This window comes from Acidimicrobiia bacterium (genome assembly GCA_018057765.1).
In the GTDB taxonomy this organism is placed as follows: Bacteria; Actinomycetota; Acidimicrobiia; order IMCC26256; family JAGPDB01; genus JAGPDB01.
The window spans coordinates 1-57,671 of record JAGPDB010000003.1 but is presented as its reverse complement, the minus strand read 5'-3'; the positions used below and the strand labels follow the sequence as shown (position 1 = coordinate 57,671).

Below are 57,671 nucleotides of genomic sequence, written 5' to 3'. Positions count from 1 at the left end.
TTCTGGAAATGCTGAACGAACTTCATAAACGCCCTTGCAAACGATTGGAAAAACACCCGCTCCACTATAACCACCAGAACCTTTGCCTAAAATAGGTTTACGAGTATAAGGGTCAATAACCAGACCAAGCGAAGTATTAAATAACGTAAGTCCGTCTGCCCCAGCTTTAACTGCCCCACTTGCAATATCAACTATTGAAGTAACTGAACTAGAAAGCTTAATAAAAATAGGTAACTTATTACCGACTTCATTCTTAACAAGTTCAGTAATTTTTTGTACGTCATCTTTACTAAAAGCAAAAAGCCTATTACCCGCTTCAGTATTAGGACAGCTAACATTAACTTCTAAAGCAATAAAATTTTCTGAATATTGCGTAACTATTTTGGCAGCTTTAGCGTAGTCTTCAAAAGTTCTACCCCAAATAGCCATAATAATTTTTGCTCCAGATTTTTTTAATTTTTCTAAATCGCTATCAATCCAATCTTTAATATGTGGTCCCGGTAGGCCAACTGAGTTCATCATTCCAGTAGGACATGCCCCAACGCGAGGTGAAGGATTGCCAGGAGAAAGAAAAGGCGCTAAAGATTTTATGGTTATAGCACCAAATTCGCGAGGGTCGATGACTTCGAAAAGTTCATCTGAATGCCCCATGCTCCCAGAAGCAGCAACTACAGGATTGTCTAGTTTAATATCTGCGACTGAAGTATTTAATTCAACAGTCATATCTAGTTCTATACAGCAATCACCATCATCGCTATGTACATGCTTCTTATTTTTAAACATTGTTAGATTCCAAAGTCAATTGAACATTTTCATGCATCTTTTGTAAGGAAGCAACCTGTATATTAGATTTCTCCCATTGTGCAATACCTGAGGCTAGAGCACGAGCTGCTGCTATTGTTGTCACACATGGAACATGATATTTAGTGGCTGCAATACGTATATGTTGACCATCGCGTCGAGTGCTTCTACCCATAGGTGTATTAATGACTAAGTCAATTTTTCCATTTGCAATTAAATCAACCGCATCGTTTCCATATTCATCGCCAACTTTCGCAATAACATAATCAACAGGAATACCTTTTTGTACAAAAGCACTCGCAGTACCAGAAGTTGCCGCAAATCTAAACCCTAAAGCAGCATACATTCTTGCAACTTCAATAGCATTTTCTTTATCTCTATCAGCAACTGAAATAAATACAACACCTTTAGAAGGTATAACCATGCCAGCAGAAATTTGAGCTTTATAGAATGCTGTACCAAAAGTAGGGCTTATACCCATAACTTCTCCTGTTGAACGCATCTCAGGACCTAGTACAGCATCAACCTTTGGAAATCTTGCAAAAGGAAAGACCGGGGCTTTGACACTTATACGATCTGTAGGCATTATATTTTCTGAAGATAATTCAACTGATATTATTCCTGCCGATCTTAAAGATTCAAAAGTCTCACCAAGCATTAAACGTGTAGCAATTTTAGCAATTGGTATACCTGTTGCCTTCGCGACAAAAGGAACCGTACGTGATGCTCTTGGGTTGGCTTCTATTATATAAACATTGTCATCTTGCACTGCAAACTGTATGTTAATCAATCCGACAACTTCTAAATTTTCAGCCAAAGCCTTGGTATGTTTAATTATCGTTGCAATCACATCACTAGATAAAGTTTGAGGTGGCAGAATACAAGCAGAGTCTCCCGAATGCACGCCAGCTTCTTCTATATGCTCCATAATTGAACCTAGTAGGAATTCACCATTTATATCACGTAAAGCATCAACATCAACTTCTGTAGCATCTTGTAAAAAACGATCAATCAAAGCTGGACGAGTTGATGATAATCCCCCTTCTTTACCAAGTGTTCCCATTGCAGTTAATTCTTCCATAGCCTCAACAAGTTGATTTGGTTCATCTACTATTTGCATCGCTCGTCCACCCAAGACGTAACTAGGTCGAACTAAAACAGGATATCCAATTTTTTCAGCAACATTTAAAGCTTGTGCAGTAGTTATTGCAATTCCACCTTCTGGCTGTTTAATTTCTAATTTTTCACATAGTTCATGAAACAATTCTCTATCTTCTGCTTTATCAATTGACTCTGGAGAAGTACCTAAAATATTAAAACCTTTTTCTTTTAATACCGAAGAAAGCTTAAGAGGTGTTTGTCCACCCAAAGCAACAATAATTCCAAAAGGATTCAACTTTTCACAAATCGCTATCACATCACTTGCAGTCAATGGTTCAAAAAATAACATATCACTAGTGTCATAATCGGTAGATACAGTTTCAGGATTACAATTAATCATTACAGGTGCAAAACCAGAATCGCGAAGAGCATAACTAGCATGAACACAACAATAATCAAACTCGACACCCTGACCTATTCGATTGGGTCCAGATCCCAATATTACAACCGTCTTTTTTTCAGGGAGGATAATTTCGTCTTCATCTGAATACGTCGAGTAGAAGTATGGCGTCGAACTGCTAAATTCGCCTGCACAAGTATCTACAGCACTAAAAGTTTTTTCTATTTTATAATTTTTAATAGTTTCATAAATCTCATCCATAGAACAGGACCAAGCATAAGCGATCTGCTCTGCACTAAAACCATCACGCAATACTCTTTTCATCTCCGATTTAGAAATCGTATCTGGTGTACGCGAACACAACAATTCTCTTGTCTCAATTATTTGTAGAAGTTGATCTATAAAATAAGGATCAATATGAGTCAGCTCATGAGCGCGTTGCGCAGTCATGAAAGCACGCAATGAACTCTCCAGTGCAAAAATACGTTCAGGGTTAGGCTTGACAAGCAAATCTATACGATCTTCATCATTTAAATCATCAAAAAATGTCTCGCCATCATCGCAATTCAAACCAAAACGACCATACTCCATTGAGCGCAATGCTTTTTGCAGCGACTCTCTGAATGTGCGACCTATAGCCATTACTTCTCCAACGCTTTGCATTTGAGTACCCAGAGTATTTGAAGCTCCAGGTAATTTCTCGAAAGCAAAACGAGGAACTTTAGTTACGACATAATCTATTGATGGTTCAAAACATGCAGGAGTTGCTTTTGTTACATCATTTAGAATTTCGTCTAATGTATATCCAACAGCTAATCGCGCTGCAATTTTAGCTATTGGAAACCCAGTGGCTTTAGACGCAAGGGCACTTGAACGTGAAACGCGTGGGTTCATTTCAATTACTATTTGGGTTCCATCAGCAGGATTGACAGCGAACTGCACATTTGATCCTCCAGTATCGACACCAATTTTACGTAGCACTGCAAAAGATGCATCACGCATTTGTTGATATTCAAGATCAGTTAATGTTTGTTGGGGTGCAACAGTAATAGAATCACCAGTATGGACTCCCATTGCATCAAAATTCTCTATTGAACAAACAATCACACAATTATCATTTCTATCACGCATGACTTCTGTTTCATATTCTTTCCAACCTAGAACACTTTGTTCAACAAGTATTTCGCCAATTGGAGATGCTTCTATACCAATACGCGCCATTTCACGCATCTGTTTCTCATCATAGGCAATACCAGTACCAGCCCCACCCATGATAAAGCTAGGTCGAAGCATAATAGGGTAACCTATTTCTTTAGCTATCGATAATGCCTCATCAATCGTGTTTGTAATTCGTGAAACACAAGTTTGTAAACCAATTTCTGTCATCGCATTTTTAAAAAGTTCACGATCTTCGGCCATTCTTATAGCATCAGGATTAGCACCAATCATTTCAACATTATATTTATCGAGAATACCTTGATCGGCTAGTGCTAGACCTAAGTTCAATGCTGTTTGGCCACCCAGAGTTGGTAACACAGCATCTGGTTTCTCTAATGCAATTATTGCTTCGGCGTGAGCAACATCGAGTGGTTCTATATAAGTTGCGTCAGCAACGTCGGGATCAGTCATTATAGTTGCAGGATTAGAGTTAACTAAGATAACTCGAAAACCTTCTGCGCGCAATACACGGCATGCTTGTGTACCACTATAATCAAATTCACATGCTTGACCTATGACGATTGGGCCTGATCCAATAACTAATATTGATTTTATGTCACTACGTTTCGGCATGTGCTATGTTCCTCTTTTTTCTGTGCTGGGTCCGGTCTTAGCTAAGCCAAGAGCAGACCATTATCCTAAGTATTTAATTTTCAAATTTTTCTAATGTATCTCTAAATACATCAAACATTTTTTGTGCCTCCGTTGGGCCTGGTGATGCTTCTGGATGATGTTGAACCGAAAAAGTTAAGCCATCATCAAGGCGTAAACCCTCTACTGTTTGGTCATTAAGATTTATATGTGTTATTTGAGCATTTTTTATTGAATCTGCTTCAACAACATAATTATGGTTTTGCGATGTTATCTCTATCTCATTCGTTAAAATATTTTTTACTGGATGATTTCCACCATGATGACCAAATTCTAATTTTGTCGTTGTTGCATTTAAGGCAAGTCCTAGTATTTGATGACCTAGACAAATTCCAAATAAGGGTAGTTCCCCAATAAATTGTTTTACAGTTTCACGAGCACCCGTTACTGCATCTGGATCTCCAGGACCATTAGATAAAAAGACTCCATCGGGAGCTCTACCAAATACTTCTTGCGCAGAAGTGTCATGAGGGACGACTTCAACATATATACCTCTACTATTTAAATTTTCAATAATAGAACTTTTAATACCAAAGTCATACGCAACAACATAGAATGGCATATCTTTTGTACCAGAGAAATAAGGTTTCTTAGTTGATACTTGTGCTGCAACATTTTGACCATCAGTGCTTAATGCATCCAAAGATGCTTTTTTAACTGTTTGTTCATCAGTGCCAAATGCTGCAGGTAAGGATCCGTTGTCTCTTATGAATCTTGTTAGAGCACGTGTATCAACATTGCATATTCCAGGTATCTGATTTCTTTGCAAATAAGTATCTAATGTGGCGTTTGCTCTCCAATTCGAATATTTTCTAGCTAGATCACGAATAACGACGCCATTACAAAATGGTTTCTCGGATTCGTTATCTTGTGAGTTCGTTCCATAGTTACCTATTTGTGTTGCTGTAAAAGTTATTATTTGTCCAGCATAAGATGGGTCAGATATTATTTCTTGATAACCAGAAATTGAAGTATTAAAAACTACTTCTCCACTCGCTACACCATTTTCTGGGATATAGCCACAGGCACTACCTTCGAATTGTGTGCCGTCAGCAAAAATCAATACGGAATCTTGAAGTCTTGAATTACTTGTCATTTTGTTGGTTGCCCTTTCTCACATGTCATTTCACCAGATTTAAATGTGTAATGCACCACACCTTTAAGAGTGTGACCTTCCCATGGGGAATTTTCACTTTTTGATAATAAATCTTTTTTATTAACAACAAACTCGCCTTGTGGGTCAAATATCATTATGTTTGCCTTATTACCTACAGTTATATCGCAACCATGACCACCATTTTCAAGTTTATGAGCATTAATTATTTTTGCAGGATTAATACAAAGCACATTAATTAGTTCTTCGATTGTTAACACTCCAGTTTCAACCAAGTGAGTTATCGAAGCCGCCAACACGGTTTGAACACCTAACATTCCTGGCGGTGCATGTTCAATGCCCAAATCTTTTTTAGATTTAGGGTGAGGAGCATGGTCAGTAGCAATTGCAGCTATAGTTCCATTTTTTAGACCAAGTCGAAGCGCATTTATATCATCAAATGTTCGCAGTGGCGGATTCATTTTAAAGTTAGCATTTCCACTTAATAATAAATCGCTTGCAAGTGCAATATGTTGCGGAGTTACTTCACTAGAAACATTCAAGCCTTGAGCTATTGCATCGCGTACTTGTGTTAATGCTTCTTTAGTTGAAATATGTAAAACATGATATCTTAGTTTTGGTGACGCAAATGCACGCATAAGAGCAATATCTCTAGCTACAATTATTTCTTCGCCGACTCGATGGCGGCCTTTAAGGCCTAGCTGTTTAGAAATTTCCCCTTCATCAATTATCCCGTCATGAACTAATGAATGGTCTTCACAATGTTGAGCCAAGACACAATCATCGAATTGACTTAGAGTCTCTATTGTTTCACGCATTAGTCTTGCAGTTTTAACACAGTCACCATCATCAGTAAAAGTTCGAGCTCCAGCTTCATATAGTGATTTAAAATCTACATTTTCTTCACTGGCCCGATTTTTTGTTATTGCGGCAGAAACAAAAACATCGACCATAGCATTTTGAGAGCGATGTTTGACGTCTCGGAAGGTATTCACATTGTCGATGCATGGATTTGTGTTCGGCATACATTGAACGGCTGTCATTCCGCCTACTGCACTTGCTCGTGCACCAGTTTCGATTTCTTCACTCTCTTCAAATCCCGGTTCGCGTAAATGTACCTGTATATCTACAATTCCAGGGGAGAGAATTAGCCCGTGTGCATCGATTAGATATTCGCCACCACTTTGTTCGATCTTGCCAACATCTGTGATTCTGCCATCATCAATTAAAACATCGCCACTAGTTGTTCCTCGAGAATCAACTATTGTTGCATTTTTTATCAGAAATCCATCTTTACCCAATATTTTGCCTCGCTATTTCAATACTATCTTGACCATCAAGTTCCATCATAAGTACATTTACCGTTTCAGTCCTTTTCGTCGGAAGATTTTTCCCTACATAATCTGCACGAATAGGAAGTTCACGGTGACCACGATCTATCATCACAGCAAGTTGAATTGTTTTTGGTCGAGATATTTTTGAAATAATTTCCATACACGCTCTTGTAGTTCTACCTGTATACAAAACATCATCAACAATGATCACATTAAAATTTGTAAAATCAATAATTGGTACGGTCATAATATCTTGTGGATATATTCCTAATTCTTCTTCATTCGATATAGATATACCAGTGACTGTCTCATTAATTAAATGGTTATGTGTTTCTTCTTTTGTTAAATCATCTCGAGCGTTTGTAATATCTAACGAATATACCGGCACACTAATACCATCAATAGTTTTGATTATTTTTTTAAGTCTATTTGCAAGAAGGGCACCTCTCCGACGTACCCCAATTAATATAATATTTCTCGAACCGGAATTCCGTTCAATAATTTCATGTGAAATACGAGTAGAAACACGAACAATATCGTCTTGGTTGAACACAACAAGTGAAGTCATTTTCGCCTTCCTTAGTTTCACAGAACTAGTTTTATAAATATCAACCTGACTTAGCTTGATATTCTCATCTCACAGGATGATTGGCGTGAGAAGCTTTGAAGCATCTCAATTATGAAATAATTATAGTAGAAAATTTAAAGATCTTCTAACTCGACAGGTTTAATTCCAGTTCGAAAGAATTGTAGGGTACCAGCTTTTATAGCTATTTCTACAGATTCAGTTAGAGTTTTTCCAGCTTGTAACATTGCAACAAGTGTTGCCATTGTTTGATCACCACAGCCCGTAGCATCTTTTTGGCTTTTATCTACTTCTATATTTGGTATTTCAAATCGCGTATTAGATTTATGTGTAAAGAGAAAAGCCCCTTTTTCTCCTAGTGTAATCAATACATTTTCGATTCCATAGTCAAATAGTTTTTTTGCACCAAGCTGCGCTGTTTCAAAATCTATTGCATTTATTCCTGTCAACATTTTAAGTTCATGTTCATTAGGTTTAATTAAAAATATTCCAGTATTTAATAATTCAGTTATATCATCTGATTCCTGTAGTCCTCCTGGATCAAACATCACTTTTATACCATGTTCTTTAGAAATTTTTACAGCACTTAAAGAAGTTTCGATTGGACATTCCATGGTCAAAACTAACATCCCTTTTTCTAGACCGACCTCTTTAAATAATTCGATCGATTCTTCGATATCTTTAGGACAAAAATCTTCGCATATACCAGGTAAAACAATTATTTGATTATTTCCATTGATATCAACAGGTATTAAAGCAATACCAGGCATTTTTCCAGTTTCTTCAAAATTAAATATTTTTATATGACTAGTATCAACGCCAACATCTTCTAAAGCTGTTACTGGAGATTTCCACAATCCATAAGGATCTCTAGATGTCCTACCTAACATCGCAACACTTTTAGGCTCAACAAGTCTTGCAATCATGCTGGCAATATTACGAGATTTCCCACCAGGGCCTATACTTAGCTCATCACCAAATATCAGTTCCCCTGACTTTGGGAAACGAGGTAGTCCAGTTGCAATGATATCAGTATTTAAAAATCCTATAACAATTGTTTTCATATACTTGAGTCTACATTCTTATAAGAAGCATGAGAAAATTTGCTTTTATACTTATTAAAATTGCATATTTACACCATTTGAATCAGCTGGCTGAGCTATTCCTGAATATGATTGTTCAATTACACTCATCCGCTCAGCAGTAAATATAACTATTCTCCAATTTTTGCAATCGCCCATTTAAATAAACGTACTTCTAACGGATCGTCTAATACAATACGATCTAGTGACTGAATGTTCCAAGCACTTTATGTATCTATAGCCATAAAACATATTGTCTGTTTAAACTATATTTTTGTAAATGTATCTTAAAATATTGTCAATACATTACAAAAAGTATTTATAAATAAACCTGTTCTAACAGATCTTGTTGCAAAGCACTTAACCAAGTATAAATTTGTCTTAATGCATTAGTAGGGTCACCTTCATCAGGCTCATTATCAGCTTCTGTCTCAATATTTAATCTTGTGCCTAAAGCTAAACGTAAATCATTTAAACCTTTTAACCAATGCTCTGTTTCAGACATAGTAAGCACAACAACCTGCATTTCACCAGCATCTGATTCAGGTTTCGCTAACTCTAATCTTTTTAATGATTCTATTAACACTTCCAATGTTAATATTCGAGATTCTAATAGTTCTGGATGAGAAAATGCTGCCCATGATATTTCTGCATTTTCTTCAGTAGGGTCAAGATATGCACGTGGAAATAATCTTTCGCGTACAGGATCATCACCATCTAATGCAGGTGTCTCAATTATTGCTCTTAAGTCATTTGCAATATCAACAAACACTTTAACTTCATCTGGAAATAAATATGCTTCTACACCTTCTAGTGTTACATCAAATCTAGTATCACGCATTATATATTTAATCGTCTTTCTGCATTGTCGCCCACAGACCATGTCCGTGTAATCGGGAAACATCATTTTCACACTCAAGACGACGCCCACTTGAAACAACTGCTTTACCTTCAACATGAACTTGATTCATCAATTCTGTGGCTTTCTCTTTTGAATATCCAAAAAGTTTCTGTAAAACATGGGTGACATAACTCATAAGATTTACGGGATCATTCCAGACAATAACAACCCATGGCGTATCTAATAAAGATTCTAGGTCGAAGTCTGATTCAACTACTGGAACGGGAGTATCGGTCATGAAATATTTATACCTTAAATGTTGTCATTTTTTTTGCTAGTAGCAAGCTTAGCCTTTTCAAACATTTCTACGCTACGAACGTTATGTGCAATGCTAGATAATACACCGTTTACAAAGCGTGGTGAATCATCTGTCGAATATTTCTCACATAATTTCACAGCCTCAGAGATGACTGTACCGGCTGGAGATTCATCAGAACGAACTAGTTCTGTTATTGCCATACGCAAAACTGCCCTATCGAAAGCTGGCAGACGGTCGCTTGACCAATTTTTAATATTATTCTCGATTAGATCTATAACTTTTTCTTCATTTGATTCATAATCTTCTAATAATTTTATACAATAGGAATTAGGAGGCACAGGTAGTGTATTTACGACTTTGTTAACTTCAAGTTCTTTTTGTTCAGCTTCGAAAAATAGTAATACACATCTTTCTCGTGAATCCGTCTTTGACATATCTAAATACCTATATCACACACGAGTGATATAATCACCTGTACGAGTGTCAACTTTTATAACATCACCTAGGTTTACAAAAATTGGGACTTGCACTACAACACCTGTTTCAACAGTTGCTGGTTTTCTAGCTCCAGAAACTCTGTCTCCTTGTAATCCAGGTTCAGTTTCTGTGATTGTTAATTCAACTGAAGCGGGAAGTTCAACTAATAAAGGTTCAGAGCCATACATGTGAATTAGTGCGCTATCAGATTCTTTAAGGTATTTTTGAGCTTCGCCAACTTGAATTTCGCTTAAATGGATTTGATCGTAAGTATCTAGATCCATAAAAACATAGTCTGTTCCTTCGCGATACAAGAATTGATAGTTACGACGATCGACAATTGCCTGTTCAACTTTTAATCCAGCACTAAATGTTTTTGCGACATTCGCACCAGTTCTTAGGTTTCTCATTGTTGTCCTGACAAAAGCAGGACCTTTACCAGGTTTAACGTGTTGGAAATCGACAACTTGCATCAGATCTCCTTCGAGATTCAAAACCATTCCATTTTTTAGATCATTTGTAGATAGTGCCATAAGGAAAGATAGTTTACACTATTTTCCATAGAGGTCTTGTTTGGAAGCCCAAGCTTGCGTATTGGATCATTTTCTTGTGGATATTTGTATCTACTAGGACAGGCTCTATATGTCACAAACCCTAAAAGTAAGACCTTGGTGGTAGCCAAAATGGTTATTCAAATAGGGATTTCACATCCTCAGCGGTTAATTTAGATGAGAATATTTCGCCATCATCTAAAACACTTTTAAATAATTTAGCTTTACGTTCCTTTAATAACATAACTTTTTCTTCAATAGTATCTTTAGCTACCAATCGATAAACCATAACCTGCTTCTTCTGACCAATTCTATGAGTTCTATCAATTGCTTGTGATTCTGCAGCTGGATTCCACCAAGGATCCAATAAGAAACAATAATCAGCTTCCGTCAGATTCAATCCAAATCCACCAGATTTTAAGCTAATAAGAAATAGTGGCGTTTTTGAAGTTTTGAATTTATCTATAACGTCGCCTCGATTTTTTGTTTTACCATCAAGATAACAATATTCAATCTTTTCTTCATCTAAACGATTCTTTACTTTCGCTAAGAACGATGTAAATTGAGAAAATATTAATGCTCTATGGTTTTCTCCTACAACTTCATTTATTTGCTCTATTAATGAATCGAGTTTTGTGGAAGAAACATGAGAATACTTTTCATTATCCACTAATGAAGGATCTAGACTCAACATACGAAGTGTAGTTAAAGATTTTAATATAGTGAATTGGTTACGATCAACATCTTCTATAAGGCCAAGGACCTTTTGTCTTTCGCGAGCAAGAACAAGATCGTATACTTTCCTATGATCGGCATTGAGTTGAAGCTCCAGTACTTGTTCAATTTTTGGTGGTAGCTCTTTTACTACTTGTTCTTTAGTACGACGAAGCAGTAGAGGTCTAGCCCTGCGCCTTATTTGATCTAATTTTTCTTTATCTTGGTCTTTCTCAATTGGCTTTCTATACATATCAGTGAACTTCTTTGGACCACCAAAAAGTCCAGGAGAAGTTATTGAAAATAATGACCACAATTCCATTAGGTTATTCTCAATTGGGGTACCTGTCATAGCGAGTTTAAAAGGTACACTAATTTTTCGTACGCATTGATAACTTTTCGATTGATGGTTTTTTATGAATTGAGCCTCATCTAAAAACATTCCAGACCAATTAATAGTTTTTGTATCAGAATATGATTCAAAATCAATTCTCAAAAGCGTATATGAAGTTATAACTATATCCGCATTCTTAATTTCATCGATAAGTTTCTTATCTGATTTTTTTGCTGTTTGAGTTATTAAAACAGTATTAAGTTTTGGTGCAAATTTTTTAGCCTCACTTAACCAGTTAGTAGCAACACTTGTAGGCGCCACTACCAGAAACGGTTTTCGATCTGCTTTCTTAGTATCCTGAAATATTTTAACTATCATCGCTAGAGCTTGAATAGTTTTTCCAAGACCCATATCATCGCCAAGTATTGCACCTAGTTTATTTTCGTATAAAAAGCACAACCATTGGTATCCTTCCAGTTGATAGGGTCGTAATTTCGCATTTAATTCACTTGGTGGATCTACATGTTCAATCCTTTCTAAATTCAACAATCCATCAATTGATTTCTGCCATGCATTAGTTTGGTCGCGCACGATACCAAGCTCTTTTAATTCTTCCCAAAAAGATGCATGATACCGACTTATCTGTAAAGTATCAGATTTTTTCTCTTGTAAATCTTTTGCTTCATCTATTAATTTTTTTAAACTGGATAAAATTTCATTATCTAAAGAAAAATAAGTACCATTCTCTAAAATCATATATTCGTCGTTTTGAGCCAATGCACGAAAAAGATCCTGGAAATCAACGCTGTGCTCTCCTACTTTTACATCGACGTCTAGATTAAACCAATCTTGGTTTCCATCTAGATTTTCAGAAGTACCGATTTCTATTTTTGGAAGATCATAGGATTCTTCGTAATTTATTATTTCGTTTTTTGTCTCAACTTTGATTCCATCCATGTTTGCTAATTCTGGCATAATAATATTGCTAAATTTGATCAGATTTGAACCTGTAAGTACCACAGTTTCCTTTAGTAACAAATCTCCGAAATTATTTGTTATAAAGAATTCTTCAATCGAAGATACAGCAACTGAGAGCTCTGACAATAGTTCTTTTTCAAAGACAAAATTTCTAATACTGTCATCATTATGAGAATTTAAAGTGTACTTATGGCCATTGCTAGCATTTCCATAAGACCAAAATAATTTGATATGAAATACATCATTATTTTGTGAAGGCTTAAGGTCTAATATCAAAGTCGCTAATGGAGCTTTGGGGATTTCAATTGAATTATCCGTCGAAATTGCTTGAAAGCGACTTTGTATTTTGTTTAGATAAGTCTCTTCAAATGATTTCTTTTCACTTTTCGGAATTTTGATACTTTTCTTATTTAAAATATTTTCTTGTAAACCACTATCAACATTCGTATCAAGCTTATATATTTCTATATGAGAAATTTTGTCATTTATATCATAAGTATAAACAGTATTTGCATTTTTTCCCAGAAAGCCAAGTCCAGAAGTATTAACAATATAATCATTATGTTTTAATACAGTTTCAACTTCTAATGAATCATCACTTTTTGTTGTTACGTTAATTGACACGTGAGCTTTATCTTTATCAAGATTTATCTCATTTAATTTTGATGCATTAATTTTTGTATATAAACCAATACCTAATTTTCTCGCATCATCTAATAAATTAAATATTTGTGATGAACCAGCTTGGTCTAAAAGAATGTAGACCGTGTCATCATATACATATTCCCTGTCTGTATCAATACAAATATTTTTAAAGTCATTAAGCCATTCAAAATGTTTCGGATTTATTTCTCTTGCAACTATATTTCTAGTACTTATTGACTTCCAATTAAATTCAGTTGTTTTCCAACGATTTGTATCAGATAGATAAACTATTCTTACAGCTAATTGATTTCTCATTATTGCGGGAGTGCTATCGAATGAGAAAGATTGATTGGTACGTCGTTTTGTTCCTAGTACCTCAAATAATAATCCGACTTTTCTAAATGCAACTCTATTTATGTTTTGTGTTGAATTAAGCAAAGAATCAATTTCAGATTTCCATTCATCAGAAGTTGTATCTTGCATAATTTCATCAAGATCTATATCTTCGTCTAATAATGCCATATTCATTTTTGTTATTAGTTTCCTGCCCGCTAATAAAATTGAAACACAATGTTTACATTGGTACCCAACTGGACATTCACAGCTTGAATTGCCAATTTTTATATCTCCGTCATTAAAACTAAATTCTATTGAACATTGATATTTACTTTCACCGCTTCCAAAAACAGATCCATCAAGACATTTTTCTTTAGGATTCCATATGAAACTTTTAACAAAACCATTTTTTACATAGGATTTACCCCTATTGAAGCTCTGATGACTAGAAAATCTAATTAAAGCTTCGTCTTGTAAACCTTTTGGTATAAAAGTTGTAGATTGTATTTTTGTGGAGTTATGTAATGGAAATTTAGGCACAGCCTGGCATTATATCTTACTTTTTATAATAATCTTCAATACAGAGAGATCAATTGTTCAATCGTACTTTTCTACTATAGAAATGATTATGATTCTAAATTACAAAATGTTCAATCTCTTCTTGTAATGGTGTTGTAACAATTGGGCCAAGATCTGGGTGTATGAACATATCAATTTCTGAACGAATACCAAATTCTGGCAGGTAGATACCCGGCTCAATAGAAAAACCGATCATTGGTGTAACCTCACGTTCATCGTGTGTTTCAAAATTGTCGATATTGACACCGCGAGCATGTAAAAAATTACCTGGCCCCATTGAATGACCTGTACGATGCAAAAAATAGTCACCATAGCCTGCATCAGAAATCACTTTACGCGACACATCATCGACTTGATAGCCTTGAATACCTGAAGAGATATTTTCTTTAACAAAATTAATGGCAGCATTTCTAGCATCTCTTACAACATTAAAAACTTCAATAATCTTTGCAGGTATTTTATCACCAAAATAAGACATATAAGTTATATCTGAATATACACTCTTGCCTTCTTTTAAAATTGCCCATAAGTCAATTAGAAGTAAATTATCTTTTGTTATAACTGTATTATTAGGAGTGTCGGGATCATAATGTGGATTTCCATTATTTGGTGAGACAGCTACAATAGGCGGACTATATGTTTCTATACCATGACTCACAAATTCCTTAACTATATAATTTTGAACATCCATTTCAGTAATTTCAGTTCCATTAGTTAAAGAAGTTTTTACAAACTCTAAAGCTGATCGTAAACATTTTACTGTTTCTTCAACAGATTTAACGTGTCCTTCATAGTCTTCGAGTGTCCATGCACTTACTGTTTTTTGGAAAATGTCAGCACTCGATTCGACTTTTACATATTTGCGAATAACATCTAAAGTACCCCCATCGACTTGGGACATTGTTGGTATAGCGCAATTTTGAGAATATTCTGTTACAACGCAAGACAATGGGGATAAAATTCTATTGTACCAATCCAGAAGCTCTTTCCACGTTCTATAGTATTCAACTACAAAGTTCTTTTCGGCTGGCACAAAATGCGGTTTATCTATTATGTGAACAAAAGCTATAGGTTCACCATTAGTAGGTATAAATAATATTGCTCTTCGCGTCAAATGGAAACTACCATCTACTAAAACACTGAATATCTCGTTTGAACCGCGATAATCGGGCACAATCCATCCATCAACATTACTTTTTGTTAGTTCAGATTGAATTGCTCCAAGGTTCTTTAAATCGCTCATGTCTCACCTTTATATTTAATTTACATATATCTTAGAAGAATATAGCTTAAAATACTTTCCTATGACAGAATTTACTAAGCTCGACGAATTTCCTGAATTATATGCTAAATCCTTACGTCTTAGTAAAGGTATCCCGCGAGGCTTCGCTATTACTAAATATAGAGACGTTATCTTTTTACGTTCCTGCAATGATGAAGGTTCCCTTGGAATTTGGATAGCTAAAAATGAGAATAATATTGTTGAAAAATTATTAATTAATCCAAATGATGATAAGTTTTCTTCAGATAAAGAGGAAAGCCAAGAAGTAAAAGCTCTAAAAGAAAGATTGCGTGATACCAGTAGTGGAATATCTTCATTTCAATACAACGATGAGGAATCTTTAATTGTATTTTCTATTAATGGTTCGACTTATGTATATTCCTTAATCTCTAATAGCTATATTTCGACTTTCGAAAATATCTCTTTAAGTCTTCTGTCACCTAACGGGAGATATTTAGCTATCTGCGAAAATAACGCCGTAAAAATATATTCATATGAAGACAATAAGATAATTCACACTATAAAAAAAGACAATTTTGTTTGGGGTATCTCAGATTTTATTTCGATGGAGGAAATGTCAAGATATGTATCTTGCTGGTTTTCACCAGATTCGAAAACTTTTGTAAGTGTTGGACATAATCAAGATGAATTAACGACTACATCGATACAACCATCATTAGATGACGAAGCCAAAGAATATAAATATCCATTTGCAGGGTCTTTAAATCCGACCTTGATAATTAATATTTGTGAGCTTGGACAAGATGATGAGTTTTTTGATTTTAATGAGGAATACCTTATTAACGTAATATTTGATGATGAAAATAGTCCGTTAGCAATATCTCAAAATCGAGAACAAAACTATGTAACTATATATAAGATCGAAACCAATAAGAAACAGTATGAGTACGACGAAAAAAGGCAATTTGACATATTTTCGCATATACCAAAAGAACTAAGAAATAACTCTTGGTTACATTATATGATTGATCCCACTCAAGATAAACGTGTATTAGCAATTGATGAAAGTCCAATTATTGGTACTGCTGGTTTGGTTTCAGTTCTGGGATTCTCAAAGTCATATCTTTATTTTGAAGTTTTAGAAAATGGTTTTGATTTAGTCCTAAAACGCCTAGAAAGCAGATCTTTAAACGCTAGAGAAATATTAGAACACGATTTAACAGAAATTATTGTTAAGTCAGGAGCACCAACAACTCTAGCTTTATCGAGCAAACATGATGATTACGTTATTACATCCAGGAGCGATTCCAGCGTGTTTCCCGAGACAAAAATAATTGTTGACAATGCTTCAATGTTTAATATTTTTCAAGATAATAGTGCAATAGACTTTAATTTCGATGTTTCCTGTGAATATAAAACCTATTTCAATAATATTCATGGATTAATCATAAAACCTAAAAATATACCTGGACCGTTACCGTTAATTGTTCATTCTTATGGAGGTCCTTCTTCTTATAGTGGCGGACATTATCTTCGGTTTGCAATCAAGAATAAGTCCCGTCAGATATTTTCTCAATATTTAGCAGCATTAGGATTTATTGTTGTAGCAATAGATGGTGCCGGAACTCCTAGTAATTCCGTTAGTAAAGAAGATGAGAATATTGGCAATTTTTTTGATCCGCCTGTCAATGACCAAGTAAAAGTTGTTGAACAAATTATAAAAGACAATATTGATATTGATAAAAATAATATAGGGATTACAGGTTGGTCATTTGGTGGCTCACTAGCTGCTGGATGTATTAGTAAATGTCCAGATTTATTTAAAGCTGCAATTATTGGTGCAGAAGTTGCTGATTGGAGACTTTATGACACCCATTACACAGAAAAATACTTAGGAAATCCAAATTTTCAAAAAGATTATTACGATAAGTCGTCTTTACTAAATAAAACTTTTGATAAAAATTCTAAGATTCGTTTAGTGCATGGAAGATCAGACGACAATGTGCTTTTCGAAAACTCTTTACAACTACTAAACCATCTTGAATCATTTGGTGTAGACGTTGAATTTGACCCTATTGATGGCACAACTCATATGCCGGCAAAAGAAGATGTGATCAAGAAATTAGCAATTGATGATGTTAGTTTTTTTATCCGGAATTTGAAAACTAGTTAATTAAAAATAGAAGATCTGATAATTATTGATTACATAAGCTAAGCAAGAGTTAAGTAAGTATCCGATGGCTCTGCAGACAGAGTCTTAATCCTTTCTAGGATAATTTTCAAGGCACTATCCAATTCTTGAATTTCACATTCTAAAATATTTGCGGCATCTTCAAAATTATCGTCAATAAAATATAAATATAATGCTTCTAATTCTTTTGGTGAAATTATTTCATCTTTGATCAATACTTCAATTTGGGCTTTAGCATCACTTGAAAAATCGTTTCCAGGATCAGGTAAGAAACCATATAAACCTAAATCAGAATTACTGTATGTTTTGTCTAACGATATTGGGTGTACTACCTGTAGGAATTTGATATATTTTTCTATCGGAGGTATCGCTTTTTTTATAAATACATCAAAATCATCAGATAATGGGATTCTAACACTTTGGTATAAACACAATTTCATGGAATAGCCGGTATGTTCTTTTAGTTTTAATGCGCGATCTACATATATTCTAAATATACTTGGACTAATGTTCTGGTTCAATGCAGAAATTTTAATTGCACCGAGATAAGAATCATCAGGAAACACTTTGACTAGATCATTATACACTTTGATTTTTGCCAACAAATCACCTTCAGGGTCAGCACTTCTCAAAACCAAAAATTTAAGAACCGTCATATTAGTAAACGGATGAACATCATCAATATCAAAATACTTAGAAACCAAATAATCAAAAGTCTCAAACTTAGCCAACAAATCCCTTTCAGGATCAGCACTTCTCAAAACCAAAAACCTAATAACACCTATGCTAATTAGCGGATGCTTTGCGGCATCATCAATATCAAAATACTTAGAAACCAAATAATCAAAAGTCTCAAACTTAGACAACAAAACACCTTCAGGATCCGCATTTCTCAAAACCAAAGATTTAATCACAGTCAAATTAGCAAAAGGATGCCTAAGCACATCGTCAACATCAAGATATTTATCCACTAAAGAATCAAATATAGTACACTTAGCTTCAAGCTCACCAACAGGATCAGCACTAAATATAATCATATTCTTGATAACTGACTTAGAAACTAAACCATGAAGGGCAACACCTTTAAGGAAATACTTTTCCATCAGTAGCTCATATGTATGTGAATAACTTTCTAGAAATTCTCGGGGATTAACTCTTTTTATAATCGCAGTTCTTAGTTGTATAAAATGAAATTCTGAATATTCATTAAATATTGAAGAGATTTCTTCAGATGAAATTCTAAGAAGTAGCCGGTTGTATAAACTTGAAAGTTTACTTTCAGGTAAATTCATTCTTAATAGATTAAGTAAATCTTTATATTCACTGTATATATAAATTAAGAACATTTTATTTATATCAGTAGATTCTGGAATGTCCTTTTCAAATCTTTTAAAAGCGCTATATATAACTTTTACATTTTCTAACCAGACGGACTGGAATTTTTTATACCATTGGCTAGTTTCAAAACCACTGCTGTCCAAACCAAATAGCTCAATAAATAATTTAGATGCTTGAAGGTCATCGGCTAACATTTCGTCTGCAAGATCAAAAATTTTATCTAATTGTGGGTTACTAATTTTGTGTATTTTCTTAACACCTATAAGCGATTCAAAGTCACTTATCATAGTTTCTAACTGAACAATATCAGTTTGAGTTTCCATACAACACTAAATCCTAAATATACCTTAAATCAATACAAATGGTAAGTTTAGCGTATATTCAATTTATTGACAATATGAATTGAATTAACCTTTAGATAAGGCCTCTATAGCTTGGGCGGCCAAAAGATAGCTATTTATTTTAAAACCAGCGATAACTCCATCGACAGCAGGTGAAATAACTGATGTACGTCTAAATTCTTCACGAGCATAGGGATTAGAAAGATGAACTTCGACCTTGATACCATCGAATAACTCCAATGCATCTCTAATTGCATGTGAATAATGTGAATAGGCGCCAGCATTAATAATAATCGCATCTTGATTATTACGGGCATCGTGAATGGTATTGATTAAGGCACCTTCATCATTGCTTTGGAAATCTGAAACATTTTCATTAGGCATAGCTTTCTTAACAACATTGATACAATCTTGTAATGTTGCTGTACCATAAATTTCGGGGTCTCGACTACCCAATAAATTCAAATTTGGTCCTGTTATAACTAAAACACGCATAGGTTAATTCTCTCATATTTACCTATAGCATTCATGGAATTAAACAATAAATCTATCAAGCGCTTCTATAACAATATTTTTGTCAACATCTTGAGTCAATTCAACGCCACCACCCGGCAGGAAAAGTACAAGATTGAGTAATCCGTCAGACTTTTTATCTGAATACATGTAATCGACCATTTTTAGTGCACCAATTTCTTTTGCTTGTGCTGGAACAGTTAAACCCAATCCTAAAATATCGAGTATTGAGATATATTCATTTCTTTGTTCTTTTGATATTAAATCTAGATCTAAAGAAAGTTCGCAGATAAACCTAATCCCAACAGCCACCGCTTGACCGTGATCAAATTTAAAATCAGTAATTTTTTCAAGTACATGCGCTAAAGTATGACCCAAATTGAGTGTTGCACGCATTCCATTTCGCTCGAATGGATCGCGCGATACAATATGGACTTTATGATTCATACAAGATTTTATTAAGGGTATAAGAATACTAACATCACGAGCTAATATTTGTTGATGATTATCTTCAATAAGTTCTTTTACAGTCAGGTTCCCTAACAAAGCATATTTAGCAACTTCGCCTAGCCCGGAAATATAATCATTTTCCTGTAATGTTTGTATATAAGCTATATCACTAAATGTAACTTTTGGTTGGGTGATTGTTCCAACCATATTTTTTCCTGCACTTATGTTGATTCCACATTTTCCACCAATAGAAGAATCGACTTGGGCAAGTAAAGTCGTTGGCATTTGCACCACATCAATACCTCGCATGAATGTAGATCCCACAAAACCAGCTAAATCTCCAACCACTCCACCGCCGAGAGCAAGGATGCAACTAGAACGGTTCGCTTTGAGTTCAGCCATCTTATTTAAGACTGACTCATAGGTATTAAAAGATTTTGCTTCCTCACCATCTGGAACTATGATTTCATGAAAAATTATATCGTTTTCTTTTAAGGTATTATAAAGCGAAACTCGTAACGGAATATTTTCCTGTGTAATAATAAAAGTAGATGAATATCGACTAACTATTTCTGCAATATCTGAAGCTAAATATTCACCAACAACGATTTTTGAACCTATGTCAGATTTTTCACCACTAAATCTCTCGAATTGTCTAATAATAGCATTTGACACAGCTTCAATATCTCTATTTGAAGTTCCTATCGAGATATCTTGTGCGATTTCATATACGCCTAGACGTTCTTTAAATTGTTTAGTAACATTTGATTCCAAATCGCCATTTAATAGTGGGCGATGATTATTATTTCCATCATTTCTAACACGACTGACTATATCTTTTATTTGAGCATTCAAAAATACTATCGTGCCGCTAGATTTCATCGTGTCAATATTTAAAGCATTAAGAACAGAACCTGCACCAGTAACAATGACACTTTGATCTTCTATAGCTGCTAGTTCTAGTAGGACTTCCCTCTCAATTATTCGAAATTGTGACTCACCATTTTTGAGAAAATATTCTGAAATAGATTTTTTCAACCTATTTGATATTTCTACATCTAAGTCAACGAATTTATAATTTAACTTTTTTGCAACAAGCTCACCAACAGTAGTTTTACCAACACCGCTCGGACCAATTATAAAAATATGATTCTTATTCATAGTACAACCTAATCAAGTGAATCTGAAAAATTATTTGCATTCGTTAAAAATTCTTTCATGGAATCCCCACCAAATTTCTTTATTGATTCACTAGCTAAAGTTATAGCAATCATAGTTTCGCCAACAACACCAGCAGCTGGAACAGCAGTAACATCAGTACGCTCTTTAAAAGAAACAGTCTCTTGATGGGTAACGACATCGGTAGTTCTAATACTTGGACGATTTAGAGAAGCCAAAGGCTTCATCCAAATGCGGGCAACCAGTAGAGCTCCATTGGTCATTCCTCCTTCAACACCTCCAGCACGTGAAGTTGGTCGAACATAATGATTATCTCTATATAAGATTTCATCATGAGCTAATGAACCACGACGGTACGCATTATCAAAACCATCACCAATTTCTACAGCCTTAATAGCTTGAATACTCATCAAAGCTTGGCTAAGTAGGCCATCAATTTTGCGATCCCATTGAATATGTGATCCCAAACCCTCTCGCACTCCAAATCCTAGAATCTCGCATACTCCACCGAGCGAATCCCCTACTTTAGCTGCAGCTTTAATTTCAGCTATCATCTTTTCGCTAGATATCTGGTCAAAGCATCTAACTTCGTTCTCATCTATTATATTTAAATCTTGGAATGTAGGCTGTGCTGCTCCATCACTAACTCTTGCCTCACCTATAGATACAACGTGAGACATTATTTGTGTACCTAGTTGTGCAATCAATTTTTTACTAATAGCACCAACCGTTACTCGTGCAGCAGTTTCTCTTGCGCTAGCTCTCTCTAAAACATTTCTAGCATCATCAAGATCGTATTTTCGCATACCGATAAAATCTGCATGACCAGGACGTGGTTGTGTTAATTTTTTATCTGAAGAACCAGGGCCTGGAGACATTTCAGTTTCCCATTTAGGCCATTCGCTATTATATATAACAACACTAATGGGTGAACCCAAAGTTACACCGTGGCGAACTCCACCTAATATCTCAATTTCATCTTGTTCAAAACGCATACGAGGACCACGACCATAGCCAAGTCGTCGTCGGGATAATTCAATCGCGATATCTTCTACGGAAATTTCTAAACCTGACGGAATACCTTCAAGTATTATATTGAGTGCTTTACCGTGTGATTCACCGGCTGTTAAAAATCTAAACATTAGGTAATTCTATGATATGTGAGAGCATTGACGCGCACCAAATGACAATTATTGTTCCAGAAGCCAAAAATGGGCCAAATGGAATTTTCATTTTTCTTCCTGATTTAGTTAAAGTAGCAATAAAAATGCCTATAACAGCACCCAATATGAAGGAAAGTAACATACCCGCATAGCTAATCATAAACCCGTAAAACCCCATAGCGAAACCCAAAAAGAAAGATAAGCGAACATCACCAAATCCCATGGCTTTACCATTTGAAGCGAACCAAATAGCAAAAAGAAACAGAAAATAGATGATCCCAACTATTAGACAATTACGCAAAATTTCTATATTATTAGTAGCTATTGCCCAACTCGATATTATGACAACAAAAATAATACCAGTTGGATAGACAATTTTATTTGGGAGCAATTTAGTTTTGATATCTATTGTGCTTAAAGCTATAAGACCCGTAAAAAATATTAGAAACCCAAAAGTATATAAATGTAATCCAATACGCCAAGTTGTTATTACCCATACTATTGAAGTTAATAATTCAACGGCGGGATACTGTTTAGATATTTTTGCTTTACAGTTCTTACATTTTCCTCTTAAAAAAATATAACTAAAAAGAGGAATATTCTCTTTTGCCGATATTTCTTTTCTGCACTTAGGACAAATAGATCCTCCTTTTATGAGGGACATGTTCAAAGGTACCCTCCAGATAACAACATTTAAAAAAGAACCTATGGCTAAACCAAAAAGTGCGCTCAAAAACACCCATACATATAGCCATTGGTCTGAGTTAAGAGAATCGATACTAACGTTCACTATTGTTCCTTAAAGTATTACAGCCTATTTTGAATTTCTTTCATTAATTCTTTACGCATTATTTTTATCGGCGCAGTAAAACCTGTCATTAACTCGAAACTTGATGCTGCTTGATATAAAAGCATTGGGACACCATTATATACCGGACATCCAAGAGTTTTTGCTTCTTTTAATAGATATGTTTCTAGCGGATGGTAAATAGTATCAATAACTATTTGGCTATTATTCAATAATTCTATATTAAAAGGCGCAACATTAATTTCATCTTTATTTGTTTTCATCCCAACTGGAGTTGCATTAATTATAATATCGCTATCTGCTATAACTTGACCAGCATCATCCAGGGCAATGGAAATAATAGAAGAAATATTTTTATCAACTTCAATATTAAACGACAAAACATTTTCACAAATACTATTTGCCGCTATTTCATTTCTTGCACATATTGTTATGTGTGATCCATGATGATATAGAGAATCGCATATAAGACTTGAAGCTCCCCCACTTCCTATTATTGAAATCTTTTTTCCAACAAAATCAATATTTTCATCTTTTAGAAAATTTATGAATCCTTCACCATCAGTAGAATAGCCATGTGTTAGACCCCCTCTTAGAACTATTGTATTTACACTTTTTAATCGTTTTGCCGAACCATCAACTATATTACAAAATTTAAAAGCCTCGACTTTACAAGGCATTGTTATGTTAAACCCTACATAGCCCTGAGATATCAAATCTCCAATACGCTGAACAAAATTACTTTTATCGACTACCTCTCTGGAATATTTCCAATTCAGATTTAATTCTTTATATCCTGCATTATGAATAAACGGAGATAATGAATGTTCAACCGGAGAACCAATTACACATGTTTTAGTTATATCTGACATGACTTTCCTATTTTATATATTTAGAGTACGCCTCTGGCTTTTGAATCAGCAATATTTGCTAAATGTTCTTCATATGTTCTGGCAAATTTATGTTCACCAGTCTTTTTATCCGTCAATACATAATATAAATATTGAGTATCTGCAGGATTCAATGCAGCCTTTAGTGATGCCATAGAGATCATCGAAATTGGGGTACTTGGTATTCCTTTATATAGATAACTGTTATAAGGAGTATCAGTAGCTAAGTCTTTCTTTGATAATGAACCACTAGATCTACCTAAACCATAAAGTACAGTGGCATCGATTTGTAAAGGCATATTTATTGCAAGCCTATTATAAATCACACTTGCTATTTTATCGCGATCACCTGGAAACCTTGCTTCTTTTTCAATCAATGATGCAACAGTAACAACTTGGTACGCAGTTAAATTTCTAAATGGAACTGAGAGTCCGTTCAATTCTGCACGAGTTTCAAAAGATTGTAGAGAGTTCCTAATAATATCTCCCTCATTCTCACCTGATGAGACCTGATAAGTTTCTGGAAGTAAGAATCCTTCTAAGTTATTTATTCCTTCGGGCATATATTTAGAACGATAATCTCCTTCGCTGGCAATCACTTCAAAAGCATGTGAAGATAGCCCTGGTAATTTGCCTACATTTTTTGATATTTCAGATAGTCTTTGACCAGGAATAATAGTGAATTTATCATAACTTATAACCGGTCCTTTTTCTAATATATCTGCAGCAACACTTGCACCAATATTTTTACGAAACTCATATTGACCTGCCTGGTAAGGACCACGTCCTGCAAGTTTTGAGTAAAAGGTAAAGGCTGTACCAGAGTTAATTATGTCATTTTTTTCTAAGACATCACCTATTCGGGCAGTTGATGAACCGGAGTTTATATTTAGTGTCATTTTTTTTCCTGGTGAACCAATAGCGGAAATGCTGTACCACATATAAGCAGAAAAAATAAGAATTGGAATTAAGAATATCGATATCGCAATTAGTGTCTTACGATTACGTTTTTTTACACGTTTCTTTTCTTTTGGTTTAGTAATTTTGAGTCTAGCCATACTCGAATCATTTTAGAGTGAATCTATGTAAGATTGAGCGATGACCATAGCCGCATGTGCATCTCGCATGTTCTTACGGTTTTTTGAGGACACATCCGCAGATTTTAGAGCTTTTTCCGCTTGAGCTGTAGACAATCTCTCGTCGACATACACCACGACCAGCTTCGCAAGATTCTTTTTCTCCCTTTTTGAATTCAACCTTTTTAATAAAGATTCCACACGAGACCTTACATCTTTTGCAGCAATTCCTTCATGTCCTTTTAAATCTACAGGTACCCCAGCAATTAATGAATCTATTTCAAATTCTATAATTTGATCGTATAATTCTTCTATGAATATGGGTGATTCAGTCTGTTGCGCTATGACTAGTAAGGGAGTAGCAACTTTAGTTTCATCATTTACTAGAGCTAAACCGGTTCTCTTCTTACCGATATCAAGAGCCAAATATCTTTTCATTAAAATTATTTATTCTTTAAGAAAGAATCACAAGAACTTTGTAAGGATATTAGAGCTTCGTCGATTTTGTCAACGTTTTGTCCTCCACCAATTGCCAGTTCAGAATTTTTTGCTGTACCCCCTCCAAGAAGTTTTACAGCATTAGAAGCTATAGTACTAGCATTTGCTCCTTTTTCAATAAATTCATTGGAGACACTAACACAAATTCCAGCTTTGGTTTTCTCGTCATTTAATCCTACAATACAAACAATACCTGAGAGCTCATTTTTTATACCATTAGCTAAAATGCGTAAATCGTCTGGTGTCATATTATCGCGACGGAATACTAAACATCCATCTTTGGCATCAGCAACATAAGTAGACACAAGTGCGTTTAAAAATTCTGTACGCATTTTTTTGACAGATGAATTTAATTCTTTTATGGTGTCATTCATTGATTTTATTTTTACTGGAAGTTCTTTCACTGTTGCTTTTAGCGAATCAGCAATATTTTTTAATATTTCACGATCGTGTACATAAGAATGGTAAGCATTATCACCAGTCAATGCTTCAATTCTTCGAATATTCGAACCGATTGATCCTTCACTAATAATTCGAATCGAACCAATAAACCCCAGATTGTCAACATGAGTGCCACCACAAAACTCTATAGATGGACCTGCGGTTAATACTCTGACTTTCTCTCCGTATTTATCGCCAAAGAAAGCAATGGCACCCATTTTTTTGGCATCTTCAATTGGCATCTCTAAATGTGTTACATTTGCAGCACTTATGATCTGTTCATTTGACAATCTTTCGATTTCACTAATTTGTTCAGGAGTTAACTGGTCAAAATGTTGAAAGTCAAAACGTAAACGTTGATCATCAACTAATGAACCTGCTTGTTTAACATGGTCGCCAACAACTAAACGTAGTGCCCAATGAAGGATATGGGTTGCTGTATGATTCCTTCTGATACGATTTCGTTTTACTACATCAAATTGTGCAGTTAAAAGATCGTTAATATTGACTGTTCCACTGATTATTTTTACTTCTTGAACAATCAAGCTAGGTGCAATTCCATAGCTAGTATTTGTTACTTGAATTTCAACATTCTCATTAGATAAGATACCAGTATCTCCAACTTGACCACCAGATTCTGCATAAAATGTTGTCTTATCTAAGATTATTTGGCCTTTTTCTCCAGCTTTTAAGGTATCTACGATAGATGATTCTGAATTTAATAGAGTCAACACTTTGGCATCATTAATACTTTCGTAATCACGACCTAAAAAAACAGTAGGTCCGTTTTCATCTAAAACCTTTTTATACGCCGTACTAGCATTTGAAGTTTTGACAGTTTGATCCTTACGACTATTACGAGAACGATTAGATTGAGCTTCTAATTCTTTCTCAAATTCCACAAGATCAACATCACGTTTTGAGATTTGTGCTATTTCCTTAGTTAGATCTATTGGGAAGCCCAAAGTATCATGTAAGAAAAAAGCTTCTTTCCCTGATACGTTACTTTCTTGTAATATTGTATCGAGACGATTTAAGCCTTTCTCTAAGGTTTCTCTAAATCTTTCTTCTTCTGTTTGCACAATCAACAATATACGGTCTTTATTTTCTATAAGTTCTGGATAGGCATTACCCATAATAGAAATAACATTTTCAACAATCGTGGGCATTACTACTGTTTTTGCTCCTAAAATATATGCATGACGTACAGCTCGACGCAAAATTCTACGTAATACGTAACCTCTATCTTCATTAGATGGAATACATCCGTCAGAAATTAAAAAGGCAGCAGTACGTGCATGTTCTGCCATAATTCTAAGACTTACATCAGATTCATAATCTTCACCATATTTTGCAGCTGTTAATCCTTCACATATTTTAATCATTGGAAGAAATAGTGAAGAGCCCCAAATATTTGATGCTTTTTCTTTTATAAACAAAACACGCTCTAAGCCCATTCCTGTATCGATACTTGGTTTAGGAAGTGAAATTTTAGTCCCATCTGGTTTATCTTCATATTGCATAAAAACAAGGTTCCAAAATTCTATGAAACGATCTTCGCTACCATCTTTTGGGCCACCATCTTTACCATACTCTTTACCTAAATCATAAAAAATTTCACTGCACGGACCATTGGGCCCAACATCGCCCATCTTCCACCAATTATCTTCATCAAGACGTTGTATACGATCTCTTGATATTCCAGTTTCTTTAACCCAAATTTCTACAGCCTCATCATCGCTCTCATGAACAGTAACCCAGAGTTTATCTTTTTCAAACATTAAGACATTTGTAATATAATCCCATGTATATCTGATTGCTTCTTTTTTAAAATAGTCACCAAAAGAAAAGTTACCCAACATCTCAAAAAAAGTAAAATGTCTATTTGTACGACCAATGTCATCTAGATCATTATGCTTACCGCCAGCACGAACACATTTTTGTGATGATGTAGCTCGATTATATGGTGGAGTTTCTAAACCAATAAAATACGGTTTGAACTGTAACATTCCAGCCATAGTAAATAAAACCGTTGGATCTTGCGGAAGCAACGATGAACTTGCTACTCGAGTATGCCCTTTACCTTCAAAATAAGCTAGAAATGATTCTCTTATTTCATCTAAGTGTGACAATTGCTTATTGGGTTTACTCAAATTCATATAGCTATATATTCTAGCTCTCGTCTATATAATCTTGTGCGCTATTTTTATTTTTGTTGAAATCTGTGACACTTATTATTGTCTCGGTAATAGTACTGTAAGTCTTATTCTCTCCGAAACGTTCGTCAAGTTCACGTTTTAAGATATCGAATGTGAATACTCCGATTATGTAACCAATTATTAACCATCTTAGTCTTTTAAACATTTTTTCCTTCTTAAAGGCTTAACCCTCTTATCGTAGATATCCATAAGTGAAAACTTCGCTGAAAAGACTAAACCTTCGCATTACGCTTTTTTCTCTTTTTTGAATTATCTATTGTTTTTTTCGATGCACCGACTATAACAGCCGGTTTCTTAAAGACCAAATTAAAGATTTTTGACGACTTTGCAATTGATTTATGTACTATCTGTTGCTCAGCTAAGGAATCATGTAAAGCTTTTAACTCGATTGTCGAACTTTGATCTAAATTTTCGATTGTTTCAACTAATATGACTAAATGTTCGTCAAGTTTATCAATTCGCAATTTTATTTGTCTTGACGCATAATATAATGAAATTGTTACAGCTAATAATACCCCCAAGACCATAGCCACAAGTATTGCTACTATTATTAGTAAAGTTGAGGTTGCATTCATATAATATGAATTCTAGGTAGCTTCTGCACCATTTTTCGATTCGACATAAAAGGTTTCATTAACTTCCTCTGGTAAATACTCTTGATGTACATATCCACCGTAAGCATGGGGATACTTATAAACTTCTAATTTTTTCTGTCCTTTTAAAGGGCTTTTTTCCACAAGGGCTTGTGAAACCTTATCTCTAAGGTGGTGAGGTACAGTCGATACTGGATGACTCCGCACATAATCAAGTGCTTTATCAATTGCTAGATAAGCAGAATTAGATTTTGGTGCTCGTGCAACTGCCAATGCTGCATGAGCGATAATGATTCTGGATTCGGGCATACCCACAAAAGAGACTGCTTGTGCAGCTGCATTTGCAACACCTAGTACTCTTGAATCTGCCAGACCAACATCTTCACTTGCTGCTACTACAACTCTTCTCATAATCGCAATTGGATCTTCTCCGGCATCTATTAGTCTTGCTAAGAAATACATAGTTCCATCTGGATCAGAACCGCGCATTGATTTTATAAATGCACTTAATACATCATAATGTTCTTCACCACCAGTCGGTCTTTGACGTGTCCCTAATATTTCACTTAAAACAGCGAGAGATGCTTTCTCAGTTTTTGTTGCACTAATTAAAGTCTCTAAGACTCCTAATGCGAAACGTACATCACCCGATGATGAGTTTGCAATTTCATGTAATATTTCTTTACTAACTTTTGTTTTTCTCTCTAATATTTTATCGTCGTTAGACATAGCACGATTCAATATTTCAATGATGTCATTACTAGTTGGTGATGTTAATGGATACATACTCATACGTGATCTCAAAGCTGCAGATAGTGAAACGTAAGGATTTTCAGTTGTTGCGCCAATCAAGCGAAACGTACCACGTTCCACATGAGGTAATAATGCATCTTGTTGCACCCTGGTCAAACGATGTATCTCATCTATAAACACAATGGTAAAAATATTTCTTTCACCTAAACGAACAGCTGCGCTTGCTGCAACTTTCTTAATATCCGATACACTTAAGCTCATTGCGCTTAACATTTCTAAAAAGTGCTTTGTTTCGTTAGCAATAACATTTACTATTGTTGTTTTACCGCAACCCGGAGGACCATAAAGAACAAAACTAGCACTCGATGATGTTTCAACTATTGAACGGAAAGGGCTTCCCTGCCCAACGAGTTCTTTATGGCCTACAACTTCATCAAAAGTCTTTGGACGCATTCTTTCAGCTAAAGGAGCACTCACCTTACGAAGATCAATCGATGTTTCGCTAAATAAACTCGATGTCATTACCTATACTATCCCTGTTTCCCGGCTCGTCTTGCTTTTAAAACTTCTTCGCGTATGCTTAACCCTAGTTCTTTGAGCTGTTCTTCATCAATTTCACTAGGTGCTTTGCTTAAAGGATCATGTCCAGTTTGAGTCTTAGGGTAAGCACTCACTTCACGTATATTCTCTTCACCAGCTAAAATAGCTGCAACTCGATCAATCCCATAAGCAAAACCAGCATGTGGAGGAGCACCGAATTTGAATGCATCGAGTAAAAAACCAAAACGGTTCATTTGTCGCTCTTCGTCCATCCCTAAAATTGCAAATATTTGGGATTGAATATCTCGCCTATGAATACGAACACTACCTGAGCCTAATTCCCAACCATTTAATACAGCATCATAACTCTGTGACCTAATAGATCGCACAAATATCTCATCGAGTTCCTCACCCGCTGCAATTTGTTTTTCCAATTTAGATAGTTTCTCCCAATCATCAACGTGGGGCATCGTGAAAGGATGATGTGCTGGTATTGGTTTTCCATCTTTTGATAAACCCTCAAATAGTGGAAAGTCAGTAATCCATAAAAACTTTAAAGGAGGGTCAGAAACATTTGGTCGCAACAAATCGTTGCGCAAGGTTCCCAATACTTCACATGCTTGTTGCCATTGATCAGCTACGATCAATAATAAGTCGCCTTCATTTGCATTAGTTGTTTTTATTAATTCTGATATTTCTTTTGGTGAAAGAAATTTAGAGATTGGTGAATCTAGACCGTCAGAAGTAACTCGCATCCAAACTAAGCCTTTGGCACCAAGTTTTTTTGCTTTTTCTGTAAGTGAATCTAAATTCGACCTAGAGATAGACCCTTGACCATCAAGGCAAAGTGCTTTTATCGTTGGTGCTTTAAAAGCATTGAACTCTGTAGATACAAATACTTGCGTACAGTCAATTAGCTTTGTTCCGAAACGCAGATCTGGTTTATCAATACCATATTCATCCATTGCCTTATGCCATGTCATAGTATCAAAGCTGGTTTCAACATCTGGGGCTACACTTTGCACAATTGCATTTAAACTTGTCGTGACACAAGCTAATACGTCTTCTTGATTTGCAAAACTCATTTCCATATCTAGTTGAGAAAATTCAAATTGGCGATCTGCACGTAAATCTTCGTCTCGTAAACATTTCGCAATTTGGAAATATTTATCTACACCACCAACCATTAGTAATTGCTTAAACAATTGAGGTGATTGAGGAAGCGCATAAAAGGTTCCTGGGCTTAAGCGCGATGGTACAACAAAATCTCTTGCTCCTTCTGGAGTTGACGCAATTAATAGAGGTGTTTCTACTTCAGTAAAGCCTTGCTCACTAAATGAATCACGAATTGCCTTATTCACTTTTGCTCTAATTTGTAGATTGCGTTGTAGCCTTGGTCTACGTAAATCTAAATATCGGTATTGATATCGCAAATTCTCGTCTACATTTTCTGCATTATCTAATGGAAAAGGAAGTGAATCACTAGCATTTAAAATTTCTAGTTCCTCTATATGTATTTCTATAGAACCGGTTTCCAATTCATCATTCTTTGTACCATCTGGACGCGTAGCAATTTTCCCTATTACTCTTACGCAGTATTCAAGACGTAAATCTTTTAATGATTCAATACCTTCTATACTTGGGTCTCCTACTATTTGGACGATACCGCTACGATCTCTCAAATCAAAGAATATAATTCCGCCATGATCACGGCGAGCATCTACCCATCCACAAACTTCCACTTTTTCGCCAACACTAACTTTGGCTGTTTCATTGTTATAGTGCGTTCTTAACATTTATTGATTTCCTCATATAGTATCGATACAGTCGAAATGGACTTATAAATATGAGCAAATTCTAGTTGAATTTTATTATAATTTTAGAAGTATTCTAAATATATTAATGAATTATGGGTTTGTTTGTTCAAAGCGAGTACAAGCATTATCACAGGGGATATCCTTAATACTAGATCTTATAAAAGGTACAGTACCATCTCGTAACATCGATGGTGGCTGTTCATATAGTAATCTATTATCGAAAACAACATATTTTATAAAACCATTAGTTACATTACCGTTAGAAACTGACTCTATTGAGCCAAAAGTTCCTCTATTATAGGATTCCATAGCTCCAAATAAAGTAAATCTCCCACCAGGAGCAGAAGTTGCCCATTGTTGCGTATATATTGTTCCTAGATATGAGGGTACAGAAGTATAATCAGTATTTGCTTTCAAGTAACCATTAACAGTTATATCTCGACATGCACTTCCACTAGGTATACAGGCAATAATTATATCTTTTCCAGAATATACACCTAATAAATCTTTTGTAGGATCAAGATATACGAGATTATTACTTATCAATATATCAGCATTAGGTCCAGGTGCTGATGCAATAGTTACTTTTCCTTTCACTGTTCCTGAAATACTTCCACCCTGCTCTAAAAAAATAACACCATTAGATGGCATAGGCACATTCTTAGTTGTACCACCGACTAGTGCGTCAAAAGTTCCATTATCTCTAAATGTTAAATTTGTGTTATATCGATAATTATATTTTGTAGAATTTTCATTTTTTGCAATTTGTTGTAAGTTTCCAGCGCTTTGATCTCCAACTCTGTCTGGTAAAACTACAGCTAGTCGTGTTGATTCCTTTGCGTTACCAGAAGTTGGCCCATTATTACAACCTGAAATTGATGGATTTCCTTTAGCTGAATTTCCAGCTATGCCAGTTGACGTAATATATTTATCACTGAATAGTCGAAAACCATTACATGCAAGTATTACGCTTGAGTTCGAGTGAATGTTACCATTGAATACGTCTTGTCCTGAATATGTACCAATACGCGAGAATGAAGAATCTGTAGCGGGCAAAGGTACGCCTGAATTTAATATTACAGAGTCAGCAACTGTCTCAGTTTGACTTATAGAAGCATATTCAACATATTTACGTTTACTAATATTTTGCTGCATTCGTGAATAAGTGCAATCCTTCACTAGCAAATTTGATTTACACTTAGTTCTTACAGCTATATCTATAATATATTCTTCATTTGTCAAATCACTAGAAAATTTATCACCTGAATTTCCAGTTATACCCAGGTCATAATCAGTAGCGGACGTTACCAAACTTTTTAAACGCAATCGTATACATTCTTTTGTTGCATCGGGACAAGATATAGATAAATCACCAGTTGGGGCAATAGAGATCTGTGGTCCCCAACAATAAGTTTTAGTTAATACTTTTCCTGATGTAGTTACTGTTGGTGTACATGAGGTAGGTACTACTTCTGTAGATCCAATTTTAATAGAACCTAATGCCTCAGTAATGTTTAATGACTTACTGGCATTTACTGCGGAATAAATAGTGTCTAGTCCAGATTCACCTTTAAGTCTTGCTTCCAAAACAGCACGGTTCTTAGAACTACTCTGTACATCAGAAAGTGTCATCAAAGTCATTGAAGATAATATACCAATAGTAAGAATTACAATGCCTAATACAGCAACTAACGCATAACCAGATTCATTGTTTTTTGTTTTGTTAAAATTTCGTCGGAATAAATTTTTAATTTCCATAAGCACCCGTTTCTAAATAGGCCTTCATTCCAGAGAGTTGTATGGTTTGCGAGAAATCATAAGTTGAATAATCTTTATTACCACCAATATTTTTGCCATTCTCGTAAGATAACTTCACTTGCATTGTAATCTTTAAAATTTTATTATAATTAACTGAATCAAAAGGAGAATTATCATAGTTGAAATATGAAAAGAGTGGTTCGCGTACCGGCATTCTACCTGGACTTGAAGTTAGTTCTTTATGTGGTCCCAAATTCACCACGATACTCGACGAGTTAGCAATTGGTGTACTTGAGCCAGTATTACATTCGTTATAATATAAGGTATCTGGATCATTCTGGTTACTTTTTATACAGGTTGATGTTGTACTATTTCCTGCAAATAAACATGCAAATTTCGATGGATAAATAATAGAAGTGTTTTGTGCAACATCACTTATATACCAACATACTGTTGAACCACCAGCTACAGATATCACCTGAGAACCATTAATGATTTCATCACATTTTTCAGGATTATTTTTGAAATAATTAGTATCGGTTGAAGCGGCTAAAGTTGCTTGTTGTGTCTTATATTGATTACAAGTTGGAATATTGGATGCACCAGAAACATCTTTTAAGACACGAGACATAGCAACCCGTCCTTGAGTCGTAACATCTTTCTTTGCTGAAGCTTGGTATGAAGCAGAGGAAAATGAAACAATAAATGTTACGGCAAATCCAAATACAATTACAGATATTAAGGTTGCTATCATTAATTCAATTAAAGAAAAGCCATTCTGTTCTCTTTTGTTTTCGTTAAATTTAAGTATGAATGAAGTCATCAAATTGCACCATTTCCTAAGGGTGCAACAGTCAAAGTTGCTGAAGACTTTGGAGTAGCACCATCTTGAAACAAAGTTGGAGTGGGTGCATTTTTAACAAGAAAGGGAAACCAAATACAATTACTTCCACCATTGCTTAGAGTATTGCGAGTTACTTGCAGACTACTAACTTGTATACTTCCATCAATAATATCTGGATACATTACAACTGTAGAACCAGAATTAAAATAACCACCTACCCTAGTCGATGAAGAAAAGGCAATTGAATCTTGAGGTATATTCTGTCGTTTGGTTACACTTATAGTTTCTTTGCCACTTGCTAAACTAATATTTTTCCAACTTAGTGTAACTTTTCTTGCTATAACATCTGGCTGTTGAACCTTATCAATGGTATTAGTACCACCTGTACACGCTGTAGAAGAATTTGTTGTTCCAGTTTTCTCAAACCAATAATTCACTTTTACTTCATATTTAACTTCAACACCAGAATCATTCAAAATAACTGGTCGTATAAACTCCTGATCACCTAATTCACATTTACCATCAGGTGCTCTATCATAACAAAAAGCGCTAATAAAATATAGATTATCATTATAGATATTATCTAATACCGCATTTCCATCTTCATCAATCATTATACCTGCATAGGGAGAATTTCTAGTAGCGGCTATTGTAGAAAAAGCACATGTTAGTACTCTTGACCATGGTGTTGTTGTTGCTAAACTTACAACATCTTTTACTACAATTTTTGTAACCCCTACATCAAACCCGCATCCCGCAGATTGCATATTTTCATGTAGAGAGGTCATTAAAGTTAGAGCACGATCTCTGGTTTCTGTTTGTATCTTTATATTAGTAAGTGTTGACAGATGTGATACTGCTGAAGCAGCAAGTATCAAAAGAATAGATGCTGCAACTAAAACTTCAACTAAGAACGAACCTTCTTCATTTGTTACATGCTTATTTTGCTTTTTCGTATTCTTAAAATAGTGGCGGATAAAATCAAATAACTTCACGTAGTTATTGTCGGCCACAAGAACCTAGAAATCCAGTAAAAATTACATAAATAGTTTATTTATTAATGTTTTTTTAAATAATCGATGATCATATCTGTAGTCATTTCGCATTGTTCGCCTGATGACATATTTCTTAGTGTAATAACTTTCTTATCCCATTCATTCTCGCCACAAATAATTACGAACCTCGCACCACTTCGATCAGCTTGTTTCATCGAAGCTTTCATTGATTTAATGCCGAAACAATTATCCACGCTAATACCGCTGTTGCGTAAATCAGAATTAATATTTTGAAAATAATTTTTAGACTCAAAGGAATTTATTAAATCAACAATAAAAACGTCTAATATTCGTGTTCGAATTTCAAGTTTTTCCGCTTCTATGACCATCAACAATCTTTCGATTCCCAACCCAAAACCAATACCGGGTGTTTCTTCACCACCCATTTCTTTTACTAATTTGTTATAACGACCACCAGCACATATTGTTGCTTGTGCTGCATCTATAGAACTTGATATAAATTCAAAAGTTGTATTTGTATAATAATCAAAACCACGAACAAGAGTCGGGATTACTTCAAACGGTATGCCTAAATTTGTTAAGGACTCTTTTATTACCTCAAAATCTGTGATACTTTGCTCAGATAAAAAATCTAAAATCTGGGGTGCATTTTTTGCTATCTCAATCCATGCAGGATCTTTAGTATCAAGAATACGCAATGGATTCTTTTCAACACGTAACGCAAAATCTTCGCCAAGTAAATCAACATACTTTATAAAATACTCTCTCAAGGCAATCATGTGTTTTGCGCGCGCTTCACTATCCCCCATTGAATTAATTCCTATTATATATTGAGTCACACCCAATGACTTAAAGAAATTATGAGCAAAAGCAATAATCTCAACATCTATCATTGGATCATCAATACCAATAGCTTCAATACCAAATTGGTGATGCTCTCTCAACCTACCTTTTTGAGGACGTTCATATCGAAAATGCTGATTCATATACCAAGCTTTGAAAGGTGAAATCGGCCTATGCTGTGCAACTACTCTGGCTATGCCCGCAGTGCTTTCAGGACGCAATGCAATATGACGATCGCCTTTATCATAAAAGTCATACATTTCCTTTGAAACAACATCAGTATCTTCACCCACACGATTAAATACTTCAATGTGTTCAAATACTGGTGTCATTGCTAGGTCATAGTTATATAAATGTGCCTGCTTGGCAAAAATATTAATCAGAGTCTGCCACTTACGTGCCTCAAAACCAAAAATATCTTTTGTACCAATTGGTGCCCTATATATGTCGCTTGTTGCCATTACAGCATTCTAGTACGTGATGATTGTAAATATTTTCCTATGCTTCACTCACGTTCTTGCGTCGCTAAAGTGACCACAATGGTCTTAGGTGTCATTGCTTGTTGTGGCCTGGCCATTCCTCACAGAAAAATATGAACCAAACAGTAAAGAATCTAAAATGAACCTACGCTCTGAATATTAAACTTTGTTAGACCCTGGTACGATTCTAGATGCATCGATTACACCTTCGGTTCTTCTTAATCCACTTATGATTGAATCTAAATGAGAAGGATCAGCCAATTCGAAATCGAACCTAAGTTTAGCTATACGATCAGAAGTAGTAAGTGTATTACATCCCATAATATTAACTTTAAAATCAGATAATGCAGAGGAGATATCTTGCAAAAGTCTAGGTCTATCAAAAGCTTCGATCTCAACTGAGACTATAAAGCTTGACCCAGAACCTAGGTCCCATTCTACATCGATCAATCGCTCATTTTGTGTAGTGCTTAAAGCCACAGCATTCGAACAATCAGATCTATGAACACTAACACCTCTACCTCTCGTAATAAAACCTATGATCTCATCACCTGGCACGGGTGTACAACACCTAGAGAGTCGAACCATAACATCGTCTAGCCCCTCAACATGAATACCTACATTTTTACTTCTGTTTTCACGGGCAAGTATTGTAGGTTTAAATGCAGTTGTAGACATTTGGGCATCGCCTGTCTCAAACTTCAAATGTTGGCTAAGTTTGAGACCTACTGTTTTAGGTGACAAATTATGATCACCAATTGCTCTATAAAGATCATCTAAAGATGTATAACTCATATCTTTTGCAAGTTCTGCTAAAGCATTAGTTGATTGAACTTTTTGAACAGGTAAACCTAACCTACGCATTTCTTTTATTAAATCTTCTTTACCAGAAACAGTTGCATCTTCTCTACGTTCCCTTGAGAACCAAGCACGAATTTTATTTTTTGCTTTAGAGGATTGTACGAAATCTGCCCAATCACGAGACGGTGCTGCATCTTCCGCTTTCGATGTAACAACTTCTACAGTATCACCAGATGAAAGCTTTGCATTTAAGGGTACAAGCCGACCATTAATTTTAGCGCCAATACATCTATGCCCTACGTCAGTATGGACAGCATATGCGAAATCTACGGCAGTAGCATCAAGTGGCAAAGACATAACTTTACCTTTAGGCGTAAAAACAAAAACTTCATCTTGTTCTAGATCATCTCTAAGCATTTCCATGAAATCATTTGGATCAGCTGTATCGTTTTGCCAGTCAACAATACGATCTAACCATGGAAGCGAAGATATATCTTGAGGAATAATTTGTTTTCTATTTTTCTTCATAGGATCAGACGTAGCTATCCTCTTGGATTTATTATCTTTGTTTGTCCCTCCACGACCAATATCTTTATATGCCCAATGGGCTGCTATCCCAATCTCTGCGCGTATGTGCATATCCTGAGTTCGTATTTGTACTTCGATAGGGACCCCTGATCCTGCTATTACTGTAGTGTGTAATGATTGATATAAATTAAATTTTGGCATAGCAATATAGTCTTTGAACCGGCCCTGAACTGGCGCCCATATGGAGTGAATAGAACCGAGTGCACCATAACAATCCTTAAGACTATCAACTATGACACGCACACCAACTAGATCTTGAACTTCATTAAAATCTTTACCGCGAACTACCATTTTCTCATATATTGACCATAAGTATTTTGGACGACCACTGATTTGTGCATTAATATTCACATTCTCTAAAAGTTCTTTAAGGTCTTGAGTTACATCGTCCAATAATTCTTGACGTTCGCCACTTTTTTCTTCAACCATGTATTCAATAGCGGCATAACGCTTAGGTTGCAATACTGCAAAACATAATTCTTCTAACTCGCTTTTGACATCGGAAATTCCTAGTCGATGTGCGAGCGGTGCATAAATATCCATTGTCTCTTGTGCTATACGTTTTTGTTTAACACCCGGCATGGCTGCAATTGTTCGCATATTATGAAGGCGGTCCGCGAGTTTAATTATTAATACACGAATATCTTTTGCCATTGCCACGAGCATTTTTCTCATTGATGCTGCTTGGGCTTGTTCATTACTTTGAAAATGTATTCGATCAAGTTTCGTTACTCCATCAACAATACCTGCAATATCTTCACCAAATAAATTTTTTACGTCATCTAATGTTGTGTTTGTATCTTCAACGCTATCGTGCAATAATGCACCACATATTGTCACATCGTCTAACCCTAATTCAGCAACAATATGAGCAACCATCACAGGATGCGCAATGTAAGGCTCGCCACTTCTACGAATTTGATTCTCATGTGCTTTTCTTGCGACTTCAAATGCTTTTACAATTATCTCTGAACTCTTATTCGGATGATGTAATTTATATATCTCGACTAGACCTGCGACATCAATATCAATGTGCGATCTTCTCCAAGGGAAGATACTTTTTGAATCGCGTTCATTATTGGATCGAGGAACGTCAGGTAGAGCCATACTCAAATATTATCGACTTTTTTACTCCATCGCTTGATAACAACTATTAAAGGCGTTGCGACATAAATTGAACTATATGCACCTGTAGCAAGACCGATTGCTAACGCCAAAGCGAAATCTAATAAAGCAACAGCTCCTAAAAGATAAGTTCCAACAAAAATTAACGATATAACTGGTAAAACAGCAACAATCGAAGTATTTATAGACCGCATAAGTACCTGATTTAAAGATGTATTAACCATTTCAGAGTATGTAGTTTGCCTCAATTTCTGCCATATTTTCTGGTTATCTCTTACTTTATCGAATACAACAACAGTATCATATAGCGAGAAACCTAAAATAGTTAAAAATGCGACTACTGTTGCAGGTGAGACCATAATATTAAAAACAGAATATACCCCCACGGTAATTATTATGTCATGTATAACAGCTGAAATAGATGCCAATGCCATCGACCATTCAAATCTGATAATCATATACAAGGCTACAAGAGCAAAAAATGCGATCATAGCATTTACTGCTTTAGACGTTAACTGTTTACCCCATGATGGACCAACATCAGAAAAAGAAATTTCTTCAATTTTTGTGCCAGAGTAATCACTAAGTTTTTTAAACAGAATATTTTGTTCAGCTTTTCCTATTTTCTTTGCAACAATTTTTACAGTGTCATTATTAACAATCTGTACTTTCGAATCTGCTAAACCTTCAGTCGCCAATAAATCTCTAACATCGGCGACAGAGGGTACTTTTTTATTCGACATTTTTAATTCAAAACTTGTTCCACCTTTAAATTCAATACTTGTATTTAGACCATTAACAAATAATGAACCGATTGAAATTGCAATTAACAGCCCGGAAATTGCTCCCCAGCGCCAAATTTTCGTTGTAAATTGAAAGTTGGTTTCTTCATGATATAGATCTGAAAGTGTTGATTTAAAAGTCATAATTTTCCTCTAGCCACTTAGGCTTTAATATCTTTATTGTCTAATGCAACAGTAAACCCGATAAAACGGTTTGTTATTAGCTTCGGACTTAGCGCCAATATCTTTACAAGTGGATGCATGAAGCAAACAGAAAAGATTAGGTCTAATACAGTTGATACACCTAAGAAAAAAGCGAATCCACGTACTGAACCTGCTGCTAGATAAAAAAGTGTTATAGCACCAAATAGTGATATTAGGTCTGCAGCTAAAATGGTTTTAAATGCAGCTTTAAAACCACTATCAAGTGATGAACGCACACTTCTTCCATACCTAACTTCATCTTTAAGCTTTTCAAAATAGACCACATAAGAATCGACAGTAACACCTAATGAGATAATAAGACCTACGATTCCGGCTAGTGTTAGAGATAAACCTTGAGTGCTACCTAACCATGAAATTAGTGCATATGTTGTCATACCTGAGAATAAGATTCCGCCAAATACAACAAGCGATAAAATACGATAGTAGAAGAACATATATAAAATAACTAGTAATAACCCTATACCTCCTGCTACTAAACCTGAATTTAGTTGGTCAGTACCAAGAGTTGGCGAAATTTTTGAAGCTGTTTGTTGTTCGAGTTCAACTGGAAGAGCACCAAATTTTAGTACCTGTGCTAAATTCTCTGCTTCATCACTAACATTTTTTGCACTACCGAAAGATATTTCGATTGTATCATTAGATAATCCATTTGCTAGATCAGGATTTATAACTGGATCTGAAACAATTATTCCATCTAGTACAATTGCAACTGCTTTATCACTTAGAGGTATTCCAATTTTTTCTGTAAATTGTTTTGAACTTTTACTCTTAAGCTTTACAGCAGTAGATATCTTACCAGTACTATCCACACTTTTATATGAATCGGAGACAATATCTCCACCTAACACTGCTGGACATAACAATTTTGGTAATCCTGTTATTTTATCTTTTCCTATAATCGCATTTTCAGGCTTATCATTCTCACGTGTTGTAAATGTTGATAAGTCGCCGGTCAAAGATACAGTAGTAGGATTTTTTCCTCCACATTGTACTTGTAAAGTGGAAATAGTTGTTTGTGTAGTTGTAGGTGTTGTGGTTGTGGTTGTGGTCGCTTCAGGAATGGTTGTAGCAGTTGTTTCTAACGTTACGTGTTTTCCTGCTTTGCCTGCTTGTGGTTCTGACGATGGAACACTTGTTGATGTAGTTGGAGTAGTCGTCGATTTATCAGACTTAGACTTAGAAGTCTTTGTCTTATCTTGATTAGAAGTCTTTGTCTTATCTTGATTAGTAACCGCAATTTGAGTCAATACCTCTTGTACTTGGGGATCAATTCCGTCACTTTGAAAATTATAGTTATTTTCTGCAACCTCACGAAAATACAATTTTGCAGTTTGACCAACTGTTTCTTGCGCGCGTTTAGCATCTTTTAATCCAGGAAGATCCACAATTATATTTTTACCTTCAGGGTACACTTCTGCTTCAGCTACACCTAAACCATCGACTCGTTCACGAATAATACTCACTGCTACATCGATATTTTTAGCATTAGGATTGCCTTTAGCTAGCAAAGTAACACTGACCCCACCTTGCAAATCTAGACCCAACTGTGGTTTTACATCTTTAATAAAAGTTAGAGAGAAAACATAACATACTGTTACAGTTGTTAGAACGAATAATTGGACGGGTTTTTTTATTCCGCCAGATGTTTTAAACGAAGAATATACTACAGCACCTATTAAAGCGACAGTAATAAACGTATAGACCCATGTTGGTATTGCATTACTCATTTATTTTCTTTCAAATCAGCGTCATCTTTTACAGTGTCATCTTTTTTTAAATCATCTATTTTAAGTTCTTCTTTTAGCACTTTTTTCATTGCAATCGACTTCTTAGAAAGTGTAATATTTGTTTTATTGGCAATTTCTAATTGAATTGTGTCGTCATTTATAGAATCAATTGTTCCATATATACCACCGTTTGTTATTATCTCATCACCTATTTCTAGATCATCTAATAGTGCTTTGTGTCTTAAAGTATTTTTTTTCTGAGGTCTAACTATCATAAAGAAGAATAAGAAAGCTATAGCAACCGCACTAAATAATAATGTCGGAATACCGCTCGAATTTGAATTTGCTGCAAATGTGATCATAAGGGCGAAATCTTAGTCGCATTTGTGAATAAATTGTGGTATTACACCTGCAATTTGGGTAATTATTCACGTATTATACTTAAATTTATTGATAAACTAGTTAAAAATGTAAATATTAATCTTTATCGGCTTGGTCTCTCTGTGGTATCGATTTTGGTTCTATATTTAGATGCATAAATGCTTTTTCAGTAGCTACCCTACCTCGTGAAGTTCTTTCTACAAAACCATTGATTATTAGATAAGGTTCAATCATATCTTCAATAGTTTCATTCGACTCACCTAAAGTGACGGCCAAGGTAGAAACGCCAACCGCTCTACCAGAATATGTTGCAGTTAGACATTCAAGATATGCGCGATCCGAATTATCTAGACCTTGCTCATCAATTCCAAAAAGTTCGCAAGCATTATTAACACCTTCTGGATTAATATCACTATCATGTTTTACAAGACAATAATCTCTAACACGTCTATATAAACGTTGAACTATACGAGGTGTACCACGACCACGTTTTGCAATTAAGCTAGCAGCCTCAGGTGTAATATTCGTCTCATCCAATTTCGCTACTCGTTCAACAATTTTTATTAAATTTTCATCTGTATAATACTGCACACGCGCAAAGAATCCGAAGCGATCACGCAGTGGCCCTGTTATTGAACCTGTACGTGTAGTAGCTCCCACTAAAGTAAATTTAGGAAGATCAATACGCACACTTCTTGCAGTCGGTCCTTTACCAATAACTATATCGAATTGGAAGTCCTCCATTGCCGGATATAGAACTTCTTCAATATTACGAGAGAGCCTATGGATCTCATCAATGAACAATACATCGTTGTCTTTAAGATTAGAAAGTATCGCTGCTAAATCGCCTGGTCTTTCAAGCGCTGGACCAGAAGTCACTGATAGGTTAACTCCCATTTCTCTAGCAATAATAGAAGCAAGCGATGTTTTACCCAAACCAGGTGGCCCTGCTAATAAAACATGATCTAAAGGTCGCAATGAAGTTTTTGCTGCTTCAATCATTATTGAAAGATGTGTAATAATGTCATCTTGCCCTACAAATTCATCAAAGCTACTAGGTCGTGTTGAATTTCGTATTTCAACATCAACCACTTCTTCTTCAATTTCTGGATCCACTAGATCAATTATTTCATTGCGCAAAATAAACCTTATACCTTTGCCATAAGTCGCAAACATTCTTTTATCATCACATCGATGCTCAAAGTTGGGTCTACATTAGTAATAATTGATGTTATCTCATCACGTCTATACCCAAGTTCCTCTAATGCTTCTCGAACTTCATTCTGTGTTGTGCTTTGAATATTTGGAACAAAAATATCGAATATTGATTGAACGCTGGACAACTCTACAACCATTCTTTGTGCAGTTTTTTTACCGATACCTGGTACTGAACAAAGCATATCTACATCAGATGTACTTAAAGCGTCGACTATGCCTTGGGCACTGAGGACAGAGAGCATAACAAGTGCCAGTTTTCCTCCTATACCGGAAACCGAAATCAATTTTTCAAAAAGCTCTTTAGAACTCGACTCAATGAAACCAAATAAAACAATAGAATCTTCCCTAACTTGTGTATGAACAAATACTGTAATTGCATTACCAGCACGTAAATTTATTGTCTCACGTTCGGGCATAGAAACTTTATAACCCACACCATTTACATCTATAGTAACGTCACCGTTTAATGTCACGCTTGCTATATTGCCATTTAGAAGAGCAATCATCTAGTAATACCTTCCCGTTTTTTTGGTAGTTCATATTCTCGATCAGGTTTTGCCTTTCGAATAATATTTTTCTTTACAGAGTTTGACACTATTTTTTGTTTTTGTAAATTTTGTGATGTGATCGCATTAGCTATTGCATCATGTAATTTAGAACCCGCATATATTGCACTCTCGGAATCATTACCCTCTGATGGTGCCTGTTGAAATAAAGAATGAGTAATTGCTACAGCTAAAGCATCTGCAGCATCTGCTGGCTCTGGAATTTGATTTAGATTCAACAATCTTGTGACCATGGTTTGTATTTGAATTTTGTCAGCTTGCCCATCACCGGTCACAGCATTTTTTATTTGTGTAGGCGTATATTCAAAAACTGGTATAGACAATGATGAAGCAACAGAGTGCACTACACCGCTAACCTGTGCGACACTTATAGCAGTAGATACATTTGCCTGAAAAAAAACTTTTTCTATAGCTATTACATCTGGTTTAAATTCACGTATTAGTAAATCTATATCTTGGTGAATTTCTTTTATACGCTCAGTTGTGGTGTTCTCTTTGGGTGTAGATAATATACCGTTAGAAATTATTGAAATATCTCGTCTTTGCCCGGACATTATTAAGCCGTAACCGCATCGGGTTAATCCTGGATCAATACCTAATATTCGCGCGAACATAAGTTCGATTCTAGCCGAAATAGCCGGATTTAGAGACCATTAGATCATATTAATTTTGAATATTCTATGTTCTATCTATATATCAAATAAGAACTTACGTGTTATACGTATAGGGGAAAGAATTATATTTGCAGGTAATTGTAATATTTTTACCCAAAGAGGTATTGAAAATGCTTGTGCTTCTCTTATATTTCCACTTGAAACAAGACTTGTAAGTGATTCTACATCTAGACTTTCTACAGTATTTGAATCCATCCCAACTTCTGATGGAGAAACAAGTGGTTCATAGATAAAGTTTTTTGAACTTAACGGTTCAACGTAGTTTTGTAATGCTTTTTCAATTGTTTCACTTAATATTGGTGAGAATATCTTTTCTAAATCTACATCTAGTCGTTTAATAAAGCCTTTTCTTGTGAGCTCACAATCACAATATATGTATTTATCATCTTCGCCTTTTAAGGATATACGAATAGTGGAATCCAGTTTTCCTTTTCCACGTTTATCATTTGAAGTTATATTAAAAATAGTAATTAAATTATCAAAATCTTTATCTATCAATAAACATGTACCGTTCATATTTAATCTATAAAAACCAAGAGTCACAACCTTAAAAAAATTCATTTCTTCATCAGAAATTAGGTTAAAAGTTTCAGAGTTTGAATCAACTAACGATCCCATATCGCTAATAGTTTTAAACGTCGAAATTTGTTCACCGGTATAAGGTATTTTCAACTCGAATTTATCCATGCCTAGATGTTAGTTCGAAAAAAGATAGTAATGTGCGATGTTAAGAAATTGTTCAAATCACTCAGGATAAAAACATCATTTAGGAGAGTTGTTCAATAATCTCATCGCTAATATCGCAGTTTGCGTATACATTCTGCACATCATCATGTTCTTCTAAAGCATCGATAACTTTCAATACGGATTGAGCATGATCAGGATTTTCAATAGGTACCAAAGTTGTAGGCAACATTGTTAGATCATCTGAAGTAACTTGGAATCCTTTTTCGATAAGTGCAGTTTTAACTGCAAATAAATCATGGCCGTCTGTAACTACTTGGAATCTATCACCAAGATTATTTAGATCCTCAGCTCCAGCTTCTAATGCAACTTCCATCAATTCATCTTCTGTAGTTGAATCAATAGGAACATCAATTACACCTTTTCTTGCGAATTGCCAGGCGACTGCTCCAGGCTCGGCAAGAGAACCTCCAGCTTTAGAAAATATAGTTCTAATTTCTGGGCCTGTACGATTCTTATTATCTGTCAATGTTTCAACGTAAATTGCTACACCATGGGTTGCATAGCCTTCATAATTTATTGCCGTATATGAAACACCTTCGATTTCACCTGTACCTCTTTTTATTGCACGATCAATGTTGTCTTTTGGCATTGATACACCACGAGCTTTGGATACCATTAGTCGTAATGATGCATTGGCTTCGAGGTCTCCTCCACCAGCACGGGCCGCAACTTCTATCTGGCGCGCCATTTTTGCAAATACTTTTCCACGTGCAGCATCTGCAGCACCTTTTTGATGTTTGATGGAAGACCATTTAGAATGACCGCTCATATTATCCCCTTGCATTTCCTTCTATTGTGTACATGCTAATCGCTTTATTAATGTATCTACGAAAAATCTGTGTAGAGCAGAATCATTAGTTACTTCATTATGAAAAGTTACACCTATTGCACTTTGCGACTGTACTCCTACGATTTTGTCTTTATATTTGACTATCGCGTTAACATCTTTTGAAATTGAAATTATTTTTGGTGCTCGTATAAATGCGACCTCAATTTTTTCATTAGTTGGAATTAAATCGACTGTAGCCATGAAGCTATCTTTTTGAGTACCATAAGCATTTCTTTGTATCTCACAATTCAATATCTTTTTATCTTGAGAAAGCAAGATAAGCCCTGCACATGTACCGAAAGCAAATAGTCCTGAATTTATTTTTTCAAAAAGTAGCTTGCCCAAGCCACTACGTTCTAAATGTTTATTTAATACCGTAGATTCACCACCAGGTACAACAATTGCATCAATATTTTCTAAATCAATATCTTTAAGAACAAGCTTGGTCGTAATAGCAATATCATGTTTTGCGTAATCTAAAGCAATTTCTTCAAACATCACTTGATGTAATTTAAATGCTCCTTGTAAAGCTAAAATCCCAATATTTAATTTTATAGACCTATCCACGACATCCTACATTTTTAAAACTGGTTGAGAGTCTGATATTTACCAACCGCGATTCTCGAACTTTGTTTCAGGATCTGTAATACCGACCATAGGAACTCCTAGGTTTGTAGATACTTTACGCAAAAGGTCAGCATCCTTATAATGTGTTGTTGCTTCTACGATCGCTAGTGCGCGCGGGGCTGGATCATCTGATTTAAATATTCCACTACCCACGAAAATAGCTTCTGCACCTAGTTGCATTACTAATGATGCATCTGCCGGTGTTGCAATTCCTCCAGCACAAAATAATGGTACAGGCAGTTTAGAATTTTCAAGTACAAGTTCTAAAAGCTCTAAAGGTATGCGTTCTCTGTTTATATATTCAGTTTTCTCTTGCGATTTTGCATCTTGTAATTTTTCGATATCTGAATGTATAGAACGTAAATGTCTTACTGCTTCAACTATATTACCAGTACCTGCTTCACCTTTAGATCTGATTAACGCCGCACCTTCATTAATACGACGTAATGCTTCACCAAGGTTTGTTGCTCCGCAGACAAAAGGTATTTCAAAATCATGTTTGTTAACATGGAATGCTTCATCTGCTGGTGTAAGTACTTCTGATTCATCTATAAAATCAACACCCATAGCGGCTAATATCTGTGCTTCCGCAAAATGGCCTATTCGAACTTTTGCCATAACGGGAATAGTAACTGATTTTTGGATTTTTTCAATCATGGCCGGGTCACTCATGCGAGCAATACCACCATCTCGTCGAATATCTGCTGGTACTCTTTCTAACGCCATAACCGCACAAGCACCTGCTTGTTCAGCAATGATTGCTTGTTCAGCATTTACAACATCCATTATTACACCGCCACATAACATGTCAGCTAATCCTGTCTTTAGACGCATTCTTGAAGATTGATCCATTATTTTCTCCTAATTATTTTAATGTTACAGGCGTTTTTACACTTGCAAGTTCAACCCAAGTTTGTCCTGGTGTCAAAGCTATAACTTTTCCATTTGAATCTTTAAATTCAGCTGGATTTGCACTACTCGGACGCTCCCATGTTCCGGTGATTACTTTACCATCCCGAAATATTTGTACTTTACCTGTACCGGTAGTTAATCCTTCTGACTCAGAAGGATAGACAATTGTTTGTACGACTACATTTGACACGCTAACTTGTGTTCCTTCGTCATCAACTACTGGTTTCGTCCCATAAAATCGTAAATATTTATTAGTTGTTGAATCATATACCCAGGTGCATGCAAAACCTGCTCCGAATCCAATTTCAAATTTTGTTGATATTTCATCAGTGATTGGTACTTTTTTTGAATAAGTAAATTGTGGTTTAGGAGGTACTGGCTTTCCACCTTTTGTAAACATCGTTGCTGTTTGGACATAAAGATTATTTGGCGCGCCACGTGATGGATCTCTTTTCATTGCATCACGAGATGAAGTTTCATTAAGAGAAAGTACGCCTTTAGTATCTTTTATCTTTGACTCATTAGCTGGCGTTCCGCCACTATATGCAAATATTCCACCCCAGTTTAGTGAAATATTTGGGTCCATACCCCTAACGCTTCTTACTGGCCCTATACGCGCTGGTACTTGTGAATTGAAAATCCCCATGTAACGGGTAACTTGACCTTCAACTATTTCTTCATAGACTATGTCAGCTTGAGTGATACCAGCTTGAGGTCGGGCTTCAGTATTATTGCCTATTTTTACCGCTAATGCTGGGCGCGTAAGTGATAGCCCAGTTTCATCAACCAGCCCTGTCAGTGGAGCTTTTACATCTTGTTTTTTTATAGTAGTAGTTGTAGTTGCACTAACTTTTTTATTTGTTTTTTTATTATCACTGCTTAATGCATTAAATCCAAAATACCCAGCAATAAGAACGACTGGAATAACTCCCATAGAGATTTTCATTGCTTTCGTTGCAAAGATTGATTTTTTTTCGTCGAACATTTATCTCCTTAGAATAAATTCCATTTACATTTCTTTTAATCTTGCAATTCGCTCATCAAGTGGCGGATGTGTAGCGAAAGCACGGGCAAACCAACTTGGTTTCTCAGTTTTTTCACCTTCGTCCATGGGTTGTTCTATCCACATTGAAGAAGTAACACTTAATCCTTTTTTAACTTCTGAAGTATCAGATTTTAATTTTTCTAATGCTGATATTAGACCAGGCGGGTATCTAGTTAACGATACTGCAGAAGCATCAGCCAAGCATTCTCTATTTCGAGATATAGAAAACTGCAAAAGCCTTGCTGCAAACGGAGCGAGTATCAACAATAATAATGGCAGTATCAATAGTACAGCACCAAATGGGCTGTTGTTTGAGTTCGAATCTCTTTTAGATTTTCCACCACCAAAAAATGACATTCTCATACCGATTTGAGATAATACAACAATTGCACCAACGGCAGTGACCGCAATTGTTGAAATTAAAATATCGTAATTTTTAATATGTGAGAGTTCGTGCGCGATGACACCTTCGAGTTCTACACGGTTCATCATATCTAGCAAACCAGTTGTTACTGCAATTGCACAATGTTTAGGATTACGACCAGTCGCGAAAGCATTTGGGGACGGATCCTCTACAATATAAAGTTTTGGTTTTGGCAAACCAGAAGCTATACAAAGCCCTTCTACTAGATTATGAAATCTTCTATATTCATCCTTGTCGGCTGGTTTAGCATTAGCTGCCATTAAGGCAACTTTGTCTGAATAAAAATAAGAAAAAAATGACATAAAAATTGCTACAATAATCGCAATTATTACGCCAGCAACTCCATAACCTAATAAATAGTTAAAGGCTAAACCCACAGCAGCTACTAGCAATATGAAGGTAAATAAAACTAAAAAAGTTTTTTGTTTATTTTTTCTAATTTGTTCGTACATATATATTTCGGTTTATAAGTTATGAGTTGAATACTGCAATTTTAGTTTATGAATCAAATTTAACTTCGACATTTTGCTTATCAGCTTCATCGATTTCAAAATATTCCCTAAGTGTAAATCCACCAATACCAGCAACAATATTTGTTGGTATACTTTGAATCTTTGTGTTGAGAGAACGTACTTGATCATTATAAAATTGACGTGAATATGAAATTCGGTCTTCAGTCGAAGTCAATTCTTCTTGTAAAGCTAGAAAGTTTTGATTTGCTTTTAGATCTGGATATGATTCCGATAAAGCAAAAAGAGATTTCAATGCACTGGTAAGCATATTTTCGTTAGCTGCAGTTTGTGCAACACTTCCACCTGTTTGCATTGCCGCATTACGTGCGTTTACTACATCTTCAAATGTTGACTTCTCGTGTGTTGCATAACCTTTGACCGTTTCAACCAAATTAGGTATCAAGTCATGACGTCTCTTTAATTGAACGTCAATTTGTGACCATGCATTATCTACTCTATTTCGTGAAGTAACGAGGCTATTATATAGCCCAACAAAAATTAGTACGAGTAGTAGAACTACCCCAATTATTACTAAAGCTACGGTCATCTATATTCCTTTCAAATTGATACATTTTTAAGTTTACTACACCAGACTCCTATGCAGTTCTATCGCAGATTCATAAACATCCCTATAGTTTTCAACAATTTTTTCGATAGAAAATTCCTTGACTCTTTTTTTGGCATTTTCTTTTAATTCATCTCGCTTAGGCTTATTCAAGATAAGTTCTTCCAAGGACTTGCGCAATAAATCTACATTACCTGGTTCTACTAATATAGCTTCTAAATTATTTCTAACTACCCCAGCATATCCAGGAATATCTGACGCTATTATCGCACAATCAGATACCATTGCTTCTAGAAGTATTATCCCAAAACTTTCTCCACCAGTTGCAGGAGCTATGAGGATTTCTGCTGATGCCAATCTCCTTTTTAACTCTTTATCATCTACTCGACCAACAAAATGTATTGATTTACAATGTGTAGTCTTAGAAATTAATGATGCTGTTTCTTCACCAGAGCCAGCTACCCACAGATCGAAGTTATTTTGTGTAATTTCAGAGTCTAACCATGCATCAATGAGAAATCTTAAACCTTTGCGGTCTTCGTGTCTACCGACAAACATTACTATTGGTTTAATGTGGGGCCACTTTACAATATTTTTGTATTCATTTATATTTATTGCATTAGCTATTACTTCATAATCGCCGGGCATAAATTTTTCCGCCAATGCTTTGGCTTCAGATGACACACAAACTTTTATTTGCACTCTCGAAATTGCGCCTCTGGCTGGTGCTTGAAAATATCTTAACGCTTGTGAACCTTCGCCAGCCGCATGAAATGTAGCAACCATTGGTAAATCTGCTCCTAGCATTGCAGCGATTGTTGGACCCGGGATCATGGGTTCATGAAGATGCAATACATCTGGCGTAAAATTATATATAGCACCTAAAGTCATAGACGTAACATCAATACCATCTGCAATTGGTGCCAATGATCCGTTACCACGTATTGCTCTTGTTGTTCCAACTGGTATTATATATTGGTTCGGTGGAACTCCATCACAAGGAGCGATTATTCTTGCATCTATGCCAGCCTTGCGTAGAAATTCCATTTGCAAAATAACTTGATTTTGTACACCGCCTGGTATCGACATTGAGTAGGGACATATTATGGCAACTCTAAGGGGAAATTTTGAAAGATCAATATTTTCTTTCTTGTCTTTTTTTAGAAAGGATGGAACAATGTCGTCTATGTCCATATTATTCCCACTCATTTTGTAACACATGATATTGACTAGGGTCCCGCAAAATCATTTCTTCAAAATCTTCGAAAAGTTTTTTCGAAGTGTTATATATTATCTCCTTTTTATTATCACCTTTTTGTAGTTCGCATTCTGGATAAAAAACAATGGTTAAAGTAAAATCATGATTTAAATATGTTGCTACCGGTACTATTACTGCTCCAGTTAGATAAGACAATGTGGCAGGTCCTTGAGGCATAGATTTATCTCTATCAAAAAACTTATGAATTTGACCATTTTTTGAAATATCTCTGTCAGCGACTAAACAAATAGTGCGACCTAATTTCAAACCTGTAATTAGTTTTTTTGTTGGATTATCATCGTGTGCTATAACTTCCATCCCAGCTACTTCTCGAGATTTAGTAAAAAGGTTAAATAATTCTGGTGGTTTAAGTCGTTCGGCAACTACCAATGGGATTGTGCCAGTTGTACCTAACCATGCTCCTGCAAGTTCAAAATTACCAAGATGGCCAAGCGCAAGGATTACCCCAGAATTATTTTTTAATGCTTTTATAACAGCATTATCATAATAATTTTTTCCTTCGACATTTATGATTTCAGAAATATCTTTAGAACTACGATTAGAACTTATCCAAAAAACATCTACCCAATATTGAGCATAATAATTAAGCACTTTTCTTGCACGTAATTTCAATTCACTAGCATTTAATTCTGGAGATATTATTCCCTGTACATTCATTATGTTTTTTAACATTTCTGTTGGTATAAGGCTAAATAATGAAACTAGGTATTTAGTAAATAACATCACAATCCTACGAGGAATAATTTTTGTTATAGCTGTACCTATTTTTAAGGAATACAACATTTTGTTATTAGACATTTATATACCAATTATCTAATTATCTGAACCATCTTGTTGTTCATGATTCTGCTTACGAATTGATCGGCGTTTAGCCTTATTTTCTGCTCTTTTTTCAGTGAATAAATCATACTTTGCTTGCAGATCAGCAAGTTTGCTTGCGAGACCATTTGCTTGTGTAGCGAGTTTCCAAACTTTAATATGTCTTTGAATAAGCGTAATTGAACCCAACACAGCAATTATCCATATTCCAATCCACAAGTATCCAAATACAATACTCACACCAAAGACAATAAGGCGCTCTGCTCGCTCCATTATTCCACCCTTTATTTGGAATCCTATGGCTGCCGCTAGGGCACGAGCATAGGAGATTAATAATGAAACTGTTAGAGCAATCGCGCTTAGTGCAGCCATAAACGCTTGAGATCTCTCACCATGTGCATAAAACCATACGGCTCCAGTGAAAAGTGCGGCATCAGATATACGATCGAATAGAGAATCTAGAAATTGGCCTCTTGAATTAACTTTTCCACTAGCTCGGGCAATTGAACCATCGAGCAGATCTGGGATACCAGCAACTAGAACCCCTAAGCCTGCAAGGACATGGTGTCCAGTTGCTACTGCAACTCCTGTTGCTATTGCTACAAATAAACCTAGTACAGTTAGCATATCTGCTGAAATTCCACATTTGTATAAGAAAATTCCTATTGGAGATGTTATCTTTTCCGCGTATTTACGGCCATGTTGGTCAAGCATTACAAGGTCCGTCCCTGCAATAATTGCACAAAAGGGTTATTTACACATTGGGAAGAGTTAAACATTTGTTGACTTCGATCTCTTAGCTTGGCCTTTGACTTTTGTATCTTGTTCTTCCATATCAAAGAATGTTGAAGTAATTTGTTTTGTAACTGCACTAATTTCCACTAAACCTCTTTCAGTTGGAGGTTCGTCGCTAGAAAATACAACGACGCGCCATGTAGGTTTTGATGCCCATCCGGTAAAACATAGTTGAGCACTTGCATGACCTACAGAAAATGGTGCTTGTGAAGCTGCAAGTACTAACGCATCTATATCTTTAGCATTTAATTCCCAACCTAAAAGAAAAAATAGCAATCCAATAATTACAGAAATAATACCCGAACCTATTAAATAATTATTAGCAGAATTAATACCTAATCCTATAGTTATTAGGCCTATTGAAATTATAAATGCTGCGGCTGTTTTTCTTTTTCTAGGAGACGGAAATTGATAGGGTCCAACATGTTTTGTCACATCCAGATCATCTGGTAAAACATCTACATGCGCTCTTTCATCCAACGTAGATTTTTCCACACTGCTAGCAATTGTTTTCTTTAGCATTATTCTGACACTCTTTCGTTTTCGGGCCACAAATTCCAAATTCGTTCATAGCTTGATTCTAAAGTCTCTGGCAATGCCCGCGTATTTGCAACTGTAGTAATAAAGCCACTATCTGCCATCCATCTAGGCAAAACATGCATATGCATATGTCCAGGTATACCAGCACCTGCTGCTTCACCTAGATTGGCACCTATATTTATACCATCTGGATTATAAACCTCACGCAATATTTTACTAGCAGTGTTTGTTAGTCGCATAACTTCATTTCTTGTATGGTCAGAAAAGTTTTCCAGATTCTGATGGTGTTCTAATGGAACTACCATTAAATGACCATTCGAATATGGATATAAATTCATGACAACAAAACATTCTTTTGTTTTTGCTATCACATAATGATCTTTACCCTCTTTAGCAATTTCACACAATATACATTCAGCTACATCTTGACCTAATCGTCGTTGTATTGATGCTTGTGCAGATCTTTGAACATATTCACTACGCCATCCTGCCCATAATTGATCAATGTGTGCCATATTATACCTCGATAGATTTTGAGTCAATATTTTCTACTATACCTTTTGTAAATGCTTCAAGTTCCACATCTCTTTCAGGTTTATCATGGCCTCGCTTATTTACACCGACAGTATTATTATTAATATCTTCATCGCCAACTACCAAAATATATGGAACCTTGTCAGTTTTTGCTTTCCGGATTCGTGAACCTAAAGTTTCAGACTCAGCACTTGCAATATATGCGCGTACACCTTGAGATTTCAATGAGTTTATAACTTCATGTGCGTAATCCTCGTGACGATCTGCTACTGGTGCAACTATTACTTGCTCTGGCGCAAGCCAAACTGGAAAGGCTCCAGCATAATGTTCTGTTACCATTGCAAACATACGCTCAACAGAACCAAACAATGCTCTATGAATCATTATCGGTCGAACTTTTTCATTATTTGAATCAACATATTCAAGTTCAAATCTTTCTGGTTGATTAAAATCAACTTGAAGTGTAGAAACTTGCCAACGTCGACCAATTGCATCAGTCAAATGTATATCGATCTTTGGTCCATAGAAGGCTCCTTCACCTTCCGCGATTTTGTATGTTAAGCCAGATTTATCTAATGAATTTTTTAGAGCTTGCTCCGCCATATCCCAGTCAGCTTGCCCACCAATAGCTTTTTCTGGTTTAGTTGAAAGATCTGCTTCAAACTTTTCGAAACCTAAAATACGCAACATATATAGAACAAAATCTAAAAGCTCATTTAAAATTGGAACAACTTGTTCCTGGGTACAATAAATGTGGCTATCATCTTGAGTAAAACCTCTAGCTCTAGCAGTACCATGCATTTGGCCTGATTTTTCAAAGCGATAAACAGTGCCAAGTTCAAAAATACGTATAGGTAATTCTCGATATGAACGTAATTTAGATTCAAAAATTAAATTGTGCATAGGACAGTTCATTGGTTTTAAATGATAACTTGTTCCTTCTGATTCAAGCCCAGGATACATGCTCTCTCTATAGAAACCTAAATGTCCAGACTTTTCAAACAATTCACTTTTAGATATATGAGGCGTGTAAGCAAATTCATAACCTGCCTTTACATGTTCAGCTCGAGAAAAATCCTCTAGCTCTTTTCGAATTATTGCGCCTTTTGGATGCCACAAAAATAAACCCATACCAATTTCGCTTGGTGAAGAAAATAAATCTTGTTCAGCACCAATTTTTCTGTGGTCGCGTTTTTCTGCTTCTTCTAACATAATTAGGTATGCTTCTAGTGCTTGCTTATCTTCCCATGTCGTACCATAAATACGTTGCAGCATTGGGCGCTTTTCATCACCACGCCAATATGCACCAGCAAGTCGCATTAGTTTGAAAGCTTTAATGTAACGTGTCGATGGAACGTGTGGACCAGTACACATATCAACATATTTGACATTTCCATCTTTGTCTACATTTTCGTAAAAGCTAATTTGGTCTCCACCAGCAAAATCTACTGAATCTTCTTCAATTGACTCAGAAGCTGCGCTAACTTTATCTATAATTTCAATTTTAAATGGTTGATCTTTAAATTTGTTTCGGCCTTCTTCAATTGATGTTTCGCCTCGAACAAATTTCTGATCGTCTTTTATAATCTCGCTCATACGTTTTTCGATACGAACTAGATCGTCATCACTAAAACGTTGATCATTTGGTAATTCGAAATCGTAATAGAAACCTTCTGCTATTGCTGGACCTATTGCATATTTGGCACCTGGAAAAAGATCGAATACTGCTTGAGCCATTATGTGCGCGCTTGAATGCCTCAATATTTCACGACCATCATCGCTGTTAGGAGTTATTATTGAGATGTCGCCATCATTCTCTATAGCTTCATTTAGATCAACAATATTGTTATCCACTTTTATTGCTATTGCAGCTTTAGCTAAAGAATTACTGATACTTTTTGCGAAGCCATATCCGGTAATTCCACTTTCTGATTCTCTTATGGATCCATCGGGTAATTTCAATTTTATATTTGGCATAGTTCTAATAGGTTATCAGGAATGCAAACAATATTTCGCAGTAATTGTCTTGAAATACGCTCTTTTTCATACTGAGAGAATTATATATTGCACCCATCCACCTATTTGCTATTAGTTGGATCTATATTTCTGTAACCATACTTGTTCTAGGGGGCGACGTATGACTACAAATTTTCTTCCTACATCTCATTTATCTAATTTGAGGAACCGGAAAATAACTGCTGGAAATGCAATTACACTATCTCTCGCTTTGGTATCTACATCGATTCCATTAGTAGTAAAAACTAAAACACACTTCGACCTGAAACCTGCACCTAGAAAAACACGAAAACTTCAAAACCCAACATTAATTATTCCCGGTATAACAGATTTAGGAAAAAAAGTCGTGCCATTACGCAACCATCTAAAAGATAATTTTATAGCGGCGCATATTTGGGGATCAAAAAGAAATAATGGTCCTACTAGAAATGGAGTTCCCAAATTAAAAAATGTTTTTAATAAATTTTATGAAAGTTCAGGAGAACCAGTTGTCCTAATAGGCCATTCATTCGGAGGATTAATGTCATTATTTTTAGCACGCTTATACCCTGAAAAAGTTAAAGCAGTTATTTTATTAGCATCACCTTGTCAACTAGGTTTTAATGATATTGCAACTAATACTGGCTTTGGGAACTTATTCAAATTTATCCAAGCAGGTAAAAAACTATTCGATCAAGATGTTCTTCGCAATTGGGTCGGTGAACAAGACCGAATCCCCGTGTTAGATGTTCCTATTATTTCCTTTGTTTCATGTGATGACAAAAATGTAAATGGCTTTAGTTGCGAATCACCAATTGGCCCATTAAATAGGACTATTTATATTAATACTAATCATTCTGGTGTGAAAAACCATCCTGCTACTAAAGCTGCTTTAGTATTTCTATAT

51 protein-coding genes (1 of these 51 running past the window's edge) are annotated in these 57,671 nt (G+C 35.5%); 2 read left to right on the top strand and 49 right to left on the bottom strand.

Features of this window, described 5'->3' with window-relative positions; translation table 11 throughout:
- The 12 genes from KBF89_02315 to KBF89_02260 all read right to left on the bottom strand — a co-directional run.
- A protein-coding gene (locus KBF89_02315; GenBank protein MBP9115160.1) for a dihydroorotate dehydrogenase crosses the window boundary here: on the bottom strand, positions 1-783 show its 5' portion. Its footprint begins 210 nt before the window's first position; 783 of the gene's 993 nt are visible here — the first part of the coding sequence; the start codon lies at positions 781-783; its stop codon lies beyond the left edge, outside the window.
- Positions 776-4,093, bottom strand: coding sequence for a carbamoyl-phosphate synthase large subunit (carB, locus tag KBF89_02310; GenBank protein MBP9115159.1), 3,318 nt, complete (start codon positions 4,091-4,093; stop codon positions 776-778). The genes KBF89_02315 and carB overlap by 8 nt, the downstream gene beginning before the upstream one ends.
- A 73-nt stretch (positions 4,094-4,166) precedes the next feature.
- The gene (carA, locus tag KBF89_02305) at positions 4,167-5,267 is read right to left on the bottom strand and encodes a glutamine-hydrolyzing carbamoyl-phosphate synthase small subunit (GenBank protein ID MBP9115158.1); all 1,101 of its coding nucleotides are present in this window, start codon (positions 5,265-5,267) and stop codon (positions 4,167-4,169) included.
- Entirely contained in the window at positions 5,264-6,586 is a 1,323-nt protein-coding gene (locus tag KBF89_02300; GenBank protein MBP9115157.1) for a dihydroorotase, read from the bottom strand. The genes carA and KBF89_02300 overlap by 4 nt, the downstream gene beginning before the upstream one ends.
- Positions 6,579-7,187 carry a bifunctional pyr operon transcriptional regulator/uracil phosphoribosyltransferase gene (locus KBF89_02295; protein ID MBP9115156.1) on the bottom strand — a complete coding sequence of 203 codons (609 nt, stop codon included), beginning with the start codon at positions 7,185-7,187 and terminating at the stop codon, positions 6,579-6,581. Before KBF89_02295 ends, KBF89_02300 begins: the two co-directional genes overlap by 8 nt.
- Positions 7,188-7,321: 134 nt before the next feature.
- Complete coding sequence (locus KBF89_02290) at positions 7,322-8,269, bottom strand: bifunctional hydroxymethylpyrimidine kinase/phosphomethylpyrimidine kinase (GenBank protein ID MBP9115155.1); 948 nt, start codon at positions 8,267-8,269, stop codon at positions 7,322-7,324.
- A 337-nt stretch (positions 8,270-8,606) separates the two neighbouring features.
- On the bottom strand, positions 8,607-9,128 hold the full coding sequence (locus KBF89_02285) for a DUF2017 family protein (protein ID MBP9115154.1): 522 nt from the start codon (positions 9,126-9,128) through the stop codon (positions 8,607-8,609).
- Positions 9,129-9,135: 7 nt separating this feature from the next.
- Entirely contained in the window at positions 9,136-9,426 is a 291-nt protein-coding gene (gene clpS / locus KBF89_02280; GenBank protein MBP9115153.1) for an ATP-dependent Clp protease adapter ClpS, read from the bottom strand.
- 14 nt (positions 9,427-9,440) lie between these two features.
- Positions 9,441-9,881, bottom strand: a complete 441-nt coding sequence (gene nusB / locus KBF89_02275; GenBank protein ID MBP9115152.1) for a transcription antitermination factor NusB — start codon at positions 9,879-9,881, stop codon at positions 9,441-9,443.
- A 15-nt stretch (positions 9,882-9,896) separates the two neighbouring features.
- Positions 9,897-10,457, bottom strand: coding sequence for an elongation factor P (gene efp / locus KBF89_02270; protein ID MBP9115151.1), 561 nt, complete (start codon positions 10,455-10,457; stop codon positions 9,897-9,899).
- A 154-nt stretch (positions 10,458-10,611) separates the two neighbouring features.
- Positions 10,612-14,022, bottom strand: a complete 3,411-nt coding sequence (locus tag KBF89_02265; protein ID MBP9115150.1) for a DEAD/DEAH box helicase family protein — start codon at positions 14,020-14,022, stop codon at positions 10,612-10,614.
- Positions 14,023-14,116: 94 nt separating this feature from the next.
- Positions 14,117-15,304, bottom strand: coding sequence for a M24 family metallopeptidase (locus tag KBF89_02260; GenBank protein ID MBP9115149.1), 1,188 nt, complete (start codon positions 15,302-15,304; stop codon positions 14,117-14,119).
- A 61-nt stretch (positions 15,305-15,365) separates the two neighbouring features.
- Here KBF89_02260 and KBF89_02255 point away from each other — a divergent pair, with 61 nt between their 5' ends.
- Entirely contained in the window at positions 15,366-17,477 is a 2,112-nt protein-coding gene (locus tag KBF89_02255) for a S9 family peptidase (protein ID MBP9115148.1), read from the top strand.
- A 38-nt stretch (positions 17,478-17,515) separates the two neighbouring features.
- Here the strand turns inward: KBF89_02255 and KBF89_02250 are convergent, their stop codons facing one another.
- The 37 genes from KBF89_02250 to thrS form a co-directional block, all read right to left on the bottom strand.
- Positions 17,516-19,156, bottom strand: coding sequence for a hypothetical protein (locus tag KBF89_02250; GenBank protein ID MBP9115147.1), 1,641 nt, complete (start codon positions 19,154-19,156; stop codon positions 17,516-17,518).
- An 84-nt stretch (positions 19,157-19,240) separates the two neighbouring features.
- Entirely contained in the window at positions 19,241-19,669 is a 429-nt protein-coding gene (locus tag KBF89_02245; protein MBP9115146.1) for a 3-dehydroquinate dehydratase, read from the bottom strand.
- 39 nt (positions 19,670-19,708) lie between these two features.
- Complete coding sequence (locus tag KBF89_02240; GenBank protein ID MBP9115145.1) at positions 19,709-21,298, bottom strand: bifunctional shikimate kinase/3-dehydroquinate synthase; 1,590 nt, start codon at positions 21,296-21,298, stop codon at positions 19,709-19,711.
- 8 nt (positions 21,299-21,306) lie between these two features.
- Positions 21,307-22,458 carry a chorismate synthase gene (gene aroC, locus KBF89_02235; protein MBP9115144.1) on the bottom strand — a complete coding sequence of 384 codons (1,152 nt, stop codon included), beginning with the start codon at positions 22,456-22,458 and terminating at the stop codon, positions 21,307-21,309.
- Positions 22,451-23,269: a prepilin peptidase gene (locus KBF89_02230; protein ID MBP9115143.1), complete on the bottom strand. Its 819-nt coding sequence runs from the start codon at positions 23,267-23,269 to the stop codon at positions 22,451-22,453. The genes aroC and KBF89_02230 overlap by 8 nt, the downstream gene beginning before the upstream one ends.
- Before the next feature lie 17 nt (positions 23,270-23,286).
- On the bottom strand, positions 23,287-24,159 hold the full coding sequence (gene aroE, locus KBF89_02225; protein ID MBP9115142.1) for a shikimate dehydrogenase: 873 nt from the start codon (positions 24,157-24,159) through the stop codon (positions 23,287-23,289).
- Positions 24,160-24,179: 20 nt separating this feature from the next.
- Entirely contained in the window at positions 24,180-25,235 is a 1,056-nt protein-coding gene (gene mltG / locus KBF89_02220; GenBank protein ID MBP9115141.1) for an endolytic transglycosylase MltG, read from the bottom strand.
- Between the two features lie 12 nt (positions 25,236-25,247).
- Positions 25,248-25,691, bottom strand: a complete 444-nt coding sequence (gene ruvX, locus KBF89_02215) for a Holliday junction resolvase RuvX (protein ID MBP9115140.1) — start codon at positions 25,689-25,691, stop codon at positions 25,248-25,250.
- 5 nt (positions 25,692-25,696) lie between these two features.
- Positions 25,697-28,351: an alanine--tRNA ligase gene (alaS, locus tag KBF89_02210; GenBank protein MBP9115139.1), complete on the bottom strand. Its 2,655-nt coding sequence runs from the start codon at positions 28,349-28,351 to the stop codon at positions 25,697-25,699.
- A gap of 13 nt (positions 28,352-28,364) precedes the next feature.
- Positions 28,365-28,556, bottom strand: a complete 192-nt coding sequence (locus KBF89_02205; GenBank protein ID MBP9115138.1) for a hypothetical protein — start codon at positions 28,554-28,556, stop codon at positions 28,365-28,367.
- Between the two features lie 67 nt (positions 28,557-28,623).
- Positions 28,624-28,986 carry a hypothetical protein gene (locus KBF89_02200; GenBank protein ID MBP9115137.1) on the bottom strand — a complete coding sequence of 121 codons (363 nt, stop codon included), beginning with the start codon at positions 28,984-28,986 and terminating at the stop codon, positions 28,624-28,626.
- Positions 28,987-28,998: 12 nt separating this feature from the next.
- Complete coding sequence (locus tag KBF89_02195) at positions 28,999-30,279, bottom strand: replication-associated recombination protein A (GenBank protein ID MBP9115136.1); 1,281 nt, start codon at positions 30,277-30,279, stop codon at positions 28,999-29,001.
- Between the two features lie 8 nt (positions 30,280-30,287).
- Positions 30,288-32,093 (bottom strand): aspartate--tRNA ligase, encoded by a 1,806-nt coding sequence (aspS, locus tag KBF89_02190; GenBank protein ID MBP9115135.1) that lies wholly within the window; start codon positions 32,091-32,093, stop codon positions 30,288-30,290.
- A 111-nt stretch (positions 32,094-32,204) separates the two neighbouring features.
- On the bottom strand, positions 32,205-33,872 hold the full coding sequence (locus KBF89_02185) for a hypothetical protein (protein ID MBP9115134.1): 1,668 nt from the start codon (positions 33,870-33,872) through the stop codon (positions 32,205-32,207).
- Positions 33,862-34,695, bottom strand: a complete 834-nt coding sequence (locus KBF89_02180) for a type II secretion system protein (GenBank protein ID MBP9115133.1) — start codon at positions 34,693-34,695, stop codon at positions 33,862-33,864. The genes KBF89_02185 and KBF89_02180 overlap by 11 nt, the downstream gene beginning before the upstream one ends.
- A complete protein-coding gene (locus tag KBF89_02175; GenBank protein ID MBP9115132.1) occupies positions 34,695-35,711 on the bottom strand; it encodes a hypothetical protein in 1,017 nt (338 codons plus the stop codon). The genes KBF89_02180 and KBF89_02175 overlap by 1 nt, the downstream gene beginning before the upstream one ends.
- Before the next feature lie 62 nt (positions 35,712-35,773).
- Positions 35,774-37,036: a histidine--tRNA ligase gene (locus KBF89_02170; GenBank protein ID MBP9115131.1), complete on the bottom strand. Its 1,263-nt coding sequence runs from the start codon at positions 37,034-37,036 to the stop codon at positions 35,774-35,776.
- A 177-nt stretch (positions 37,037-37,213) separates the two neighbouring features.
- Positions 37,214-39,550, bottom strand: a complete 2,337-nt coding sequence (locus KBF89_02165; GenBank protein MBP9115130.1) for a bifunctional (p)ppGpp synthetase/guanosine-3',5'-bis(diphosphate) 3'-pyrophosphohydrolase — start codon at positions 39,548-39,550, stop codon at positions 37,214-37,216.
- Between the two features lie 2 nt (positions 39,551-39,552).
- Positions 39,553-40,494 carry a protein translocase subunit SecF gene (gene secF, locus KBF89_02160; protein ID MBP9115129.1) on the bottom strand — a complete coding sequence of 314 codons (942 nt, stop codon included), beginning with the start codon at positions 40,492-40,494 and terminating at the stop codon, positions 39,553-39,555.
- 17 nt (positions 40,495-40,511) lie between these two features.
- On the bottom strand, positions 40,512-42,302 hold the full coding sequence (gene secD, locus KBF89_02155; GenBank protein MBP9115128.1) for a protein translocase subunit SecD: 1,791 nt from the start codon (positions 42,300-42,302) through the stop codon (positions 40,512-40,514).
- A complete protein-coding gene (yajC, locus tag KBF89_02150; protein MBP9115127.1) occupies positions 42,299-42,664 on the bottom strand; it encodes a preprotein translocase subunit YajC in 366 nt (121 codons plus the stop codon). The genes secD and yajC overlap by 4 nt, the downstream gene beginning before the upstream one ends.
- A 115-nt stretch (positions 42,665-42,779) precedes the next feature.
- Positions 42,780-43,859 carry a Holliday junction branch migration DNA helicase RuvB gene (gene ruvB, locus KBF89_02145; GenBank protein MBP9115126.1) on the bottom strand — a complete coding sequence of 360 codons (1,080 nt, stop codon included), beginning with the start codon at positions 43,857-43,859 and terminating at the stop codon, positions 42,780-42,782.
- Positions 43,832-44,407: a Holliday junction branch migration protein RuvA gene (gene ruvA / locus KBF89_02140; GenBank protein MBP9115125.1), complete on the bottom strand. Its 576-nt coding sequence runs from the start codon at positions 44,405-44,407 to the stop codon at positions 43,832-43,834. Before ruvA ends, ruvB begins: the two co-directional genes overlap by 28 nt.
- Entirely contained in the window at positions 44,404-45,081 is a 678-nt protein-coding gene (gene ruvC / locus KBF89_02135; GenBank protein MBP9115124.1) for a crossover junction endodeoxyribonuclease RuvC, read from the bottom strand. Before ruvC ends, ruvA begins: the two co-directional genes overlap by 4 nt.
- Positions 45,082-45,156: 75 nt before the next feature.
- Positions 45,157-45,828, bottom strand: coding sequence for a hypothetical protein (locus KBF89_02130; protein ID MBP9115123.1), 672 nt, complete (start codon positions 45,826-45,828; stop codon positions 45,157-45,159).
- A 79-nt stretch (positions 45,829-45,907) separates the two neighbouring features.
- Positions 45,908-46,657: a YebC/PmpR family DNA-binding transcriptional regulator gene (locus tag KBF89_02125; GenBank protein ID MBP9115122.1), complete on the bottom strand. Its 750-nt coding sequence runs from the start codon at positions 46,655-46,657 to the stop codon at positions 45,908-45,910.
- Positions 46,658-46,678: 21 nt separating this feature from the next.
- Positions 46,679-47,284 (bottom strand): pyridoxal 5'-phosphate synthase glutaminase subunit PdxT, encoded by a 606-nt coding sequence (pdxT, locus tag KBF89_02120; protein MBP9115121.1) that lies wholly within the window; start codon positions 47,282-47,284, stop codon positions 46,679-46,681.
- 39 nt (positions 47,285-47,323) lie between these two features.
- A complete protein-coding gene (pdxS, locus tag KBF89_02115; protein ID MBP9115120.1) occupies positions 47,324-48,178 on the bottom strand; it encodes a pyridoxal 5'-phosphate synthase lyase subunit PdxS in 855 nt (284 codons plus the stop codon).
- A gap of 31 nt (positions 48,179-48,209) precedes the next feature.
- Positions 48,210-49,241: a DUF3048 domain-containing protein gene (locus KBF89_02110; GenBank protein ID MBP9115119.1), complete on the bottom strand. Its 1,032-nt coding sequence runs from the start codon at positions 49,239-49,241 to the stop codon at positions 48,210-48,212.
- A gap of 24 nt (positions 49,242-49,265) precedes the next feature.
- Positions 49,266-50,177 carry a zinc metalloprotease HtpX gene (gene htpX, locus KBF89_02105; protein ID MBP9115118.1) on the bottom strand — a complete coding sequence of 304 codons (912 nt, stop codon included), beginning with the start codon at positions 50,175-50,177 and terminating at the stop codon, positions 49,266-49,268.
- Between the two features lie 46 nt (positions 50,178-50,223).
- Positions 50,224-50,784 (bottom strand): LemA family protein, encoded by a 561-nt coding sequence (locus tag KBF89_02100; protein MBP9115117.1) that lies wholly within the window; start codon positions 50,782-50,784, stop codon positions 50,224-50,226.
- Between the two features lie 36 nt (positions 50,785-50,820).
- On the bottom strand, positions 50,821-51,996 hold the full coding sequence (locus tag KBF89_02095; GenBank protein ID MBP9115116.1) for a glycosyltransferase family 4 protein: 1,176 nt from the start codon (positions 51,994-51,996) through the stop codon (positions 50,821-50,823).
- Position 51,997: 1 nt separating this feature from the next.
- Positions 51,998-52,879, bottom strand: coding sequence for a hypothetical protein (locus tag KBF89_02090; protein ID MBP9115115.1), 882 nt, complete (start codon positions 52,877-52,879; stop codon positions 51,998-52,000).
- Positions 52,880-52,894: 15 nt separating this feature from the next.
- A complete protein-coding gene (locus KBF89_02085; GenBank protein ID MBP9115114.1) occupies positions 52,895-53,614 on the bottom strand; it encodes a CDP-alcohol phosphatidyltransferase family protein in 720 nt (239 codons plus the stop codon).
- A 57-nt stretch (positions 53,615-53,671) separates the two neighbouring features.
- Positions 53,672-54,217 (bottom strand): hypothetical protein, encoded by a 546-nt coding sequence (locus tag KBF89_02080; protein MBP9115113.1) that lies wholly within the window; start codon positions 54,215-54,217, stop codon positions 53,672-53,674.
- Entirely contained in the window at positions 54,217-54,750 is a 534-nt protein-coding gene (locus KBF89_02075) for an HIT domain-containing protein (GenBank protein ID MBP9115112.1), read from the bottom strand. The genes KBF89_02080 and KBF89_02075 overlap by 1 nt, the downstream gene beginning before the upstream one ends.
- Before the next feature lies 1 nt (position 54,751).
- Positions 54,752-56,746 (bottom strand): threonine--tRNA ligase, encoded by a 1,995-nt coding sequence (gene thrS / locus KBF89_02070; protein MBP9115111.1) that lies wholly within the window; start codon positions 56,744-56,746, stop codon positions 54,752-54,754.
- A gap of 160 nt (positions 56,747-56,906) precedes the next feature.
- On the opposite strand from thrS, the gene KBF89_02065 reads away from it, so the two are divergent.
- The coding region (locus KBF89_02065; protein ID MBP9115110.1) for an alpha/beta fold hydrolase at positions 56,907-57,671 on the top strand (765 nt) is incomplete at its 3' end.

Bases quoted from the DNA above. Each gene is read 5' to 3' on its own strand.
- carB (MBP9115159.1), bottom strand. From the start codon at position 4,093: ATGCCGAAACGTAGTGACATAAAATCAATATTAGTTATTGGATCAGGC.
- carA (MBP9115158.1), bottom strand. From the start codon at position 5,267: ATGACAAGTAATTCAAGACTTCAAGATTCCGTATTGATTTTTGCTGAC.
- KBF89_02295 (MBP9115156.1), bottom strand. From the start codon at position 7,187: ATGACTTCACTTGTTGTGTTCAACCAAGACGATATTGTTCGTGTTTCT.
- KBF89_02290 (MBP9115155.1), bottom strand. From the start codon at position 8,269: ATGAAAACAATTGTTATAGGATTTTTAAATACTGATATCATTGCAACT.
- KBF89_02285 (MBP9115154.1), bottom strand. From the start codon at position 9,128: ATGCGTGATACTAGATTTGATGTAACACTAGAAGGTGTAGAAGCATAT.
- clpS (MBP9115153.1), bottom strand. From the start codon at position 9,426: ATGACCGATACTCCCGTTCCAGTAGTTGAATCAGACTTCGACCTAGAA.
- nusB (MBP9115152.1), bottom strand. From the start codon at position 9,881: ATGTCAAAGACGGATTCACGAGAAAGATGTGTATTACTATTTTTCGAA.
- efp (MBP9115151.1), bottom strand. From the start codon at position 10,457: ATGGCACTATCTACAAATGATCTAAAAAATGGAATGGTTTTGAATCTC.
- KBF89_02260 (MBP9115149.1), bottom strand. From the start codon at position 15,304: ATGAGCGATTTAAAGAACCTTGGAGCAATTCAATCTGAACTAACAAAA.
- KBF89_02255 (MBP9115148.1), top strand. From the start codon at position 15,366: ATGACAGAATTTACTAAGCTCGACGAATTTCCTGAATTATATGCTAAA.
- KBF89_02250 (MBP9115147.1), bottom strand. From the start codon at position 19,156: ATGGAAACTCAAACTGATATTGTTCAGTTAGAAACTATGATAAGTGAC.
- KBF89_02245 (MBP9115146.1), bottom strand. From the start codon at position 19,669: ATGCGTGTTTTAGTTATAACAGGACCAAATTTGAATTTATTGGGTAGT.
- KBF89_02240 (MBP9115145.1), bottom strand. From the start codon at position 21,298: ATGAATAAGAATCATATTTTTATAATTGGTCCGAGCGGTGTTGGTAAA.
- aroC (MBP9115144.1), bottom strand. From the start codon at position 22,458: ATGTTTAGATTTTTAACAGCCGGTGAATCACACGGTAAAGCACTCAAT.
- aroE (MBP9115142.1), bottom strand. From the start codon at position 24,159: ATGTCAGATATAACTAAAACATGTGTAATTGGTTCTCCGGTTGAACAT.
- mltG (MBP9115141.1), bottom strand. From the start codon at position 25,235: ATGGCTAGACTCAAAATTACTAAACCAAAAGAAAAGAAACGTGTAAAA.
- ruvX (MBP9115140.1), bottom strand. From the start codon at position 25,691: ATGAAAAGATATTTGGCTCTTGATATCGGTAAGAAGAGAACCGGTTTA.
- alaS (MBP9115139.1), bottom strand. From the start codon at position 28,351: ATGAATTTGAGTAAACCCAATAAGCAATTGTCACACTTAGATGAAATA.
- KBF89_02205 (MBP9115138.1), bottom strand. From the start codon at position 28,556: ATGTTTAAAAGACTAAGATGGTTAATAATTGGTTACATAATCGGAGTA.
- KBF89_02200 (MBP9115137.1), bottom strand. From the start codon at position 28,986: ATGAATGCAACCTCAACTTTACTAATAATAGTAGCAATACTTGTGGCT.
- KBF89_02195 (MBP9115136.1), bottom strand. From the start codon at position 30,279: ATGACATCGAGTTTATTTAGCGAAACATCGATTGATCTTCGTAAGGTG.
- aspS (MBP9115135.1), bottom strand. From the start codon at position 32,093: ATGTTAAGAACGCACTATAACAATGAAACAGCCAAAGTTAGTGTTGGC.
- KBF89_02185 (MBP9115134.1), bottom strand. From the start codon at position 33,872: ATGGAAATTAAAAATTTATTCCGACGAAATTTTAACAAAACAAAAAAC.
- KBF89_02180 (MBP9115133.1), bottom strand. From the start codon at position 34,695: ATGACTTCATTCATACTTAAATTTAACGAAAACAAAAGAGAACAGAAT.
- KBF89_02170 (MBP9115131.1), bottom strand. From the start codon at position 37,036: ATGGCAACAAGCGACATATATAGGGCACCAATTGGTACAAAAGATATT.
- KBF89_02165 (MBP9115130.1), bottom strand. From the start codon at position 39,550: ATGGCTCTACCTGACGTTCCTCGATCCAATAATGAACGCGATTCAAAA.
- secF (MBP9115129.1), bottom strand. From the start codon at position 40,494: ATGACTTTTAAATCAACACTTTCAGATCTATATCATGAAGAAACCAAC.
- secD (MBP9115128.1), bottom strand. From the start codon at position 42,302: ATGAGTAATGCAATACCAACATGGGTCTATACGTTTATTACTGTCGCT.
- yajC (MBP9115127.1), bottom strand. From the start codon at position 42,664: ATGATCACATTTGCAGCAAATTCAAATTCGAGCGGTATTCCGACATTA.
- ruvB (MBP9115126.1), bottom strand. From the start codon at position 43,859: ATGTTTGCGACTTATGGCAAAGGTATAAGGTTTATTTTGCGCAATGAA.
- ruvA (MBP9115125.1), bottom strand. From the start codon at position 44,407: ATGATTGCTCTTCTAAATGGCAATATAGCAAGCGTGACATTAAACGGT.
- ruvC (MBP9115124.1), bottom strand. From the start codon at position 45,081: ATGTTCGCGCGAATATTAGGTATTGATCCAGGATTAACCCGATGCGGT.
- KBF89_02130 (MBP9115123.1), bottom strand. From the start codon at position 45,828: ATGGATAAATTCGAGTTGAAAATACCTTATACCGGTGAACAAATTTCG.
- KBF89_02125 (MBP9115122.1), bottom strand. From the start codon at position 46,657: ATGAGCGGTCATTCTAAATGGTCTTCCATCAAACATCAAAAAGGTGCT.
- pdxS (MBP9115120.1), bottom strand. From the start codon at position 48,178: ATGCGTCTAAAGACAGGATTAGCTGACATGTTATGTGGCGGTGTAATA.
- KBF89_02110 (MBP9115119.1), bottom strand. From the start codon at position 49,241: ATGTTCGACGAAAAAAAATCAATCTTTGCAACGAAAGCAATGAAAATC.
- htpX (MBP9115118.1), bottom strand. From the start codon at position 50,177: ATGTACGAACAAATTAGAAAAAATAAACAAAAAACTTTTTTAGTTTTA.
- KBF89_02100 (MBP9115117.1), bottom strand. From the start codon at position 50,784: ATGACCGTAGCTTTAGTAATAATTGGGGTAGTTCTACTACTCGTACTA.
- KBF89_02095 (MBP9115116.1), bottom strand. From the start codon at position 51,996: ATGGACATAGACGACATTGTTCCATCCTTTCTAAAAAAAGACAAGAAA.
- KBF89_02090 (MBP9115115.1), bottom strand. From the start codon at position 52,879: ATGTCTAATAACAAAATGTTGTATTCCTTAAAAATAGGTACAGCTATA.
- KBF89_02085 (MBP9115114.1), bottom strand. From the start codon at position 53,614: ATGCTTGACCAACATGGCCGTAAATACGCGGAAAAGATAACATCTCCA.
- KBF89_02080 (MBP9115113.1), bottom strand. From the start codon at position 54,217: ATGCTAAAGAAAACAATTGCTAGCAGTGTGGAAAAATCTACGTTGGAT.
- KBF89_02075 (MBP9115112.1), bottom strand. From the start codon at position 54,750: ATGGCACACATTGATCAATTATGGGCAGGATGGCGTAGTGAATATGTT.
- thrS (MBP9115111.1), bottom strand. From the start codon at position 56,746: ATGCCAAATATAAAATTGAAATTACCCGATGGATCCATAAGAGAATCA.